Consider the following 54,924-nt stretch of genomic DNA (forward strand, 5'->3'; position numbering starts at 1 on the left):
GCGCATGCTCAGCCCAGCCGACCTGCCCAACGACATCGCCGCCTTGAAGGCGCTGCTGCTCGCCCAAGACGTTGTGGTGGAAGGGCTGCGTGAACAACTGCTGCGGTGCTGGCCGCCGGTTATGCACCAGCCATCGGCTTCATCCACACCGGTAAAGCACTGTCGTTCGTGTACGATATCGCCGACATCTACAAGTTCGATACCGTGGTGCCGATCGCCTTCGCGGTCGCGGCCAAGCCGGTCCCCAATGTCGAGCGCGAGGTGCGCATACGCTGCCGCGATGCGTTCCGCCAGTCCAGGCTTCTCGAACGCATCATTCCCGATATCGAAACTTTACTGGCCGAGGGCGGCATCACCCCGCCTGTCGCCCCCGCCGAATCAGTGGCGCCGGCCATTCCCAACCCAGAGAGTATCGGCGATGTTGGTCATCGTTCTTGAAAACGCCCCGCCTCGACTGCGCGGCCGGCTCGCCATCTGGCTGCTTGAAGTTCGCGCAGGCGTCTATGTCGGCAATTACTCCCGCCGTCTGCGCGAGCATATCTGGACGCAGGTAGAAGAGGGCATCGAAGACGGTAACGCCGTCATCGCCTGGCGTAGCAATACCAATGAGGCCGGTTTCGACTTTCTCACACTCGGCGAAAATCGGCGCATGCCAGTCGAAATGGATGGTATCAGACTGGTATCGTTCCTCCCCCTCCCCATTCCAGACGAGCAATAAACGCTTGTTCTTTTCTCCGTTCTTTAATAACTAAAAATAGTACGAAAAATCGGTGGAAAATGGAGGGGATGATTTTCCCTTATTTTTCAAAAGGTTATAATTGGTGTGTTCCCCGCGCTCGCGGGGATGAACCGGCTGGCAGCGGCGAGCCGACCCGCCGGCTGAAGTGTTCCCCGCGCTCGCGGGGATGAACCGCTGACTGTTGGTAAGCACCCTTCCGCGCCACCGTGTTCCCCGCGCTCGCGGGGATGAACCGCCAGGCGGACGCCGATTACCGTAGCGTGCGCAGTGTTCCCCGCGCTCGCGGGGATGAACCGGCCGACCAGGCAATCGTGAATCGCGTTTCCGGGTGTTCCCCGCGCTCGCGGGGATGAACCGGCCTTTCTAAACGTTGAGGTGTCCGCCGACGTGTGTTCCCCGCGCTCGCGGGGATGAACCGATAACCAACGGCAACGAACAGTATCAGGGGACGTGTTCCCCGCGCTCGCGGGGATGAACCGCTTCTGATAGGTTCATGGCTTCTAACCCTGATGTGTTCCCCGCGCTCGCGGGGATGAACCGTCCTCGGGCAGCGCATAGGTCTGCTCGGTGGCCGTGTTCCCCGCGCTCGCGGGGATGAACCGAAATGCTTGGCGGCCAGTTCTGCCGCGAACGAGTGTTCCCCGCGCTCGCGGGGATGAACCGAACCTGCAGGGCGGCTTTCACCTCAGTGCGCTGTGTTCCCCGCGCTCGCGGGGATGAACCGGTTGACCGCCTGCCAGGCAATCGCGTCCTGATGTGTTCTCCGCGCTCGCGGGGATGAACCGCCGCCGCGTTTCTGGCCGCCTGGCAGGTAGTCGTGTTCCCCGCGCTCGCGGGGATGAACCGGCCGAATGGCTGATCAACAACAGCCACCGCCTGTGTTCCCCGCGCTCGCGGGGATGAACCGGCGACGGACAACAGCGACAATTCCTTCGACTCGTGTTCCCCGCGCTCGCGGGGATGAACCGGGCAGATGACGTCTCAAATTGGCCTGTTTTCAGTGTTCCCCGCGCTCGCGGGGATGAACCGTCGGTCACGGCCTGGAAGAACGTCAAGCCGGAGTGTTCCCCGCGCTCGCGGGGATGAACCGCAGGCCAAGAAGGAAGAAGATAAACCGAAGAAGTGTTCCCCGCGCTCGCGGGGATAAACCGGGCATCCCTGCCGCAATAAATCCGTGGGCGATGTGTTCCCCGCGCTCGCGGGGATAAACCGCCCAGGCCGCGCTGGGTGTTCCTGCGCTCGCGGGGGTGAACCGATGTTCGAGCAATTCAAATCCTCACTCACGAGGTGTTCCCCGCGCTCGCGGGGATGAACTGCCGGCAGGCAACCGGAGGACTGCCAGGGCCCATTGCTCCCCACGCCCGCAGGGGTGCCCCGCGCACCGTCGAGCTACTGAGCAGCCACGGCGACGTGTTGCCTTCCCTCGCAAGGATAGCCCGGTCATATAGCTTTGCCACCGCCACGGGCTTGCATTGTATTCGGTGCAAATGCGGGGTTGTTGCCATCGCCGTTCTATTCGCTGTCGCGAAAATCGTGCGCACGGTGATGCGCCGCCCTCGTGCTGCACCCAGCTCGTCCAGCACCGGCGGATGGAGTGCTTCGTGGATGGTTCCGGGCAGGGTGTCGCCCACCCTGGGCGGTGGCTTTTACCGCCAGGAAGGATTCGAACAGGGCGCGCAGCGCCCATTCACTCCCCAACCCGCACCACCAGCTTCCCAAAATTCCGCCCCTCCAGCAGCCCCATAAAGGCCTGCGGCGCTGCATCGAGACCGTCGACGATGTCTTCGCGGTACCGTACTTTTCCGGCGGCGATCCATGAGGCCATCTCTTTGTAGAACGCCGGGCGCTGGGCGACGAATTCGCGCTGGATGAAGCCGCGAATGGTCAGGCTGCGGCTCAGCACTTCGCGCATGAAGCCGGGGAAACGGTCGGGGCCGGGGCGCGGTGCGACATCGTTGTATTGGGCGATCAGGCCGCATACGGGCACCCGCGCGAATTCGTTCAACAGGGGGAAGACGGCTTCCCAGACGTGGCCGCCGACGTTTTCGAAGTAGACATCGATCCCTTGCGGGCACGCGGCCTGGAGCTGGTCGGCGAAGTCCGGTGCGCGGTGGTCGACGACGGCGTCGAAGCCGAGTTCGTTGCGCAGGAAATCGCACTTGTCCTTGCCGCCCGCGATGCCGACTGCGCGCGCGCCCTTGATCCTGGCGATCTGGCCGACCGCCGACCCCACGGCGCCGCTGGCGGCAGCGACCACCACGGTTTCACCTTCTTTTGGCTGGCCGATCGTCAGCAGGCCGGCGTACGCGGTAAAACCTGGCATGCCGAGCACGCCGAGCGCCGTGCTGACGGGCGCGGCGGACGGATCGAGCTTGCGCAGCGTGGAGGCGTCGGCGATGGCATAGCTTTGCCAGCCGGAGTGGGACAGCACGATGTCGCCTTCGGCAAACGCGGGGTCGCGTGACGTGATGACGCGGCCGACAGTGCCGCCTTCCATCACGTCGCCAACTTCCAGCGGCGCGGCGTAGGATTTCGCGGCGCTCATGCGGCCGCGCATGTACGGGTCCAGCGACAGGTACAGGATTTTCAGCAGCACCTGGCCGTCGCCCGGCTCGGCCACTGGTACGGTCTCGAACTTGAAATTGTCAGGCGTCGGCTTGCCTTCGGGGCGGCTGGCCAGCAGGATGCGGCGGTTTTGTTGGTTCAAGGTAGGACCTTTCGATGGTGTAGATAGGAATGAAAAGCATCAGCCTTCTCGCTGAAGGGTACTTGACCTGTGGAGCGGAAATTTTAACGGTCCACACGATTTGGAGGCGCCCGGGACGATGACGATTCAAGCCGCTGTTGACCGTCTCATTTTCGTGGCGCGCCGGCGTTTCCGACGGTGGCGGCAAGGTAGTGGCAACGCTGGCGGCTTTCGCTACACCGCGCTGCGCGCAAAGTACCTGCGCTGGCGGCTGCGGAACCCGGTGCCGTAATACGCCTGCGCCCAGCTGCAGTCCTCATTGAGCGGGTTGCTGGCGAAGAAGGTGCCGTTTGCCAGCGCCGCGCGCACGGCGTCGCGGAAGGCGTAGTGCGTGTACGACCGCATGAATTCGCCGAGGTAGATGTCGGCCACTTCCTCGTCGCCGGCGATGACCAGCATGTTTTCGTCGTTCTGCTTGCTCGAGGCGAGGCTGAAGTTGGCCGAGCCGCTGATGACCAGCGGACGCTTGCCCAGCGGGTCGATCAGCATGAACTTGGTGTGGATGAATTGCACATGCTGCGCCATGGCGTTGCTGCGTTCCAGCAGAAACTGGTCGAGCGCGTTGGTGCGCAAATAGGCGCCCATCGCGACGCGGCCGCTCTCCGTGGCGCGGATTTCCTTGACGATGTGGCGGATCTTGTCCACCTGCTGCCTGTTGCCTTTCAGACCGTCCATCAGCACGTAGCGCATGCCACGGTGTTCGGGCGCGAGCGCCCGGCCCAGCTTGTCGTCGATGGAAAATGCCAGTGTCAGCAGCACCGCGTCGGCGCGCTGGATTTCGGCGATATAGCGGTCCAGCGCGTCGCGCTGCTGGCGCGGGCTGAACACGGGCGTGCAGCCGTCCGGCCACTGCGCCGGCAGCGGAAATGCGCTGGTGACCGCGGCGCGCAGCGCCACGCCGGACGGATCGGCAGCGAGCAGCGTCCAGTAGTCCAGAAATTGCTGCGCCACGTTGGCGTCCCACACTTCGTGGCCCGTGTTGAGCTGGCCGAAGAAGCCGTTGGGCGACCAGTTCAGCGAGCCGCCCCAGACGGCGCTGGGTGCGCCTTGCTGCGACAGCACGATGAACTTGTTGTGGGCGATGTAGCCGGGGTTTTTTTCACGCGCGATGCCGGCATCGGCCAGCTGCGCCAGGTCGAGTTCGCCGATATTGTCTTCGCGCGGAAACGCCGGATGGTGATCGTCGCCATTGCGCTTGGCGTCGTAGATGATGCGCACGGCAACGCCGCGTTCGCGTGCGGCGCGCAGGGCATCGAGCACCGGCGCATGGCGTGCCTCGTAGATGGCTGCATGCAGCGCATCGCCTGCTTGCGCGGTGGCGATAAACGCCAGCAGGGATTCGAACAGGCCGCGGCTCAGCCAGTCGAAGGCCTGGTTGTTGGGCACGTCTTCCGGCGCGCGGTTGGCGAAGCGCCTGGCGTACTCCTGGGCGGCAATCGCGCCGCGGTTGAAATGGATGGCGTGGCCGGACCGGGTGCGGGTGATCGTGCGCACCGGTATCTCCACTTCGGCCAGCACGTCGAGCATGGCGGGCGTGCCGCCGAGGGCGACGATGCGGTAGGTGTACTCGACGCCGGGGCGCACCGTGTAGTCGGCCCACTGGAAGGTTTGCAGCGGATGCTTGCGGGTGGACACGGCCGTACCCTTGTCGAGGCCGGGGTCGGTGCTGGCGTAGCGTTTTTGCGCGGTGAGCCAGTCGGCGCGGCCGGTGCCGTGGTCGGCGCGGTGGATGGCGTAGCCTTGCAGCTGGCCGGCGCGCGCTGCGGGCCAGTCGAAGCCGAAAAAGACCACGTGGCTGCCGGCAATCGCCTGCACGTGCAGGCCCCCATCGGTGCGTTGTGCGCGCATGGCTGTCTCCTGACCGATCAGAAGCAGTCAGCTTAGGCCTGCGCGGTGGAGCTGGCCTTGGGGTAGCGCACGCCAGCGGCGCGCGGGTCAAGGATGGGGCGGCAGGGGGGCGGCAGCAGGCACTTCGGTGGCCGGGTACAGCAGCGCTTCCTGCGACAGGTCCGGCTCGATCAGTTCGGGCGGCAAGTTCACCGGCTTATCATGCATGGGAATGGCGAACGGTTTCGGCGGCTGCAGCGGGCGCGGCGTGGCGACCGGTTTGGGCGCCGGTTCGCCGTCCAGCTCGAACGTGATCAGCGTATCGTCGGGCCATTTGTCGTCGCCGAGCGGGGCATTGAAGGTTGTCGGCTGGCCGCCCACCGGTATCGCCTGCTGGCGCGCACCTGCCGTGTAGGTGATGCGGTCGTAGGGCGCCGGCGCGTCGAACACCTTGTCCTTCTCGCACGGGCCTTTTTCAAACCAGCTCTTGGCGTCGAGCAGCAAACGCTCGCGCAACATGTCTTTTTTCAGGATCCGCACCTGGACTTCGCAGGCCAGCCGCAAGTCGCCCAGCCGCAGCACATTGGGTGGCAGGTCCGGCGTGCGCACGTAGGCGACCGGGTGCTCGTAGCGGCCGGCCGGAAAACGCCGGCTCATCACCACGTAGGCATTGTCGGCCTTGGCGCGGTCGTTGGGCGGCAGGACGAAGCTCAGGTCCGGGGCCAGCGGCAACGGTACCGACCAGCCCTTGACGGCGATGGCGGCGCTGGACACTTCGGGTACGCCGTCCTTGTCTTTCGGCGGCAACATGCCTTTGGGCATTTTGTAGCGCAGGGTGGCGCCCGGCGCCAGGCGCGGACTGCGGCGCTCGAACATGTCAACGCCCGCTTCCAGCGCCGTGTAGCTCCATGCCATCTGCACGGTGCCCGACTGTAAGGGGCCGACGATGGTGACCGTGTCACCGAGCGGAGACGGATGCTGGGCGTTGGCAAACTGATGGACCAGCAGCAGCGTGGCCAGGGTGAAAGTCGTAAAGTTACGCATGGCTGTCATCGAATTATGGCTGAACGGATTCAAGTCTGGGGTGCGCTGCAAACCATGGCTGCAGGCGGCTGATGGCTTCCACGATCTGCGCGGTGGAGACGGCAAAACTCATGCGGAAAAAATGGCGGCCGTCCACCGGGTCAAAGTCGACCCCGGGCGCAGTGGCAACGCCGGTATCGTTCAACAGGCGCTGGCAGAAATCCAGGCTGTCGTCGGTCAGGTGGGCGATGCTGGCATAGATATAGAAGGCGCCGTCGGGCGGAGCGATGGCGCGCAGGCCCAGGCCGGGCAGGGCCGCCAGCAGCAGGCGGCGGTTTTCCGCATACACGTGCAGGTGGTTATCGAGCTCGGCCAGGTCGTCGAAGGCGGCCAGCGCCGCGTGCTGGCTCAGCGACGGCGCGGTCAGGAACAGGTTGCCGCAATAGGCCTGGGCGCGGGCCACGTGGTCGTGCGGCACCAGCAGCCAGCCCAGGCGCCAGCCGGCCATGCTGAAATACTTGGAAAAACTGTTCACCACCAGCGCCTCGGGCGCATAGGCGAGGATGGTCTGCGCCGGCGCCACGTAGCTGAGGCCATGATAAATCTCGTCGGAAACGATGCGGATGCCGCGCACCCGGCACACTTCGGCAATCGCGGCCAGCTCCTCGGCAGCGATGATGGTGCCGGTCGGATTGGCCGGGCTGGCGATGATGACGGCATTGGGCGCCGGCTCAATGGCGGCCAGCGCGGCGGCGGTGAGCTGGTAGCGCACCTCGGGGCCGCAGGCAATTTCCACCGGCTCCAGGTGCAGGGCCTTGAGGGCATTCCTGTAAGCCACGTAGCCGGGCCGCGCCAGCGCCACCCGGTCGCCCGGCGATAATAGCGAACTCAAGGCCAGCACCAGCGCCGGCGACGCGCCGCAGGTGAGGATGAAGCGTTCATGGTCGATCGTCACACCGTAACGTTCCTGGTAGTGCCGCGCCAGCCGGTGCCTGAGCGGCGCGCTTTCCCAGTAGCCCATGGCATCGTCGTCGAGCACCGCGTGGGCGCGGGCCACGGCTGCCGGCGGTGCGCCGGTGGACGGCTGACCGAATTCCATGTGGATGATGGCGCGTCCCTGCGCCTTGAGGGCGTGGGCCAGGCGGCTGATGGCGAGGGCGTGAAACGGTTCGAGTTGGGCTTGCATCGTATTGCAGTTTACGTAACGGGTCGGCGATTTTCGTATTGTAAGCCCTGCGCGCGTTACCCGTCGGACGCTGCGGTGCTGGTCTGCCAGGACAGGGCCGTTACCAGCATTGCAAGGAATAAAACCCCATATAATGAGCGATATTGCAACGATACAAAGGGCCGAAGATGGGCACATGCTGGAACCCAGGCAGCAGCCGGGGCATACAGGGCGCCGGCAGCCGATGACGGTGCAAAACCATCGTGCGCCAGGCAGCCCCCTGCTGGCCGGACTGGCCTTGCTGGCCAGCCAGCTCTCGCTCAATGCCGGCGCGGCGGTGGCCAAGCAGCTGTTTCCGGCGGTCGGGGTCGAAGGCGTGACCGCTTACCGCATCGGTTTTGCGGCCGTGCTGATGATGGCGATCTTCCGCCCCTGGCGCACGCCGCTCACCTTGCCGCAGGCGGGCAGCGTGGCCCTGTACGGCAGCGTGATCGGCCTGATGAATCTGCTGATCTACCGTGCTTTCAGCCATATCCCGATGGGTATTGCCGTGGCGATCGAGGTCTGCGGTCCGCTGGCAGTGGCGGTGTGGTCGTCGCGCCGGCCGCGCGACCTGGTCGCGGTGGCGCTGGCGGTGTTGGGACTGTATTTTCTGTTGCCGCTGCCGGCGTCACACGGCCAGCTTGCGCGACTCGACCCGGTCGGCATCGCCTATGCAGCGGGCGCAGCGTGCTGCTGGGCCATCTACATCGTGATCGGCAAGCGGGTCTCCGTGATGCACGGCGGCCAGTCGGTAGCCTGGGGCATGACGGCCGGTGCGCTGTTCATCGTGCCGCTGGGCGTCTGGACTTCGGGACCGGTGCTGCTCACGCCCGCGTTCATGGCCGTGGGACTGGCCATCGCCGTCATGTCGAGCGCCTTGCCCTACACGCTGGAGATGTTGTCGATGCGCCGCCTGTCGTCGCGGACGTTCAGCATGTTCAGCAGCGCCACGCCTGCGCTCAGCGCGCTGGCCGGCATGCTGATGCTGGGCGAGCACCTGACGGCCAGCCAGTGGCTGGCCATCGCCAGCATGGTGGCGGCGTCAGCGCTGGCGACCTTGCGCTGACCTGCCAGGCCATGTGGATCGCGATAAAAATGCGCAAAGTTTAATCCGTATCAAACAGAATGCTTGACCAGACAGCTATGGTGAGCGCTTCGTTCGTCTTCCGGAGCCGCCACCATGCCCACCGTGTCCACTGCGTCTGCTGCCGACAGTACCCGCCGCCTGATTGCCGCCGTCAAAAAACTCGAGGAGTCGCTGCATACGTCGGGACTGCCGCGCTGGATGTCCCGCCTGCCGGTCTGGTGGCTGAGCTGGCATTACTGCCGCATGCTCGACCATAAAATCGCCCGCATGCGGCGTATCGCGCACAAGTTCGCTCTGTGGCTGCCGGTCATCCGGGCAGCCGACCAGGACCCGCGCGCCCGGCTCGAGTTCATCGACTGCGACCACAGCATGCAGGACGACATCGACGCCACCCGTCATACCATGTGGGAGTTACGGGCCTATTGCATCGACATCGCCACCATGTTCGAGCAGCTCGGCTACCGGTCGGCGCGCCTGCAGCGCCGCCAGCAGCTGTTCCTGTCCGTGATCGAACAGACCTGCATCCAGGCCGCCACCATGCAGGAAACGCTGGTCGCGCACGACGCCCGCGTGCTGGCATCGTTGCAGGAACGGGAGCAGCAGACCGGGCAGCAAGCCATGGTGCCGCCACCGGTTGTGCAGGGCGCTGTGCCTGCAGCCCAAGTCGGGTAACAGGCTTGCTGCATCGGCGGGCCGTATCGCGGCGCGAGCGCAAAATCGTCAGCCGCGCCAGAGCGAAATCGTCGGCGGGCACGCAGTTGCAGCTTCAGCGACACCCGCCACAGCTACGCCTCAACTGGCACCCTCGCAGCTGCAACTTGAGTGGCATCCTCGCAGCTGCAACTTGAGTGGCATCCTCGCAGCTGCAACTTGAGCGGCATTCCCGCAGCTGCGCCTTGAGCGGCATTCCCGCAACTGCGCCTTCAGCGGCACTCCCGAAGCTGCAACTTAAGCAGCCTTCCCGCAGCTGCAACTTGAGCAGCACCCCCGCAAATGCGCCTTGATCGGCATTCCCGCAGCTGCGCCTTCAGCGGCATTCCCGCAACTGCGCCTTCAGCGGCATTCCCGAAGCTGCAACTTAAGCAGCCTTCCCGCAGCTGCAACTTGAGCTGCACCCCGCAAATGCGCCTTGAGCGGCATTCCCGCAACTGCGCCTTCAGCGACACACCCGCAGCTGCGCCTTCAGCGGCACTCCGGCAGCTGCGCCTTCAGCGGCACTCCCGCCGACGGCACGCCCGGCCGGCGGCATTGCCGCCGCGGTTGTTTGCCTTGTCGGGGGCTGCCTGCTGCCGTTATGGCGTGACGACTATCAGAAACCTTCCAGCACGATCTTGCCCTTGGCGCGGTTGCTTTCGATCAGCGCGTGCGCGCGCTTGAGGTTGGCGGCGTTGATGGCGCCGTAGCGCTCGCCGAGCGTGGTCCTGATGACGCCGGCATCGACCAGTTGCGCCACGTCGTCGAGCAGCTGGTGCTGCTGGGCCATGTCGTCGGTTTCGAACATCGAGCGCGTAAACATGAATTCCCAGTGCAGCGACACGCTCTTGCGTTTCAGTACGCGCACGTCGATGGCGGAGGGATCGTCGATCAGCGCCACCTTGCCTTGCGGCGCCACCAGTTCGGCGATGGCCGGCCAGTGGTGGTCGGTCTGGTTCAGCGCCGCCACGTAGGTCACCGGCGGCAGACCGAGGCGCTTGATTTCTTCGTTCAGTGGCTTGCTGTGGTCGATCACGTGGTGGGCGCCCAGTTCCGTCACCCAGCGCGCGGTATCGTCGCGCGAGGCCGTGCCGATCACGGTCACGCCGGTGAGCTGGCGCGCCAGTTGCACCAGGATGGAACCGACGCCGCCCGCTGCGCCGATCACCAGCAGCGACTGGCCGGTGAGCGCCTTGTCGCGGCTCACCTGCAGGCGCTCGAACAGCAGTTCCCAGGCGGTGATGGCGGTCAGCGGCAGCGCCGCAGCCTCGGCAAAGTCCAGCGTGCGCGGCTTGTGGCCGACGATGCGCTCGTCCACCAGGTGCAGCGCGCTGTTGGTGCCGGGGCGGGTCAGGTCGCCGGCGTACCAGACTTCGTCGCCGGGCTTGAACAGGGTGACATCGGGGCCGACCGCCTGCACCACGCCTGCCGCATCCCAGCCGATGACCTTGGCCGCGCCGTCCGCAGGCGGCGCACTGGCCCGTATCTTGACGTCGACCGGGTTCACGGAGACGGCCTTGACCGCCACCAGCAGGTCGCGGCCCTGCGCTTGCGGTTCGGGCAGGTCGATATCGATCAGCGCCTGGTCGTCGTTGATGGGCAGGGACTGGCGGTAGGCAATGGCTTTCATGAAGTGCTCCTGGAGGTGGACTGATGACGGTATGATCATTTATTTGGACGGCGCGAAAAAGACGCGCTTGATTGAAACACTTTCAAAGGAACGAAGAAAGTGCTGCGACTCGATGATTTGATGGTGTTCGTCCGCACTGCCGAGCGTGGCAGCTTGTCGGCGGCTGCGCGCGAGCTCGAGGTGTCGCCAGCGCTGGCCAGTGCGGCCGTCAAGCGGCTCGAGGGTGAACTGGGCATCCGCCTGTTTGCCCGCACCACGCGCTCGCTGCGCCTGACCGACGAGGGGGAGCGCTACCTGCGGCATGCGCGCGATGCCTTGCGTGCGCTGCAGGATGGGCACGACGCGCTGGCCGAAGGCAAGGAAACCCTCGGTGGCGTGCTCAAGATTTCCATGCCGTCCGACCTCGGACGCAATCTGCTGGTCGGCTGGCTCGACCAGTTCCAGGCCCTGTATCCCAAGGTCAGTTACCAGCTCAGCGTGAGCGACCGGCTGTCGGACCTGTACCGCCAGCCGGTCGATATCGCGATCCGCTACGGACTGCAAGATGACTCGAGCCTGATCGCCTTGCCGCTGGCGCCCGACAACCGCCGCGTGCTGGTGGCCGCGCCCGATTACGTGCGGCGCCATGGTCCGCTGTCCGATGTGCGCGACTTGTCACGGCATAACTGCCTGCGCTTCATGCTTGACGATGTGATCCACGACCGCTGGACCTTCTATCCGGCAGCCAGGCACGAACCGCTGACGCTGCAGGTCAACGGCGACCGCAGCGCCGACGACGCCGACCTGGTGCGCCGCTGGGCGCTGGCCGGCGTGGGCGTGGCCTACAAGTCGCGGCTCGACGTGAGCGCCGACCTGCGTGCAGGCAGGCTGGTGACGCTGATGCCGGACCTGGCAGGCGAGCCGACGCCGCTGCACATGGTGTGCATGCACCGCTCGCAGGTCTCGGCGACGGTGCTGGCCTTGCGGGATTTTTTACGCGAGCAGTGCGGCAAGGCTTAGGGAACGATTAAGCTGCTGCGCACTGTACCGTGCCACGTGGAAAAAACGATAACATGGCAGCAGTCGAAGGCAGTGCAGTGGTGCTGACGATCATTGTTGAGGCCGCTGCTGTCAACGGCGTCGACAACCGGTGCTGGCAGTCAGAGCAGATGATCAGCGCTGACGAACGTTGTTGACTAGCTGTGCTGGCACATGGTGTGACAAACGATGCTGAAAGACGGTGTTAGCGTTCAATGCTAAAAATCAGCGCTGGCGTTGCGGCGCTTGACGGTGGGCCAGCTGCCAGATCCAGGTGAGGAGCGCCTGCGAGCTGGCGGCATCTGCCGGGCTATCGGGCGACTGGATCGGGCAGCCGGGACCGGCAACCGGGGGAATCACAGGGTAAGCACCTGGGTGTGCAGCCGGGTGCCTACCTGGGTAAGCGAGCGCAAAGGCCGTTGTGCACACCGCCATCTCAATGCGCTTTCGACATGATGAGCAGCCAGCGGCGGCACAGCAGAATTTCGAGGTGACCAGGCTGGACACCGGTATCGCATTCGATGACGGGATTGACGGCGTAAAAACGCTTGCGGAAGTCACGGCACACCAGCAATTCGCGCTTGCCCACGCGCACCATGAACGAGGTAGGCATGTATTCGAGACCGAAACGGGAGCTGAGGCTGCTGTTGATCATGACATTTCCTTTTAGGCGATGTGTTTAACGAGGAGTTCAGAATAGCATAACTACTGTATGCATACACAGGTACTGTGCAAATAAACAGTAAATTTGTTGTTTTGTGATTTATTAGCCAACTTCTATGGCAGGCCAACGGGAGGCGCCAAATTTTTAGCAAATTCTTACGTTTCATCGGCGCTAGGATGACGCCGGGCGGCCAGTTCGGCCTGCATTTGACCCTGGGCGTGCTGATCATGGTCATTTCGGTCTCGGTCTTCGGCCATCTCGCCGACGAGGTGACCGACCAGGACGCCATCACCGTGTTGGACTTGCAAATTGCCAATTGGTTCAATGCCAACCATGTCGAACCGTACACGAGCTGCATGCTGTTCATTTCCTTCGTGCACAAGGTGGGCGGCATGCTCGTGCTGGTGGCCGTCTTCGGCTACGTGCTGTGGCGGCGCGGCCAGCGTTACTGGCTGCTGGCGCTGGGTGTTACGGTGTTGCCGGGCATGATGCTCAACGTATTGCTCAAGCAGGTGTTCCAGCGCAGCCGGCCCTACTTCGACGAGCCGCTGGTTACGCTGACCACGTACAGTTTCCCCAGCGGCCATACGGCTGCCGCAACCTTGTTCTACGGGCTGCTGGCCTGTTACATCATGATCGCCTGCAAGGGCTGGAGTGTGCGCTTGGCAACAGCGCTGTGCTGCCTGCTGATGATATTCTTGGTCGCGTTCAGTCGCGTCTATCTTGGCGCGCATTACCTGAGCGACGTGCTGGCGGCCATGGCCAGCAGCGCGGCCTGGCTGGCGATCTGCATCACGGCCATCTCCACGCTGCGCCGCCGCCGCGAAGCACGTTCGCTCGCTGCCTGACCGGACTTTACAAGGAAGCGTGTGCTCAATTCGATTGTCGTCATCATCAACGCCAGCGCCGGCCTCGGTTATTGCGGCGACTGGTCCACCACCCTGGCCGAGACCTTCCGCCGCCACGGCGCCGAACCGGACATCCTGCTCGCCAGCAGCGGCGCGGAAATGATCGAGCGGGCGCGCCGCGCGGTGGCCGACAAGGCCACCGTGGTGGTAGCCGGTGGCGGCGATGGCACCATCAACTGCGTGGCCTCGCAGCTGGTGGGCAGCGACACCCACCTGGCAGTGCTGGCGCTGGGCACGCTCAACCACTTTGCCAAGGACCTCGGCATCCCGCTCGCCCTCGACCAGGCGGTTGCCAACGCGGTCACCGGCAAGCCGCTGCGGGTGGACGTGGGCGAAGTCAATGGCCGTATCTTCCTCAACAATTCCAGCCTCGGCATTTACCCGGACCTGGTCCGTGACCGCGAGCAGCAACAGAAAAAGTTCGGCCGCAGCAAGTGGCATGCATTCGGGCGCGCGCTGTTCGTGGTGCTGCGCCGCTTTCCGTTCATGCGCGTGCGGCTTACCGTCAACGGCCAGGAGCACCTGCGGCGCACGCCGTTCGTCTTCATCGGCAACAACGAATATCTGCAGGGGTTCACCATGGGGGCGCGCGAGCGGCTCGACAGCGGCAAGCTGGTGATGTACGTGGCGCAAAAGCCCACCCGGCTGGCGCTGCTGCGCTACGCCGTGCACGCGCTGTTCAACCGCCTGTCGGCAGCGCGCGACTTCGACGTGCTGACCGCCACCGAGCTCGACATCGACACCCGTCACCGCCACCTGCGCGTGGCCACCGACGGCGAGGTGACCGACATGAAGCCGCCGCTGCACTATCGCTCGCGCCCCGGCGCCTTGAGCGTGATCGCGCCCGGTCGCACCACATCCACGGGAAGCTAGCCATGCGTACCATCGTTCATGTATCCGACCTGCATTTCGGCCGCGTCGACCAGCAATTGCTCGAACCGTTGCGGGCGCTGGTGACGTCGCTCGCGCCCGATGTGCTGGTGGTGTCGGGCGACCTGACCCAGCGCGCCAAGACCGAGGAATTCATTGCCGCGCGCACCTACCTCGACACCTTGCCGGGGCCGCAGATCGTGGTGCCGGGCAATCACGACATCCCGCTCTACAATGTCGCCAGCCGCTTCCTGACGCCGCTGCGCAAGTATCTGCGCTACGTGACGCTGGACCTGACGCCCGAGTACGTCGATGACGAGATCGCGGTGCTCGGCATTAACACCGCGCGCTCGCTGACCATCAAGGATGGCCGCGTCAACCAGGAACAGATCGCGCTGCTGCGCCAGCGCATGGGCGCGGTGCCCAAGGATGTCACCCGCATCGTGGTCACCCACCACCCGTTCGACCTGCCGCAAAACTTCGACAAGGACGACCTGGTCGACCGCGCGCCGATGGCGATGCGGGCGTTCTCCGAGTGCGGCGTCGATCTGCTGCTGGCCGGCCATTTTCACGCCAGCAGCGCGGGTCTCAGCACCGACCGCTACAAGCTGCCCGGCTACGCGGCGCTGGTGGTGCAGGCGGGCACGGCGACCTCGACCCGCGGCCGCGGCGAGTCCAACTCGTTCAACGTGATCCGCGTGCACAGCGACAAAATCGAAGTGGTGCGCTACAGTTGGGTCGATGGCACGGCCACGTTCGAGCCGGCCCAGACCGAGATATTCGAGCGCATCGGCGACGCCTGGCATACCACGGCGGTCGCCTGATCCCGGGTCAGCAGGAGGCGGGCGTCAAGCGAGGGCAGCGCCATTGAGCCCCGGCGTGGCGGCAAACAGCGCAGCGATGAAAACGATGAACACGGTCGCGCTCCATGGCACCATTCTTTGGGTCGGGTACACGGCATTGAGCGGCGAAGGCGGGCGTGCATGGTCAGCCAGCACCGCGCGCAAGCGGCCGCTGTGCAACTGCTCGGCTACCATCCACGACGATAGGTAAGCAACGCCCACGTCTGCCAGCACGGCCCGCCTGGTCGAGCTGGTCCGCACGGGTCCGTCACAACAGCACGACTTCCTCGACCAGCTGGCGAGCATTATCCCGTCGCGCCGCGTGGGTGCGCCGGACGAGATCGCCGAAGCTGCCGTGCTGCTCGCCTCGGACGACGCCAGCTTTGTCAATAGCATCGAACTGTCTGTCGATGGCGGCCAGCGCCAGATCTGACCAGGCGTTGCCGCTACAGCCAGTAATTGGTCAGCTGCGCCGCCCATTCCTTCATGCGGTCCAGCCATGGCCGGTGGCGCCACTGGTCGAGCGTGATCTGTACCGAGTCGCGCAAGTCTTCCTGGAACGCCCGTTCCATCTCGTTACCGAAGGCGTCGCCGAGCACCACCACGTTCAGTTCGCTGTTGTGGAGGAAGCTGCGGGTGTCCATATTGGTCGAGCCGACGGTTGACCATTTGCCGTCGATCACCGCCGTCTTGGCGTGCAGCACGGCCAGCTTAAGCTGGTAGATCTTCACGCCCGAGGACAGCAGCTCGTCGTAAAAGCTGCGCCCCGCGTGGAACACCAGGCCGCTGTCGGATACGCCCGGCAGCACGATCTTCACATCGACGCCGCGTCTGGCGGCAGCCTTCAGTGCATCGACGGTCTGCTGGTCCGGCACGAAATAGGCCGACGTGATGTGGATGCTTTTCTTGGCTTCCTGCATCGCCAGGTTATAGGCCTTGAAAATCTCGAAGTGGCCGCCCGGGTCGCTGCCCAGCACCCGGATCACCTTATCGCCGGCAATATAGGGGGTGGGGAAAAAGTCGGCGTCGATCAGGTCGGCGCGGTCCTGCGCCGCCCACTGGCGCACGAACAGCCACTGGAACGCGTGCACGGCGGGGCCTTCGATCTTGATGTGGGTGTCGCGCCAGCCGACGTCGTCTTCGCCCTTGGACGCCTTGTTGCGCGACCGGAACAGCGAACTCTTGGAATAGGTGCCGCTGATATTGATGCCGCCCGTGAACGCAATGCGGCCATCGACGATCAGTACCTTGCGGTGGTCGCGGTTATTGATTTTCCAGCTGTCGCCCGACAGCTTGGCCGGATTGACCGGGTTAAATTCCAGCAGGCTGATGCCGGCGTCGCGCATGCGCTGGAAAAATTCCTTCGGCACACCGAGCGTGCCCACGCTGTCGTAGATGATGTTGACCGCCACGCCGGCCTTGCGCCGCGCGATCAGGGCATCGGCAAATTTCAGGCCCATGCCGTCCTGGTCGAAGATATAGGTTTCCAGGTTGATGCTGTTCTTGGCGCCTTCGATGGCCTTGAGCATTTCGCTCATGGTCTGCGGACCGTCGAACAGCAGCGTGGTCTTGTTGCCGGCAATCAGCGGCACGCCGGTGGCCGCTTCCTCGAGCGAGGCCTGCTGCTGCAGGTCGAGCGTGCTCTTCGCATAGCGCTTGGCCAGCAGCGCCCGGGTACGGTCGGCGCTCAGTTCGCCGTTTTTGCCGTGCACGGTGGGCGTGGCGCCGGCCGCCACCTTGGTGTCGAGCTGGCTCACATCGGGCAGCGATGCGCAGGCGCCCAGCAGTGCCCAGCACATCAGGCTGGCGGGTAGCCAGAGTCGCAAGCTCGTCGCTTTCATTTTGAGGTTTTCTCCAGTAACTGCGGTTCATCGTACGGTAAGGCGGGGGCTGCCCGGGCACCGATCAGGAAAGTCACCGGCCCCTGGAAAAAACGCTTGACCAGCGCCTTGCTCAGGCGCCAGCCGTGGGTAAAACGCACCTGGCGCGAGCGCAGCGCCACCCACAGCGCCAGCCCGAAACTGACCATCAGGTTGACGATGCCGATGCCGAGGAAACCGGCGATCGAGGTCACCACGAGTTGCCAACTGACATGGTAATCGAGTCCCACCATCGCTGTCGCGAAGTTGGCGGACGAGAACGTGACGTGGCGGATATCGAGCGGCAGACCCAGCAGAAACCCGAGCAGCGGCATCACGCCAAGCATGATGCCGAAGAAGAAGTTACCCATCAGGCCGCCCAGGTTGGTTTCCATGTAGACGCCGAAACGGCGCAGCCGCGCCGGGCCCAGCAGCCAGCGCAGGCTGCGCAACTGGGCGATCCGCTGGGCCCAGCGCGTGTACAGCGCCTTGTTGTCGTAGTAGCCCGAGATCAGGCCGGCCAGGAACAGGCAGACGCCAGCCACGGCCGCATACAGCAGGTTGGGGCCGTGAATCGGATCGATGTCGGCCAGCAGATGCATCGCCTTGCCCTGGCTCACCAGGTGGTGGCCGGTCAGGTACGGCCAGGCCATGGCGATCAGCCAGGCAGTCGGTATGGCGGTGGCCAGGTTGCCCAGCACTGCCATGATCTGGGTGCGCAAGACCTTGTTGCACAGTTCGGTCATGCTGTCGAGGTCGATATTCCGGCCATCCTTGCTCTGCAGCCCGGCCGCGATGCGCGACGCGGTCATCGCCGGCTGCTTGGTGGCTACCGTGAAGTGCAGCAGGTGGATGAAGACGAAGCCCAGCGAGTAGTTCATGCTGAACAGGAAGGTCTCCACCAGCGGCGCGGCGCGCAGGTAGGAAAACAGGATCTTGAACAGCGCCATGAAGCCGATGATCAGGCCGGCCCCGGCCGCCTGCAGGAACATGGCGAACAGCGCGGTGCGCGATTCGGCCACGTAGTGTTCGCCCGTGTGGCTGGCGTTTTCCGTGACGTTGCGCGCCAGCAGGTTGATGTTGTCGCGCAGCAGATCGCTGACCATGTACTTGTTGTTGTGGGCCGTGACCAGTTCCAGCGCCAGCGTGATGGCGGCCGCCTTGCGGTGGTCGGGCGCCACCTGCTGCACGACCTGGGTGTCGCCGGCTGCGGCCGTTGCCAGCCGTGCCGGGGCATCGGGCGCCAGGTCGTCGCTGGTATCGACCAGGTACAGCAGCTTGCGCAGGCGATTGATGCTCTGGGTGAGCGTCACCAGCAGGTAGGTGAGGGCGATGCTGGTGCCCTGGTTTAGCGCCTTCTTGCGGATCTTGACCACCACCGTTTCGCACTGGTCGAGCATCACCAGCAGGTGGCGCGCATCTTCCATCGCGACGTCGTCGCCGGCCAGCTTGCGCTTGTACGCGGCCAGGTAGGCATTGACCTCGATATTCTGTCCCGTGAACGGCGACTCGTAGGTTTCCATCTCGGTATGGAAATTGGTGAGCTTGGGTTCCAGACCGATCGCGCAGACGCGGTACGACAGCGTCTGGATCGCGTCCAGCAGGCCGGGCAGCATCAGGTTGGAGACCTGGCCCGGAGCGCTGCCGGCGCCGGTGTTGATGACCTCGATCAGGTCCAGCCAGTCGGCCGCCGGCACCGCGCTCATCCAGAGGTAATCGGTGCGCTTGTACAGCACCTGGTCGATGGCGTCGCTCAGGTATTCGTCGCCGAGCGCGGGCGGCAGGATGCGCGAGGCGATCCGGTGTTTGAGTTCGCTGAAAAACCCGTCGTTGGACAGCACGCCGATTTCGGTGTACAGGCTGGCGTGGCGGCGGGCGGCCAGCAGGTTGCGGGTGTAGCCGCGCAGCGCCATCGCGTGTGCGGGTTCGCCCTTGAGCAACTGGGTCAACGTGCGGACGTTCGATGTGGCGCGCGCCCCATCGGTGGGACGCCGGGGCCGCAGGGTGGCGAACAACTCGACCATGAGGCCGATATCGTTGCTGTTGGCGTCCAGGCGTTGCAGAATCTCGAGCATGCAGTGTGCGGCAGTGGCCGCGTTAAACGAAAAACGAAGTATACCTGCTCGGCCCGGGCCCGGTATGTTCGTTCTCGAACGCTAGTTTCCGGCCTTCAATTCGCCGCGTGGCGTCAGCACAACATGATTTTTTGCGCGGCCTGGCGCAGCTCGTGGCGGAAGTCCGGGTGGGCGATGGCAATCAGCGCCTCGGCGCGCTGGTGGGCGGTCTTGCCGCGCAGCTGGGCCACGCCGTATTCGGTGACCACGTAGTTGACGTCGTTCTTGCCGGTGGTAACGTGGGTGCCCGGCGTGAGCGTGGGGACGATGCGCGACACGGCGCCGTCCTTGGCGGTCGAGGGCAGCACGATGAAGGCCTTGCCGCCGCGCGAGCGGTTGGCCGCGCGCACGAAATCGACCTGGCCGCCGGTGCCGGAATAGGGCAGGTGGGCCAGGCTCTCGGACCCGCACTGGCCCAGCAGGTCGACCTGCAGGCTGGCGTTGATCGCCACCATGTTGGCGTTTTGCCCGGCCAGGTAAGGGTCGTTGGTGAAATCGACCGGGTGCATTTCCAGCATCGGATTGTCGTGCATGAAGTCGTACAGCCGGCGCGAGCCGAGCGCGAAGGTCGCCACCATCTTGCCGGGCATGAAAGTCTTGCGGCTGTTGTTGACCGCGCCGCACTCGACCAGCCTGAGGATGCCGTCGCCGATCATCTCGGTATGCACGCCCAGGTCTTTCTTGCTGGTGAGCTGCATCACCACCGCGTCCGGAATGCCGCCGTAGCCGATCTGCAGGGTGGAGCCGTCGTCGATCAGGTCGGCCACCAGCTTGCCGATCGCTTCCTGCACCGGGCCGATGGCGGGCAGGCCCACTTCGATCACCGGTTCCGCGCTTTCCACCAGCGCCGTGACCTGCGACAGGTGGACGATGCAGTTGCCGTGGGCGGTGGGCACGTTGGGATTGACCTCCAATATGATCGCGCGCGCCTTGCGCAGGGCGGCCATCGTGTAGTCGGCGCCGAGGCTCAACGCGAAGTTGCCGTATTCATCCATGGGCGAGGCCAGCGAGAACACCACGTCGGCCGGCACCAGGCTGCGTTCGATCAAACTGGGCAGCTCGGAAAAATAGGCGGGCACGAAATCGGCCCAGCCGGCTTGCCCCGCCGCGCGCGAGGCGCCGCCGAAGAACAGGGCCACGTGGCGCACGTGCTGCACGGTGTCGCAGTCGAAGTAGCCGTATTTGCGCATGGCCAGGATTTGCGCGACTTTGACGTCGCGAAAGCGCCTGCGCTGGTCCGACAGCGCGTGCAGCAGCGCCGGCGGCTCGCCGGCGCCGGTGGGCACGATGATGGTGTCGCCGTCGCGCAGGTAGTCCAGCGCCTGTTCAGGCGTACAACGTTTGCTGTCGTATTGCGCTTGCATGGCGGTGCCCTTTCGCAGGTAGAGTCCCACTATAAACCAACTGGCGGTCAAAGTGAGGGCCTGGGTGCGTGCCGGCTGAGGCCCGCTTAGGTTGTGATGCGCACAGAACGGCGCACCGCAGCGGCCTATCATGAGCTCATCTCACTTTTCATCGCTGATCATGAAACCGACCCTTACCCAACACTGCCTGACGCTGGCATTGCTGGCGCCCTGGACCGCAGCGGCGCAAACGCCGCCGGTCGAGGTGTATGGTCTGCTCGATGCCGGCGTGGTGGCCGACGGCGGTTGCCAGGGCGATTGCGCCCGCCCCCGCATCGACAGCGGTATCGCTTCCGGTTCGCGCCTCGGCATCCGTGGCCGCGAAGACCTGGGCCGCGGCACGTCGGCCGTCTACACGCTCGAAGCGGGCGTGAAAAACGACACCGGCACCAACGAGCATGACGGCAAGCTGTTCGGCCGCCAGGCTTTCGTGGGCATCGACGGGCCGCTGGGCGTGGTCACCATGGGCCGCCAGTACAACCTGGTGTACGAGACGCTGACCGACGTGGCCGATCCGTTCCACGGCGGCATGGCCGGCAATGCGGGCAACCTGGTTGGCTACACCACCAAGCGCTACGACAATTCCATCAAGTACAAGTCGCCGCGCAGCCGCAGCGGCTTCATCGGCTCGGTGATCTACAGCTTCGGCGAGTCGCAGTTCAGCAGCAAGGTCAACCGTGCTTACGGCGCCACCCTCGGTTACGCCAGCGGCCCGGTCAACATCAGCATCAGCCACCAGCGCAAGAACAATATGCTCGAGGCCAGCGGCACCACCCCGGCCGTGGACCAGTCGGCGCGCAACTCGCTGATCGCCGCCAATATCGATTTCGGCGGCGTGGTCGGTTATGCCGCCTACGGCCGCAGCCGGGGCGACGTCGGCAACCAGTGGGACATGTCCAATCCCTACGGGGCCATGGCGCAATCGCTGCCGACCGATCGCAGCCGCGATGCGCTGTTCGGCGTGTCGGTGCCGATGGGTGCGACCACTTTCCTGGCTTCGTACATCCACAAGGATGACCAGGGGCTGGCCAACCGCGACGCCGACCAGCTGGCCGTGGGCGCCAGCTACGCCATGTCCCGCCGCACCGATGTGTATGCGGCGCTGGCCAAGATCCGCAACCGCAACGGCGCCGGCTATGGCGTCGGCGACGCCACCAACCGCGGCCGGGGCGACCACGCGATCAACGTCGGCCTGCGTCACTCGTTCTAGGGCTTGGCCGGGCAACTGGCGGCGATCCAGCGCCCGGTCGAGTTGACCTTGACGTCCTGCCGGCTGCCGGTAGCGGTAGTCGTCACGTCCATCACCATCTTGTAATGCTGGTCGTCCACGAAGGTCACCTGTCCGCGCCCGCTCGACGCCGGCTCCTTGCAGGTAAACGTCACGTCCAGGCCGCCGGAAACCGGCGTGCTGGTGGACGTGCACTGGCCTTTCTGGTTCAACGGTAATTCCTTTCTGGCGGCCATCTCGGGTGTCACGCAGGCGCGCACGGCGATGGCGCCATCGCTGCCCACGGTGGGCGACGACACCCCGTTCTTGGCCAGGAATGCATCCATCTGCGCCTTCTGCGCCGGGGGCAGGTTGCCCAGCTGCTGCATGGCCATGTCCAGGGCGGCGCTGGTCTGGATATCGGCGGTGGACACCTTGCTGCTGGTTTCCCACAGGCCAGGCTTGACGGTTTGCGCCTGCGCCAGCGCGCCGAGCAGCAGGGCGGGAAAAGTCAGCGTAACGGTAAGAGCACGACGTTTCATGGTGTTCCTTTCAGAGCAAATGGAAAAACGGCGCACCACCGCGAGGGTGGGGCGCCGCTTCTTGTCAACGACTTCGGTTGTTGCGTACTAGACGCCGCGACCGCTGATCAGGCGCAGCAGAACCATGATGATGGCAACGACCAGCAGCACGTGGATGAAGCCGCCGATGGTGTACGAAGTGACCAGGCCCAGCAGCCACAGGATAAGCAGAATTACAGCGATGGTATAGAGCATGTTTCTCTCCTTGGTTATGTTGTGACGTCCGCAGTGGGCATCGAAGCGATGTCGAACTGTTCGTTCGTATCTTGGAATCTATTATCTTTATAACCATCCAATTCTTCTGTACGCTGTCCCACGTAAATAGGACACTGCTAACTTAACTCAACATTAAGGGGGCGCCCGACGGTCTTTCGATGCCCCCTCAGGTGGCCGTCTTTCACATTAATTCGCCGCCCGCAGCTTACCGTTAATTACCTTGACCTGGTCGCCCTCGCGCCACGACGGCTGCGAGCCGAAGTTGAACGTGCGGCGGGTGCCATTGTCCATGCCTACCGTGACCTGCCACGAGTGCGTGGTATTCATGTGGCCTTCGATCTGGTTGCCGGCCACTGCACCGCCGACTGCGCCGGCCACGGTGGCCAGTTGCCGGCCGTGACCGCCACCGACCTGGTGCCCCAGAATGCCACCGAGAATGGCGCCGCCGGCCGCGCCGACGCCGCTGCCTTGCGGACGGTGTTCGATCGAGCGCACCGACGTCACCACGCCGCAACTGGTGCAGACGGCCGGGGCTGCCGCTTGCGGCTGTACGCGTTCGCTGTCGCGTGGTGCCAGGCTGTTCGCGGCCAGCGGCACCGGCGCCGGCTGGGCAGCCAGCTGCTGGCTGCCGGGCTGCGGTTCGCCAGGCGCCGGCTGGCCGGCCACCGGCGCCAGGTTGGCATTGGCTTCCGACTTCGGCAGCCAGCCCATCAGGGCTGCCGTGCCGACACCGCAGAACAGGATCACGGCCACGGCGGCAATCAGCAGCATCGGATGCAGGGTGGACTTGGCGGATGGGGTAGGGGTGTTCATGATGTTTCCTCGTGCAGTACTTTTTCTGAAAATTTTTTTTAAGGTGTGACTTTTTTGTGACTTTTAGTCGCCGTTATTGCAGTTCATTTGCGACTATGTGCAGCACCGCACATTGTCGCGCTGGGCCGGCTTTGATTCCGTGCGTCAGCGTACATACGTTCCAAATCATTGCCGTTACGCTAAGTCCATGCATACCTATCACCCCCACCTTGCCGACGACGACAGGAGCCCATCGCGCGCGCTGGCAAATCGTTTACTGTCGAATTTGCCTGAAGAAGAGCAGGGCCAGCTGGCCCGCATCGGCGAAGTCGTCCGCGTGGAAGTGGGCGAGGTGCTTCATGAGCCGGGCCAGGCCGTGCGACATGTGTACTTCCCGATCGACTGCCTGCTGTCGCTGCTGGCCGTGGCCGAGGGACGTATGACGCTCGAGGTCGGCTCAGTCGGCCGCGAGGGCATGATCGGCGCCCCGGTGGTGCTCGGTCACGAACTGGCGCAGGTGCGGGCCGTGGTGCAGCGGGCAGGACGTGCCGTGCGCATGGACGCGAGCGAATTCCGCCAGGTGTATGCGCGCATGGAACCGCTGCAGCGTCTGCTGCACCGCTACACCGACACGCTGCTGGCGCAAGCGATACAGATCGCCGTGTGCAGCCGTTTCCACGTGCTCGAGGCGCGGCTGGCGCGCTCGCTGCTGATCACCCGCGATCGGCTGCAGTCCGACAAATTCCACCTGACCCACGAATTCCTGGCCCACGCGCTCGGCGTGCGCCGGGTCGGCGTCACCAAGGCAGCCAGCGCACTGCAGCAGCAAAAGCTGATCACCTACAGCCGCGGCAATATCGAGATCCTCGATGCAGCAGGACTGGAAGCGGTCTCGTGCCGTTGCTACGAGCTGGTCAAGGACGAGGGCGTGATCGGCATGTCGCACGTCTTCGAATAATTCCGCGCTGTCCAGTGCCCGTTGCTGGCCTGTCGGGTCCCACTCTGCGGCCATGCGGCCACTAAAAATCCGCCATCCCGCTGGGCAGGCATGGCGGACGATGCATGGCGATGCGCAGGTCAGCGGCTAGGTTTTTGCACCTGGTTGCCGATCACGCCGCCGACCGCTGCGCCGCCAACCGTGCCCACGGCGCTGCCGCCGGTCAGTACCGAGCCGGCCACTGCGCCGACGCCAGCGCCCACGGCAGTGTTACGGTCCTGGTTGGACATGCCGGCGCAAGCCGTCAGGCTCAGGGTGGCGACCACTACTGCTGCTGCCGACGCTGCACGTTTCATCGTATTCATTTTCTTCTCCTCAGTTGGCTGATCAAGGCGCAGGCTCATCCGCGCCGATGGTTCAAGAGTACTGCTTGTTGCACACCGCGACCGTTAGCCAGCGCACCTTGAAACACCTTGTTACCCTTGTTACCCATCGTGCTGATCGCGCTCGGCGCGGCCTAGTGTGCCGGGCCATGGGACAGCAGCGCCGCGCAGTTGGCCGTCCGCGACGGCCGGGGGCTGACCAGCGGCGCCAGGGCGGTCACCGGCGCCACCAGCGCCAGCGCTGCCGCGCCGCCGGCGCGCAGCGCCATGCTGCCCTTGTCGACGCTGATGTCGGTGTTCTTGAACGTGCCGCGCACATAGATGGGCGAACGCAGCGACAGGATGCGCATGCTCTTGGCGTCCGGTTTCAGGGTGAAGTCGAGTTGTTCGTTGGCCAGGTTGACCGTGCCGTTGGCATCGATGACGGCGTCGGCCGTGTCCACCACGAACCGGCGCGACCGCATCAGGCCGTCGCGCACGCCGAAGTCGGCCACCAGGCAGTTGAGCCGGACCTGCTCGTCGCCGAACAGGCGCGTGAGCGCCACGCTGCCGAGGTTCAAGCCCATTTCCTCGAGCAGCAGCTTGCTCACGCTGCCGCCGCGCACCGCGCCCTTGACGTTGCCATTGGACGAGCCGAGCAGGTCGGCCACGGAATTGCCGCGGGCAGTCAGCGCGACCTCGGCGTTGACCTCGCCCACGGTGGCGCGCATGCCGTCGATATCGGTAAACAGCTGCTTGAGCTGCAACCGGCGCAGGTCGGCCTTGAGCTGGGCGCGGATCGCGTGCGGATCGGTCCTGCCGCTGCCATCGAGCACGATGTCGGAAACAAAACTGCCGCCGGCGATGTCGAACTTGAGCGGATTGAGCGAGAGCACGCCATCCTTCATGTGCACCAGCGTCTCGACCTGTTGCACCGGCAGGCCCCGGCCGCGCGTGATGCGCTGCGCGGTCAGCCTGACATCGGCGTCGAGCGCGGTCCAGCGGTCCTTGCGGAACGCTTCCACCGGCAGCACCTTGTTGCGCGGCTGGACCGTCTCGACGCCGCGCGCCGCGCGGCTGGCATTCGAGTCGGCCCCCACCAGCGGTCCCAGGTCGTCGAACTGCAGCAGTGTCGAACTGACCGTGCCGGTCAGCAGCGGACGCGGCGCCGCGGAGCGGTAGTCGAGCTTGCCGGCGATGTCGCTGCTGCCCACGCGGCCGGTAAAGTCGCGGTAAATCCAGTGGCTGCCGGCGCGGTCGATGGCGCCCAGCAGCCGGCCCCCGGTGGCGAACGGCGGTGTTTCCGGCAGCAGCACGCCGGTGATGCCGTACAGGCGCGCCATGCTGGGCCCGGACATCTCGAGTTTCAGGTCGAGCGCGGTGAGGGCGGACGGACGGGTGAGCGTGCCTTCGGCGGCGATGCGCGTGCCGCCGACATCGACGCTGGCGGCCAGTGGAAACGGCGCCGCGTGTTCCTGCAGGCCCAGCACGGCGCCCGACTTGCCGCTGCCGGCGATGGCCTGTTCGTTCCATTTGCCTTGCAGCGTCCATGCCACGCCGTAGGTCTGGTCGTTGGCGATGCTCTCGACCGTGGCGACGGCATCGACATGGGTGGCCGCGTCGCGGTAGTGGACCACGCCGCGCGCCAGCACCACGCGCTGCACCGCCAGCTGCCAGCCCGGTTGGCGGTCGTCGCGGTGGAAGGTCCAGTTGTTGCGGCCTGCCGCATCGCGCAGCAGCCACAGTTGCGGCTGCTCGAAGCGCAGTACCGGCACCACGATGCGCTGCTGCAGCAGCGGCAGCAATTCCACCGCGAACGCGAACTGGCCCACGTTGGCAAACTCGCCGCCGCCCGGCATGGCGGCCGGCTGGCCGATGTGCACATCGCGCGCCACCAGCTGCGGCATCGGCAGCCGGTCGCGCCATGACGACGCTGGCCCTGCAGCGGGCTGGCGCCAGGCCAGCGTCAGCGGGCCGCGGATCGAAAACGGCCGGTCGATCGCCGCACCGATGCGCGCGCTGATCCACGGCCGTGCGCGGTTCCAGTCGTAGCAAGCCAGCACGGCTGCCAGCACCAGCGCCAGTGCGGCCGCGGTGGCCAGGCCGGCGCCGGTCGCCAGCAGGGCGATACGGGTGTAGCGGCGGCGGCGGGCGTGAGGCATGGCGGTGTCCGGGGCGGGAAGGTGGTCGCATTCTACACAGGACGTCCAGCGCCGGCCGCCCGGGTGCGCCAGCGCACTTACCGCGTGCAGGCAGGGCAGGGCATCGACCCTATGTGCGGCACCGAACTGAGCGTGCCGGGGCATGCGCCTATAACGTTATTTGTCAGTTCAATATTCTCGAGGAGAACAATAAATGAACCAGGTTCAGCAAAAATTCAAAGTGATGTGCGGCGCGCTGGCGCTGCTCTGTCTGGCCGCTTGCGCCAGCGAGAAGACCCCGGCCACCGCAGACGTCGCCGTTTCGCGCGCCGCCGTGGCCAACGCCACCTCGGCCGGTGCTGCCGACCTGGCGCCCGAAGAAATGAAATCGGCCCGCGACAAGATGATGCGCGCCAACCAGGCGCTGGCCGCCAAGGATTACAAGCTGGCGCAAGACCTGGCAGCGCAGGCCCAGGCCGACGCCCAGCTGGCCCAGAGCAAGGCCAATTCTGCCAAGGCCACTGCTGCCGCCGACGAGCTGCAGCAAAGCATCCGCATGCTGCGCGACGAAGTCAATCGCAGCAACCAGCAACAATAAAAATACCTCGGAGCCCGATATGAAATTGATGACCAAACTGCGCACCCTGCCTGCCGCCGTGGCCGTGGCAATCGTCCTGTCCGCCTGCAGCAGCGCCCCGATCACCACCAGCGAACTCGACGGCGCCCGCAGCGACTTCGTCGCTGCCCAGAGCAACCCTGCCGTTGCCGCCAGCGCGCCGGTCGAATTCAAGGCCGCTGCCGATGCGCTGGACCGCGCCAACGCTGCTGCCGCCCAGCGCGAAAGCCTGGCAGACATCGACAAGCTGGCGTATATCGCCAAGCAAAAGATTGCCGTGGCCCAGGAAGTGACCAAGCAGAAGCAGGCGGAAGCCAATGTGGCGCAAGCGAGCCGCCAGCGCGATGAGGTGCGCCTCGAAGCGCGCACCGCCGAAGCGGACAAGGCGCGCATGGCGGCCGACCGCGCCAAGGCCGAGGCGGACGCTGCCCGTCAGCAGGCCGATGCCGCTGCCGCCTCCGCGCGCGACGAGCAGGCCAAGGCTGCAGCACTGCAGCAGCAGCTCAACGACCTGCAGGCCAAGCAGACCGACCGCGGCCTGGTGATTACCCTGAACGACGTGCTGTTCAACGTCGACAAGGCCGAACTGAGCGCCGAAGGCATGCGCACCGCGCAAAAAGTGGCCGACGTGCTGGCGCAGGAACCGAAAAGCGTGGTGCTGATCGAAGGCTTCACCGACTCGACCGGCAGCTCGGCGCACAACCTCGACCTGTCGCAGCGCCGCGCCGACGCCGTGCGCCAGGCCCTGACCGGCATGGGCATACCGAGCAGCAAAATCTCTACCAAGGGCTATGGCGCTGCCTACCCTGTGGCCGGCAATAACGACGCCGCCGGCCGTCAACTGAATCGCCGCGTGGAAATCGTGCTGTCGCAAAACGGCGCACGGATCACTAATCGTCGTTAATCCCATCACTCTCAAAGGACTTATATCATGGCTGAATCCAATCCCACCCATCCGGCAGGCATCGATCGTGACGCCATTCGTGCAGCAGCGCGCAACCTCGAAGACGGCCCGGTCACCGAAGGCTACAAGGGCGACCGCGAAGCCGTGGTCAAGATGCTCAACGACGCGCTGGCTACCGAGCTGGTTTGCGTGATGCGCTACAAGCGCCACTACTACACGGTCAGCGGCCTGCAGAACGGTCCGATCAAGGCCGAATTCCTCGAGCACGCCAACCAGGAGCAGGAGCACGCCGACTCGCTGGCCGAACGCATCGTTCAGCTCAACGGTCAGCCCGACTTCAATCCTGCCACGCTGCTGGCGCGCAGCCACGCCGAATACGATGCGTCGGAAGACGTGCAGGCGATGATCCGCGCCAACCTGATCGCCGAACGCGTGGCGATCGAGTCGTACCGCCAGATGATCGAACAGATCGGCGATACCGACCCGACCACGCGCCATCTTTTGATCAGCATCATGGCCGTGGAAGAAGAACACGCAGACGATATGCGCGATCTGCTTGAATAAGAGAATAGGCCAGTTGGTGAAATTGTTGTACAGTTTTCACTTCTCACAACCATAACAGGAGCATCATTATGTTGGAACAAAATATCAGCACCGTGAATAACGACGTGAAAACTCTGGTCAAGGACGCCCAAGCACTGTTCACCGCCGCCACTGCACTGACCGGCGAAAAGGCCGACGAGCTGCGCGGCCGCGGCATGCGCGCGCTGGATTCGGCGCTGGCCAAAGCCCACGAAGCGCAGGTGAGCGCGGTGGCGGCCAGCAAGGAAGCCGCCAAGCAGGCCGATGCCTATGTCAAGGAAAACCCATGGCGTTCGATCGCCGGTGCAGCAGCCATCGGCCTGCTGGTGGGCGTGATCATCGGCCGTAAATAACCGATGGCGCAAGCTGACGAAGTGAACCGTCCGCCCGGCCTGATCGCGTCGCTGGGCAACATCGCCCGCAACAGCATGGGCCTGCTGCTGACGCGGCTGGAACTCGCCGCCCTCGAGCTGTCGCAGGTGCGTAACCACCTGCTGCAACTGGTGGTGGCGTTTGCGGTCGCCCTGGTGGCCGGCTGTTTTGCGTTGGCGTGCTTTACAGTCATGGTGGGTTACCTGGCGTGGAGCGCGCTGGGCTGGCTCATCCTGCCTATCCTGGCCGGCGTTTTCCTGCTGCTGGCGATAGGCTTGATCCTGTATGCGCGTGGCCTGATCAGTGCCGGCAAGCTGTCGATGCCGGCTACCATGGCCGAGCTCAAATCCGACCGCGATATGTTGTTGTAAGGAGAGCAGATGAGCAAACAGGCACATGATCCGGCTTCGGCCGACATCGAACGATTGATCCGCGAAGGCGAGCTGTATCGCATCAAGGTGGTCCACGCCAAGGCGCTGGTGGCGCAAGCTATTCGTCCCGACGCGCTCATGCATGGCGCACTGGACCATGTGGCGAGCCTGGCCCAGGCGCGCCTCGGCGGCCTGATGCCGCCGGGCGGCTTGAGCAACTTTAACTACAAGGCGCTGATGCCTTACGCCCTCACGGTCGGCTCGTTCCTGGCGCGCAAGCGTCTGATCAAGCCGGTACTGGGCGTGGCGGCGCTGGCAGGCGTCGGGGTGGCATGGCTGCTCAAGCGCAAGCGTTCCGCGTCCTGACCGGTACGGACACTTCAGCGGTCAACGAGATTCGGGCCCGTCAGCGCTAACGCTGACGGGCCCGAATGCTTTGATGATCGTGTTGTGGTGCAGTGCCCGGTGTTCAGCGATTGTTCAGCGGTTGTTTAGCGGTTGTCGGCGACGATGGCGCTCACCTGGGCCATGTCGTGGCGGTAGGTTTCCTGCGCCTGCTTCAGGCACGCGTCGCGCTCGGCAGCGGGGCCCTTGGCGCAAGCCTGCTTGGCCTCGGCCAGCGCAGCGCCAATTTCCTTGCGCAGCGTGCGTTCCTTCTGTGCGGGCGTGACATCTTCGCGCTGCCAGCGGGCCGGATCGCCGCGGGCGATCTCCTGTTTCTGCAACTGGACGTTCTGCGGCGGGGTATTGTCTGGTGCCTGGGCTTGTGCCTGCGCGGCAAACGCCGCGCAGGACAGAACCAGCACGGCGCCGCATTGCAGGGTGCGGAATGGCGTCATGGCGGCTCCTCCGGATCAGATGCGGCCGGTCAGCAGCATGATCAGCAGGATCACGACCAGCAGGCCGGTGATGCCGCTCGGTGCATAGCCCCAGTTGCGGCTGTGCGGCCAGGTAGGCAGAGCGCCCACCAGTAACAGAACCAGAACGATCAGTATGATGGTGCCCATGGTGTTCTCCTCGAGGTCATTGGATGTGGGGGATGGCGCCGGCGGACCGGCCCGGATTAATAGCGGTAGAGGCGGCCGTCGATCAGGCGCACGCGGTTGCCCACGCGCAGGTCATACACGCTGTCTTGGTTCACCATGCGGTAGTCGCCGTTGTCCATGCGCACGCTGATCTGGTACTCGTCGCGCGGTGCGTTGCGGTTGTTTTCGACATTGTTGCCGACCAGGCCGCCAGCGACAGCGCCTGCTACGGTGGCAGCTGCGCGGCCGTTACCGGAACCGACCTGGTTGCCCAGCAATGCGCCGACCACGCCGCCGGCAACGGCGCCGGCGCCGCTGCTCTGGCCCTGTACCGTGCGTACCTGGATCGATTCGATGGTGCCATAGCTGGCCGCCTCGTTCTGGTAGCCGGTTTGCTGACCGTAGCCAGGCGCCTGGCGGTAGCCGCCGTTTTGGTTGCCGGTCGCGCAGCCGGTCAGGGCGGCGGTGGCGGCCAGTACGAGTACGGCGAGGGTGCGGTTCGAATTCATGTTGTCCTCCTGAAAGTAATAAGTCCAGAATAGACATAAGGCGTCCAGCGGTCTGTGCGCTTCCGCACCATGGAATTCCCCGAAATAAATGTGGCGATTTTGCCAAATGTGGAAGTGTGTACGATACCGAACAGAGGGGCCCGGGCGATGCGCGTAAAACGTCTCCATCGGCAGCAGCGGCCTGCATCGCCCCAGGCATGCACCGCTCGGCTGACAAACTGATTCGATCAAAACACCAAGGAGAACCACCATGAAAATCGCCCACAAAATCGCTACCGCACTGTTCACCGTCTCGCTGCTGGCTACTGCAGGCTGCGCTTCCACGCCAACCAAGGAAGGTACGGGCGAATTCGTTGACGACAGCGTTGTGACCACCAAGGTTAAAGCTGCGATCTTCAACGAGCCTACCCTGAAAACCACCGAAATCAACGTGGAAACCTTCAAGGGCACCGTGCAGCTGAGCGGCTTCGTGTCGCAGCCTGCCGACGTCGCCAAGGCTGGCGAAGTGGCGCGCAGCGTCAAAGGCGTCATGTCGGTCAAGAACGATATCCGCGTGAAGTAATTCGGCGGTTTCGCAGACCCGTCCGTGCGCCGCGCGCATGGATGGACGCGGTCGGCGCGGCATGCTTCGGTGTGTCGCGCCGTAATTTTATTGTGAGTCATCATGAGCCAGCAGCCTGCAGACCTTCCACCTGCCTCCCTCACACCCAGCCCGGCCACTGCCACCGAGGCCGAGCCCGGTGTGCTCCAGCGCTTTCCCATCCATGTCAACGCGCGCGGCGTCGCGCTCGGCATCATCGCCACCGTGGCCTTCGTGTGGGCCTTGCAATGGTCGCGCAATTTCCTGGTGCCGCTGCTGCTCGGCATCCTGATCAGCTATACGCTGAGCCCGCTGATGGGCTGGATGACGCGGCGCCGGGTGCCGCGCGCGATTGCGGCCACCCTGATCACGGCAGTCATCGTGGGCAGCGCCGCCGTGGTGGTGGACAAGCTGCACGGCGAGTTCGAGGCCATCGTCGACGAGCTGCCCAACACCGGCCACAAGCTGTCGAAAATGGTCAGCGAACGGCTGCATGGCAGTTCCAGCGCCTTGCAGCGGATCCAGGCCGTGGCCACCGAGCTGCAGCAGGCCACCGCCGGCGCCCAGGAGCGCCGCGCCGCGCGCAAGGCGGTCCCGGCCACGTCCCCCGAATTTCCGCTGATGAACTGGGTATGGGCCGGCTCCATGGGCCTGATGGGCTTTCTGAGCCAGGCCACCATGGTGATCTTCCTGGTGTTCTTCCTGCTCCTGTCCGGCGACACCTTCAAGCGCAAGCTGGTCAAGCTCACCGGGCCGTCGCTGACCAAGAAAAAGATCACGGTCCACATCCTGGAAGACATCAATACCTCGATCCAGAAGTACATGCTGATGCTGCTGGTGACCAACGGCATGCTGGCAGTGCTGATGTGGGTGGCATTGCGCTGGATCGGCCTGGAAAATGCCGGGGCCTGGGCCATCGTGGCCGGCCTGCTGCACCTGATGCCGTATTTCGGCCCGCTGCTGATCATGCTGGCCACCGGCCTGGTCGCGCTGCTGCAATTCGAATCGATCCAGATGAGCGTGCTGGTAATGGGCACCTCGCTGGCGATCGCGACCCTGGTCGGCACCATCATCACCACCTGGATGACGGGCCGCTTCGCTCGCATGAATGCGGCTGCCGTGTTCGTCAGCCTGCTGTTCTGGGGCTGGCTGTGGGGCGTGTGGGGCTTGCTGCTGGGCGTGCCGGTGATCGTGATCGTGAAGGTGGTGGCCGAGCGCGTCGAGGGAATGGAAGTGGTGGCCGAACTGCTGGGCGAGTAGGCGAGGGCGGCCAGTGTGAAAACGGGGTGCTGCGCAGGCGGCACCCCGTTTTTTTTATTGCGTTGCTGACGGCGCCGGCGTAGGCGCCTTGTTGCTCAGGCTGCCCAGCTGCAGCGCGTACTGCCGGGCGAATTCGGCGCCGAGGAAGAAGATCTGCGCCGAGTAATACACCCACAGCAGCAGCGCGATCACCGAGCCGGCCGCGCCATAGCTGCTGGCCACGCCGCTGTTGCCGATGTAGGCGCCGATGGCAAATTTCCCCAGCGTGAACAGGGCAGCCGTGCCGAGCGCGCCGATGCAGACGTCCTGCCACGACAGCTTTACCCGCGGCAGCATCTTGAAGATCACGCCGAACAGTGCAGCGATGACCAGGAAGCTGATGGCGTAGTTGATGCCGGTCAGCGCCTCGCCGGCATCGATCCAGATCCGCCCCCAGTACTTCTGCACGATGGTCAGGATCGCGCTGATCACCAGCGACACCATCAGCAGGAAGGCCAGCACCAGCACCATGCCGAACGACAGCAGGCGGGTGCGCAGCACGTCCCAGGCGGTGTTGGTGGTGACCGGCGGCACCTGCCAGATCACGTCCAGGCTGGACTTGAGTTCGGCAAACACCGTAGTGGCGCCGAAGATCAGCAGCAGGAAGGCGATCAGGGTCGCCAGCTGGCCTTCCTCCTTGTTGCGGGCGCCGGCCAGCACCAGCTGGATCGCTTCCGCGCCCTGGCGCCCGACCAGGGCGTTAAGCTGGGCAAACAGCTCGCCCTGCGCCGCCTGCGGCCCGTAGAACCAGCCGGCAATGGCCAGCACCAGCACGATGATCGGCGCCATCGAAAACAGGGTGTAGAACGCCAGCGCCGCGCCCATGCTGCCGGCGCGGTGCGAAAACCATTCGGAGACGGTGCATTTCAGCACCGAAAAAATATCTCTTTTTCTCATTGGTAAAAAAAAAGCCCCGCAACCGAAGTTGCGGGGCTCTTCCTGAAGAATTACTGCACGCGGCGTTCGATGGTGATCTGTTCCACCTCGACGCGACGGTTAGGTTCCAGGCACTTGATCAGGTCAGCCTTTTTCTTGTTGTCGCAGTTGACAACAGGATTGGACTTGCCACGGCCTTCGGCGGTCAGGCGGTTGGCGGCAACGCCTTTACCGACCAGGTATTCCTTGACCGACACGGCGCGGCGCTCGGACAGTTTCTGGTTGTACTGGTCCGAACCCAGGCGGTCGGTGTAGCCGGCGATGGTCACATCGCTGATGCCAGGGTTGTTGTTCAGCAGGGTTGCGATCTCGTCCAGCTTAGGCTGGTTCGGTTTCAGCTTGGCGCTGTCGAAGCCGAACATCTCGGTAGCCGACATCGTCACTTTTTCCATGCGCACCGGTGGTGGTGGCGGTGGTGGCATTGGTGCTGGTGGCGGTGGTGGTGGTTCAGCCACGACCGGTGCTGGTGGTGGCGGCGGCGCTGGGCGTGGTGGCGGCGCGAAGGCGAAGTTCACGCCAACGGTCAGGTACACGTTGTTGCTCTTGTCGCTAGGGAAAGCGTCGTCACGCAGGAAGCCGTGCACGTTGCGGATGTCGGCCTGGAACGTGGTGCGGTCGTTCAGGTCGGCCTGGAAGCCCAGACCGGCGCTCAGGTAAGGCGAGTTCTTGGTGACCTGGTTCTGACCGACCAGCGCCTGCTTGTCGCGCTGCATACCGGCGCCGACCAGGATAAATGGACGGAAGGTTTTACGGGAGAACATGTACAGGCCGTCCACGCCCAGGGTCTGCTGCTGGTAACGGTCGCCGTTCTGCTTCGAACGGGCGTAGGTGCCGCCCATTTGCACGTCCCAGGCTTCGTTGACAGCCTTACCGAATTTCAGGCCTGCGCCAGGACCGCGACGGTCCACGCCGAAGTCGTCGTCCGGCTTGAAGCCGCTGACGCTGGGCTGGACATACCACGAAGGGTTGATGACCGGCTCTTGTGCCAAGGCCGAGAACGACGCGCACAGCATGGCTGCAGCGAGGGCGATTTTCTTGGTGTTATTCAAAGTAAGCTCCCGATTAATGAGGATGTTTCGTTATCAGCAGTGCTCTATTCACCGCTGCTGGTGTCAAACTTTAGGCAAAATAGTCACTTCGTTCAGTTCGCTACCGCACAAAAGATTGTGCTGTATCAAATTCGACACAAATTACGGATTTGCTGTCGCCGGCCATGCAACTTACCGAAATACCGGGTGTCCTATCTTCATTATCCGGGTTTCGTCGCTAATGTTCGTTGCCGCACAGACTGATCTGCGTCAAAACGGCATGCTGGCGTCAGATGCAGAGACTGTAGCAACCGGCCCTGCCAGGGTCCTCAACCTGACAGTCGCTGCGGCCACCATTCCCGGCACCCCCATCTCGGTAAATGTTATTAAGGAGTGTACATATGCACGCACAACCCCAAACCCTGGTCCAGAACGAAATGAAAGCGTCGCTCGACATGCAATCGACCACCAGCAAGCTGTTGGAGCGTCCCGTGCCACTGGACCGCAAACCGGCCCTGTCCATGGCCTCGATCGAGCGCGTGCGTTCCACCTCCGCCACCCTGCGCCGTATCGAAAACATGCAGAAGCTCATCGCCGAGCTGTCCATGCACGAGATGCTGGCCGACGAAATCGCCTGGTTCCTGAAATTCTCGCCATCGGGGGCCCGTAAATACATCCGCGACCTGCGCGAAGCCGGCGTGATCGAACTGGCCCGCTATGTCGAAGGCACCGCTACCTACCTGGGCAAGGCAGTCTACCAGCTCACGCCCGATCCGGAGCGCGTCGCTGCCTTCCTGGCCGCCATCGTCCAGCCAAAGCGCGAAGGCGCGCCACCGCGCAAGGAACGTCCAGGCCTGCGCGAGCAAGCGATGGCCGGCAGCGGTCGTCACTTCCACATCCTGGCAGACGACACCCACTACGCAATCCGCGTCAACCGTGGTCCGGTGATGCGCGATCCGCTGGTTGCCGCCCTGTTCGGCTCGGCCCCATCGCAGCAAAAAGCAGCCGAGTAATCGGTCTGCTGTCCAGCGAAGACATCGAAAAGCCGGGTGCATCCCGGCTTTTTGCCTTTTCGGACCATCGTTTCCAGCGTGCCCGTATTGAAAGAGCGGCAAGTGTCCTCACTTGAGCAGCACTGAACCCTTATGGATGTGCTGTACATGGAAGCCCTGATCTGGATCGTCCTCACGCTGCTGGCCATTGCGCTTCCTCTTGCTTACCCGCGCTGGCGACTGCGTCGCGTGCTGGCGCGGCCGCTGCCGGCCGCGGCGCAGGCTATCCTGCAGCGAAACATCCCCGTCTACCGGCGCATGGCGCCCGCGCTGCAGCAGCAGTTGCAGCAGCTGGTCGTGCAATTTCTGCATCAAAAGAAATTTGTCGGCTGCGAGGGGCTGGAGATGACCGACGAGATTGCTGTCACGATTGCCGGCCAGGCTTGCATGTTGCTGCTGAACCGCCCGACCAAGGTCTATCCGGCCCTGCATACGGTGCTCGTGTACCCGTCCGAATTCGTCGCCCAGCGCGCCGAGATCGGTCCCGGCGGCGTGGTGACGCCGGGCCGCCAGAGCATGCTGGGCGAATCGTGGGACGATGGCCGCGTGGTGCTGTCCTGGGATGACGTCCAGCGCGGCGCCGGCAACTGGACCGACGGCCACAACGTGGTGCTGCACGAGTTTGCCCACCAGCTCGACAGCGAATCGGGCCGCGCCAACGGCGCCCCCTACCTGGGCAACCCGGCCAGCTACCGCGACTGGTCCGATGTCTTGCAGCGCAACTACGACAGCCTGCGCATGCGCGCCATGTACCGCCAGGAGACGGTGATGGACCCGTACGGCGCCACCAACCCGGCCGAATTCTTTGCCGTCGCCACCGAAACGTTCTACGAAAAGCCGTACCAGATGGCCGAGCACCACGGCGAGCTGTTTGCCGAGTTTCTCAAGTATTACCGGGTCGATCCGCGTGCCTGGCAGTCGCCGCCTCCGCCACCGCCGCCGGTTCAACCTGAGCCTGGCGAGATCCACTACAGCTGGAACCCGCACTAGCATCCGAAGTGCGCCTGCGCACCGACTGCGCCAATGGCGCGGCGCATAGTGCGGCCATCGCCGCTTGCGGCCCGACCACCCGGAGGACAGCATGAGCCACATCATCGCAGGGCAGTTCCAGATCCAGGACGAGATTGCCGCAGCCCGCGCGGCGTTGCAGCGCGCCGGCTTTGCCGACGAAGACATCAGCGCCTTTTACGTCAACCCGCAGGGCCAGCACGATGTCCACGAGCTCGGCGGCGACCACGACAAGTCGCCGGGCGCGAAAGAAAGCGACGAGGGCGTGGTGCAGGGGGGCGGCGCCGGCGCGGTGGCCGGCGCGGTGGCGGGCAGCGCAGCGATTCCGGTGGCCGGTCCGCTGGGGCCGGTGGTGGGGGCGCTGGTGGGCGCCCATGTCGGTTCGCTGTTCAGCTTGTCCAAGATGAAGGATGCGGGCGAGCCGGAGGAGGGACGCGACGGTCACGAAAACATGCTTGCGCCGCGCAAGTCCGGCATGATGATCGCGGTGGCAGTGGCCGACGAGGGTGCGGCGCAGCGGGCGCTCGACGTCTTGCGTTCGCTGGGCGCGACCAATCTCGAGCAGGCCGAAGGCACGATCGCGGCCGGCGACTGGCGCGATTTCGATCCGACCTCGCGCCCGGTGCCGGTCTGAGCCGATTCCGCCCCGGATTCGGCAGCCGGGCCGGCGACCAATGACCAATGACCAATGACCAATGAGCAATGACCAATGACCAATGACCAATGACCAATGACCAATGGCCGGTGACCGGCCTCCGGCTTCCGGCTTCCGCCGACCAGTTGGCGCTTACCAGTTGCCGCTTACCTACAGCGATTCCACCCGCTGCTTGAGTTTTTCGTACGGCGCCACCAGCTTGTCCGGCGCCCCCGTCGCCACCGCCGCCGCCAGCGACAGCAGTTCGCCGGTCAATGCGATCACATCCTTGATGCGGTCGATGCGGGCGATTTTCTGTTGCGCCTGCGTGGTAATTTCCTGCAACTGGCGCTGCACGCCGGCCAGGCCGCCTGCGGCCAGGGTTGCGGCCTGCAGGTACAGGCCCATCGCCTGCTGGCGCAATTTCACTTCGTCGTCGAACAGCGCTTGCGCGGCAGCCTGGCTGATGGCCGGCCCGGCGCCGTCGGGGGCGTGCTGGCCGATGGCCCGCATCAGGCGGGCGTGGATGGTGTCGGCGCTGGCGGACAGGCTGTCTGCCAGCGCTTCGATGTCGCGCTGCGTTTGCGGTGCTGGCATGCTCATGGCGGTGCTCCAGTTAAGGTTGTGGCAGGCTATCGATCAGGGCGCGGTGGCGCTCTGCGATCAGGTCCAGGTGCTGGCGCGCCAGCGTGTGGCGCAGGCCGATCAGCCGGTATTCGGCTTTCTTTTCCTGCAGGTGCGACCGGGCCAGCGCCAGCAGCAGGCGGTCGCGGTCGGCGTTAAGGTAGGGCATTTCCGTCTCCAGCATGCCCAGCACGATGCGCTGCTCGTTGTCGTTGGCGCGGTCGTACAGGCGCAGCAGCGTGCGCATGGCGTCAAGCAGCTGCTGTACCGGCTCGTCGGCGTCGCGCAGCAGCTGGTTGACCGCGCGCTCCTGCATCGGCGCCGTCACCGCGCGTGCGATCAGCCGGGTCAGCGCGGTGTAGGCGTTGACATGGCGGTCTTGCAAGCCGGTGTCGGGCCAGGCCTTGATGCCGGTGCCCACCACCTTGATCGGCTCGCGCAAGTCGTACTGGCGGTCGCCGGCCAGCGCGCCGAGCACTTGCAGATACGCTTGCACCACGTCGTCGATGCGGCGGAAATCGTCGCTGGCAGCCTTGCGGTCGGTGTCGAGCAGGCGTTCGCGGGCCTCGGCGGCCGGCGCCAGATACGGCTGCTGGCGCTCGTAGGCGCTACGGTAACGTTCGGTCAGCTCGTGGTAGGCGTTGAGCTTGGGGGCGTCGGCGGCAACGCTGCGCACCTCGGCCATGCGCGGCGTGCTGCTGGCGCAGCCGCCCAGCAGCGAAAAGAACAAGGACAGCAGCAGCGCGCAGGCGATCGACAGCGCCTGGCGGGGCAGATAGCGCGTAGTCATGGGCACTCCTCAAGGAAAAGAGGATCATTGTTGCGCTGCGCTTGACGCCAGGTGTTGCGACTGCGCAGGCCGCGCGGTGCGCTGCTCAGTTTGCCGACGTGAGTGCGGCGATCCAGCCGAGGCCGGCAACGGTGCCGCCGGCCGGATGGTATTCGCAGCCGATCCAGCCGTCGTAACCGAGCTGGTCCAGCAGGGCGAACAGGTGACGGTAATTGATTTCGCCGCTGCCCGGTTCGTGGCGGCCCGGCGTATCGGCAATCTGCAGGTGGCCGATGCGGGCCAGGTTGGCGCGGATGGTGTTGCTCAATTCGCCTTCCATGCGCTGCATGTGGTAGACGTCGTACTGGAGGAACAGGTTGGGACTATCTGCTTCGGCAATGATGGCCAGCGCTTCGGCGCTGCGCGCCAGCAGGTAGCCGGGCATGTCGAAGTGGTTGATCGGCTCGATCAGCAGCCGGATGCCGTGCGGCGCCAGCACGGCGGCCGCATGGCGCAGGTTGCGGAGGTAGGTGGCGCGTGCCAGGGCGGGCGTGACACCGGGCGGTAGGTTGCCGGCCATGCAGTGGAGCTGGCGCACGCCCAGCGCCAGCGCATAGTCGCGCGCGGTGGTCACGCTGGCGCGAAAGGCGTCGCTGCGATCGGGATCACACGCCATGCCGCGCTCGCCAGCCTCCCAGTCGCCCGGCGGCAGGTTGAACAACACCAGCTGCAAATCATGCTGGCGCAGCTGCGCGGCGATCTGTTCTGCTGGCCAGGCGTAGGGGAACAGACATTCGACCGCCGTGAAGCCGGCCGCGCGGGCGGCGCCGAAGCGCTCGAGGAACGGCAGCTCGGCAAACAGCATCGACAGGTTGGCGGCGAATTTGGGCATCGGCACATTATAAGACAATAAAAAAACCGCCCGAAGGCGGTTCTGCTGTTGGCCAACCCGGTTGTCAGTGCCGCGCAGGCATGGCTGCTCGTGCCTCATGCGGTGCGGACAGCATTGGATCCCCGCCTGCGCGGGGATGACGGGGCAACGCGGAGGGTATGCAGGCGACGTGGCGAAGATTAACGCCCGCGGCCGCCCGAACGGTGCTGCGACGGGTTGGCACCATTGCGTGGGGCATTGCCACCGCCGCCGCCGCCGCTGCGGGCTGGGCCACCAGCGCCGCCGGAACGGCCGCCGTTACCGCCATTACCGCCGCCGCTGCGACCACCGCCGTTCCCGGCCGAGGCGCTGGCGCCAGGGGCGCGTGGCTTGCTGCCGCCATTGCCGCCACCGTTACCGCCGGCGCCGGCCGGCTTGCCGCGGCCCCCGCCGTTGCCGCCGCGTCCACCGCCATTGCGATGGCCGGGGCCGCCGCTGCGCAGCTGGATCGGTTGCGGACGGGCGGTCGGGTCCGGTTCGAAACCGGGGATCACTTCACGCGGCAGCGTTTGCTTGATCAGCTTTTCGATATCCTTGAGCATATCGTGCTCGTCGACGCAGACCAGCGACACCGCTTCGCCGGTGGCGCCGGCGCGGCCGGTGCGGCCGATGCGGTGCACATAGTCTTCCGGCACGTTCGGCAGGTCGTAATTGACCACGTGCGGCAGCTGGTCGATGTCGATACCGCGCGCGGCGATGTCGGTGGCGACCAGCACCTGCAGCGTGCCGTCCTTGAATTCGCTCAGCGCGCGGGTGCGGGCCGACTGGCTCTTGTTGCCGTGGATGGCCATGGCCTTGATGCCGTTGCCTTCCAGCTTATCCACCAGGTTGTTGGCGCCGTGCTTGGTACGGGTAAATACCAGCACCTGGGTCCAGTTGTGGGTCTTGATCAGGTGGGCCAGCATCGGGTGTTTCTTGTCGCGGTCCACCGGGTGGATTTTCTGCGCGATCACTTCCACCGTCGAATTGCGCCGCGCCACTTCGATGGTGGCCGGGTTGTTCAGCAGGCCATCGGCCAGGGCCTTGATCTCGTCCGAGAAGGTGGCCGAGAACAGCAGGTTCTGGCGCTTGGGCGGCAGGGCGGCCAGCACCTTGCGGATGTCGCGGATGAAGCCCATGTCGAGCATGCGATCGGCTTCGTCGAGGATCAGGATTTCGACCTTGCTCAGGTCCACCGTGCCTTGTTGCATGTGGTCGAGCAGGCGGCCCGGGGTGGCGACCAGGATGTCGACGCCGTGCTTGAGCTGCTTGATCTGCGGATTGATGCCGACGCCGCCGAAGATCACGGCCGAGTTCAGCTTGGTGTACTTGCCGTAGATGCGCACGCTTTCCTCGACCTGGGCCGCCAGTTCGCGGGTCGGGGTCAGGATCAGGGCGCGGATCGCGCGCGGCGAGGTGGTGCTGGTCAGCGCCTTGCCGACCGGGCTCGAAGACAGCAGTTGCAGCAGCGGCAGCGTGAAGCCGGCAGTCTTGCCGGTGCCGGTCTGGGCGCCTGCCAGCAGGTCGCCACCGTTCAGGACGGCAGGAATGGCCTGGGTCTGGATCGGCGTCGGGGTGGTATAGCCGGTGTCGGCGACAGCGCGGACGATGGCATCGGACAAACCGAGTGAGGAAAATGGCATGGGTAGCTTTGTATGAGATCGGCCTGAAGCCCTCGTGGGGCGCCAGTCGCAGGCAATCGGGATTATCTGGTGGCGGTGCAAGACTGGATGGCGTACCGCAACCAGCACTATACCAGCTAAGCTGGCGAATAATTTCAATAGGGAAATAAAAAAGGGGCGGTTTGCCCCTTTTTTTGTAACAAACCTTACGCCAATGAAACCAGCGCAAGGCTTTTGTTGTTCTTAGATAAACGGCGTCAGCAGGCCGACCATCTGGCCGAAGATTTTCGGGCTGGCGGCAATGATGTCACCCTTGTACAGGTAGTCCGACTCGCCCGAGAATTCGCCGACGATGCCGCCTGCCTCGGTCACCATCAGGGCGCCGGCAGCGATATCCCATGGCTTCAGGCCTTTTTCGTAGAAGCCGTCGAGGCGGCCCGAGGCCACGTAGGCCAGGTCCAGCGCGGCGCTGCCCGGGCGGCGCACGCCGTGGCAGCGTTCGGCCATGATGCCGTACATTTTCAGGTATTCGTCGAGGGCCTTGCCGTTGCCGGCCTGGTAGCCGGTGGACAGCAGGGCATTGGCCAGGCGGTCGAGCTTGGTCACGCGGATGCGTTTTTCGTTCAGGTAGGCGCCGGCGCCCTTGGTGGCGGTAAACAGGTCGTTGCGGATCGGGTCGTAGATCACGGCCTGGGTGATCACGCCGCGCTGGGCCAGCGCGATCGAGATGCAGTATTGCGGGAAGCCGTGCATGAAGTTGGTGGTGCCATCGAGCGGGTCGATGATCCAGCAGTATTCAGCCTCGTCGTGGTTGTTCTTGGACGCACCCGATTCTTCGGCCAGGAACGCGTGGTCGGGATAAGCCTTGGACAGCACCTCGATGATTGCCTGCTCGGCCGCCTGGTCGACGTCGGTGACGAAATCCTTGTGGTTTTTCTCGGACGGTGGCGGCGCGGCGAGCTGCCTTGATCGCCGTGTTGAGCATTGGGTGCATGGTGACTTTTCCGTTAAAAGAACGCTAACGCCCACCGGGGCGATGCCGCCGGTGACGCGCTAGAGGACAAGAGTGAATTAAAGAGCGGGGCGGCGGCAACGCGGTAAAATCCGGGGCAGAACTCCCTGCGGAACAACCGTATCGACACTGCGCAATAGCGACATTTTAAATGAACCTGCCTCAAACCCCTACTAACTTTTTTCAGCAACTACGTGTGATCCTGGTCGAAACCAGCCGGGCAGGCAATATCGGGGCGGTGGCGCGGGCCATGAAAACCATGGGCTACAGCGACCTGGTGCTGGTCAATCCGCGCTGTGCCGATGCGTTGCAGGACGCCGAAGCGGTGGCGTTTGCCAGCGGCGCGCAGGACATCCTGGCCGGCGCCACCGTGGTCGGCAGCATGGCCGAGGCGCTCGAGCGCATCAACTTCGCTGCGGCCGTCAGCGCGCGGCTGCGCGAATATTCGCCGCCGGTCCAGACGCCGCGCCAGTTTGCCACGCAACTGGTGGCCCAGCCGGCGCTGCACGCCGCCGTCATCTTCGGTAACGAGCGCTTCGGCCTGCCCAACGAGGTGGTCGAGCAGTGCAATGCGCTGATCAATATCCCGGCCAATCCCGCGTATTCGTCGCTCAACCTGTCGCAGGCGGCCCAGGTGGTCACTTACGAGTGCCGGATGGCCGTGCTGGACCGGGCGCCCGGCGCGGCGGCGGCCAGCGTGCGCCAGCCCGGTGGCGACGCCAGCGACATCGGCTTCCAGGGCGAAGCGGCCAGCCTGGCGCAGATCGAAGGCATGTACCGGCACCTGGAGACGGCACTGATCGAGATCGGGTTTCTCGATGCGTCCAACCCGCGCAAGCTGATGCCGCGCTTGAAGCGCCTGTTCGCCCGGGCACAGCTGGAGAAGGAAGAGGTCAACATCTTGCGCGGCATTGCCCGCCAGATGACCGCGGGCCGCAAGTGATGCCGGCGCGGCGCCGTGGTGGTGCGCTGCACCGGGCACCGTGGGCGGCTGGCGGCCGGTGCAGCGGGCGGTGGCCCGCATGATCAGGCGGCTGCTGATCGCGCTGCTGGTCGTCGAGCTGCTCGGCGTGCTGGCCGTCGCAGCTGGCCTGCGCAGCCTGGTGCCGCCAGCCTGGCCGGCGCCGCTCGCGGCAGCGGCGGCCCTGGCCGGCGGCGTGCTGGTATTGCTGCTGGTGCGCATGCTGATTGCGGCCAATAATTTCAGGATCAGCTGGCGCGCGCGCAGTGTTCCCGCGCCGCAGTTCACGCTCGATGTCAAGCAGGCAGCGCGGCTGTTCCTGCACGAGTTCGCTTCGACCATGGTGACCTCGTCCTGGTCGATGTTGCGCCCGCTCGGGCTGCAGCTGCAGGTCCGCGCGCGCGGCGTGCCGGTGCTGCTGATCCACGGCTACGCATGCAACAGCGGCTACTGGCGGCCGCTGAGCGCACGGCTGCAGGCGGCCGGCATCAGCCATGACGGCATCGACCTCGAGCCGCCCGGCGCCGATATCGACGCGTATGCGCCGCAGGTCCAGGCGGCGGTCGAGCGCTTGTGCGCCGTCACCGGCAGCAAACGGGTGATCATCGTCGCCCACAGCATGGGCGGCCTGGTGGCGCGTGCGTGGCTGCGCCGGTACGGGGCGCAAGCCGTGGCCCGCGTGGCGCGCGTGATCACGCTCGGCACGCCGCACCACGGCACCGTGCTGGCCGACTTAGGGCCAGGCCGCAACGCGGGACAAATGCGGTGCAGCAGCGCCTGGCTGGCTGCGCTCAATGCCTTCGAAATAAGGAGTGACGTGAAATTGCAACGCGACCTGTTCTGCTCGATTTATTCTGTCCATGACAACATTGTTGCGCCCCAAAACTCGAGTGTCCTGCCCGGCGCCCGCAACCTGGCGTTCGGCGCCATAGGGCACGTGGCGCTCGGCCGCCATCCTGCCATCGCAGGCTGCGTGCTGGCACAGATCGCTGCCGTCGAGCACAGTGAGATTTTGTGACTTTATGTCGCGAATACTTGCTGTATGGTTACTGCATCATTTGCCAGGCCCAGCAAAACGGCACGCACGATACTGCGTGACTGGCAGGTTTACAGGTACTATGCTGTTGAAGTTGCCTGAAAGATTGTGGTCCACCCGGTGAAGGGAAGCGGCGCCGCAGGCGCGCACGCGCTGGCGCGACGGGCATGGCCGCCGGCGACCGAACTAAGGAGTCTTTGTGTCTGCACGAATACTGATCATCGAAGACAACGCCACCAATATGGAATTGATGGTGTACCTGTTGCGCGCCTTCGGTTACACGCCGCTGTCGGCCGCCGACGGCGAGGCGGGCGTGGCGGCGGCCCGGCGCGAACGGCCCGACCTGATCATCTGCGATGTGCACCTGCCCAAGCTCGACGGCTATGGTGTGGTGGCGGCGCTCAAGGCCGACCCGGCCACGCGCGAGATTCCGGCGCTGGCCGTGACGGCGCTGGCCATGGTGGGCGACCGCGAGCGGCTGCTCGACGCCGGCTTCGACAACTACATCGGCAAGCCGATCGAACCGGACAATTTCATCGAACAGATCGCGTCTTTTTTGCCCGGGGAGATGTCGCCCCGCCCTGACGACGACATCGCCACGATCCTGATCGTGGACGATCACGTGCTCAACCGTGAGTTCCTGATGACGCTGCTCGGTTACGGCGGCTACCGGCTGATGGAAGCCGCCAACGGCGCCGAAGGACTGAAAATGGCGCTGGCCGAGCGTCCCGACCTGGTCATCTCCGACATCCTGATGCCGAACATGGACGGCTACGAGTTCGTCACGCGCATGCACGAACATCCGGACACGGCCGGCGTGCCGGTGATTTTCTATACGGCCACCTACCGCGAGCGCGAGGCGCTGGCCGTGGCGCAGTCGTGCGGCGTGCGCTGGGTGCTGCCCAAGCCGTCCGATCCCGACGTGATCCTGCGCACGGTGCAGGAGGCGCTGGGCCACGAACCGACGCCGATACCGTCGCCGGTCGAGGCGGACGTGCCGGCGCTGGTGCCCGGGCACACGCACGAAAAGCGCCTGCTCGAGATCGACCACCAGGTGGCCGAGTACCTCGACGAGCTCGAATCGAGCAGCCAGCTGATCTCGCGCCTGGCATCCGGTCCGGCGGCAGCCGATGCCGCCGCCGAAGACCTGGCGCGCATGACGCAGCGCCTGTCCAATTCGCTGGCCAGCCTGCAGGCGGTGAGCTTGCGCCTGACGGCGCTGATCGAGCTGGGCATCGAACTGGGCGCCGAACGCGATCCGCGCGCGCTGCTGGAAATGGGCTGCCGCGTGGCGCAAAACATCTGCGTGTCGAAGTACGCCTGCATTGGCGTGCTCGACGAGGAGGGCGTGGCGCTCGCGCATTCCGCCAGTTGCGGCGCCGGCGTGCCGGTCCACGAAATCGCCCGGCACCCGCGCGCGGGCGTGCTGGGCGGCCTGCTCGAGCAGCGCCTGCCATGCCGCCTCAACGGACTCGACGGCGCACCGCGCGCGGTCGGCCTGCCCGTCAGTCACCCGCCCGTGCACAGCTTCCTGGGCGTGCCGATCGCCTCGCGCGAGCGCATCCACGGCTGGCTATACCTGGCCGACAAACTGGGCGCCGACGGCTTTTCCGAAGTCGATGAACGGGTTGCCGTGACCGTGGCAGCCCAGCTGGCGGGCGCCTACGAAAACCTGCAGCTGTACGACGAGATCAAGCGCAACCACGCCCAGCTCACGCTCGACATGAACGCGCGCATCCGCCTCGACGAAGACTTGCGCCGCTTCCGCCTGGCGATGGACGCCACCGCCGACGCCATCTTCCTGGTCGACCGGGCCGGCAAGCGCTTTGTCGATGTCAACGCCACCGCCTGCCGCATGCTCGGATTCGAGCGCGACGAGTTTTTGCGGGTGGGGCTCGACCAGTCGCCGGACCTGGCGCTGGAGGCCGACCTGGTCCGGCTGGAAGAACTGTACGAAAAGCTGCTGTCGGGCGACCAGAGCGGCGCCATGACCGAGTTGCTGCTGCAATGCCGCGACGGCACGCCGCTGGCGGTGGAAGTGCAGTGCCGCACGCTGCGCTCGGGCGAGAGCTGGATCCTGGTGGCGGTGGCGCGCGACATCACCGAGCGCAAGGAAGCCGAGCAGCGCCTGCTCAAGCTGGCCCACTTCGATACACTGACCGGTCTGCCCAACCGCAGCCAGTTCTACGATTCGCTGACCCAGTCGATGCGCCAGGCCGCCCAGCACAACTGGTCGCTGGCGGTGCTGTTCCTCGATGTCGACCGCTTCAAGAATGTCAACGACACGCTGGGCCACACCATCGGCGACGAACTGCTGCGCCAGTTCTCGAGCCGGCTGGTCGATTGCCTGCGCGTGCGCGACACCATCGGCCGCTTCGGCGGCGACGAGTTCGCCGCCATTCTGATGTTGCCCGAGGGGGTGCAGAACGCCGTGGTGGTGGTCGACAAGATCCGCGACGTGCTGCGCCGGCCGTTCGAGCTCAAGGGCCACGAGGTGACCGTCACCGCCAGCATCGGCATCTCGGTCTTCCCCGACGACGGCGCCGATCCCGACCTGTTGATCCAGTACGCCGACACCGCCATGTACCGCGCCAAGGAAGCGGGGCGCGACGCCTTCCGCTTCTTTACCGCCGAGATGAACGCGCAGTCGATGGCGCGCCTGGAGCTCGAGAATGCGCTGCGGCGCGCCATCGAGAACGACGAATTCGTGCTGCATTTCCAGCCCAAGGTGAATATCGCCAGCGGCCGCATCAGCGGCGCCGAAGTGCTGCTCCGTTGGCAGCGTCCCGGCCACGGCGTGGTGTCGCCGGCGCTGTTCATCCCGATCCTGGAGGAGACGGGCCTGATCGTGCGCGTGGGCAGCTGGGTGATCAACGAGGCCTGCCGCAAGATCGCCCACTGGCGCCGCACCAATGCCGGCGCGGTGCACCTGTCGGTCAACGTGTCGGGCATCCAGTTCTTTGTCGGCGGCCTGGAAGAAGAGGTGCTGCGGGCGATCCGGGAGCACGATATTTCGCCCGAGCTGCTGGAGCTGGAGCTGACCGAAAGTTCGCTGATGTCGAACGCCGAAGAAACCATCACCGTGCTGCAGAACCTGAAAGCGCTGGGGATCAAGATTTCGATCGACGATTTCGGCACCGGGTATTCGTCGCTGGCCTACCTGAAGCGCTTCCCGATCGACAAGCTGAAGATCGACATCGCCTTCGTGCGCGAAGTGACCAGCAATCCCGACGACGCTGCCATCGTGCTGGCCATCATCAACATGGCGCACAGCCTCAAGCTCGACGTGATCGCCGAGGGCGTGGAAAAAGATGCCCAGCTGGCCTACCTGCGGCGCCACGGCTGCGACGAGATGCAGGGGTATTATTTCAGCCGGCCGTTGCCGGAGAAAGAGTTCGAAGCCATGTTACGTGACGGCCGTACCTTGCAGGCGCCTGCTGACGAGCAGGCGACCGAGCAACCCACCTTGCTGATCGTCGACGACGACGCCTTCATGCTCGATGTGCTGACCGACTTCCTGTCGCAGGACGGTTACCGCATCCTGACCGCGCAGACGGCCGCCGAAGGCTTCGACATCCTGGCCCGGCACCGCGTGCAGGTGATCCTGTGCGACCAGTGCATGCCGCTGATGAGCGGCACCGAGTTCATGGAGCGGGTCAAGAACCTGTGCCCCGATACCTTCCGCATCATGCTGTCGGCCTACGCCGACCTGACGCCGATCATGGCAGCCATCAACCACGGCGCCATCGACCGCTTCTACACCAAGCCGTGGAAGGGCGCGGCGCTGCGCGAGAACATCCGCGAGGGCTTCCGCCTGCACGCCCAGGCCCACGGCAAGCTGCCGTTTGTCGCTACCCAGCAGGCCTAGGCACGGCGATGCCGGAGCGCGGCGGGTGGATATCGGTGGTATGCTTGCAACAGATTTCACCGAGACCACCCCGCCATGCAACAAAAAGCACCCCGCCGAACCCGCGAGCGCATCCTGGAGCTCTCGCTGCGCCTGTTTAACGAGTTCGGCGAACCGAATATCACCACCACCGTGATCGCGGAAGAGATGAATATCTCTCCGGGCAACCTGTACTACCACTTCCGCAACAAGGACGACATCGTCAATTCGATCTTCGTGCAGTTCGAGGCCGAGATCGAGCGCATCCTCACCGTGCCCAACGGCCGCCGCTCGAACATCGACGACGTCTGGATGTATCTGCACCTGATGTTCGAACTGATCTGGCGCTACCGCTTTTTCTACCGCGACCTCAACGACCTGCTGTCGCGCAACCGCAAGCTCGAGCTGCACTTCAAGCAGATCCTCGACCACAAGATCAAGGTGGCCAAGCAGCTGTGCGAAGACCTGCGCAGCGAAGGCTCGCTCGAAGCGTCGGACGTCGCCATCGAGGCCATGGCCACCAACATGGTGGTGGTGGCCACGTACTGGCTGTCGTACGAATACGTGCGCAATCCGCGCAAGTACAGCGAGCAGCAATCGATGGCCGACGCCCTGGCGCGCGGCTGCTACCAGGTACTGTCGCAAATCGGGCCTTACCTGCGCAACGACACCAGCCTGCTGTTCCAGAAGCTGTCAGAGGACTACCTGAAAAAGCTGAAATAAGCGACGGAGACCGCATGGCCTGGACCGCCTTCCCGTATCCCGATCCCCGCTACCGCCACACGCCGGCAAGCCTGCAGCAGGACTGGCCGGCGCTGCACCGCGGCGATGGCGAACCGTTTCCGGTTCAGCCGGCGCTGGTGCAGGCGTGGATCGCATTGCACGCCGGCGAGTTCGAACGCGCTGCGCGGCTGGGGCTGGACGTGGGCGTGAACGGTTACGCGGTCGCCCACCAGGCCATCTGCCTGTACAACCAGCACCTGGAAACCAGTGCGCGCAAGCGGCTTGCCGCGTTCGAATGCGTGGCCGAGCGCTGCGAGCGCCAGCAGCGCGAGCAGCCCGACAACCCGGCCGGCTGGTACTGGCATGGCTATGCGCTCGGTTATTATTCCAGCGACATCTCGCTGCTCAAGGCGCTGGCCCAGGGGCTGGGCGCCCGGGTGCGCCACAGCCTGGAGACCGCGTTGCGTCTGGCGCCGCAGCGCGCCGATGTCCACGTCGCGCTGGGCGCGTACCACACCGAGATCGTGGACAAGGCCGGCGCCGTGATCGCCGGCCTGACCCACGGCGCCCGCAAGGAAGCAGGCTACGGCCACTTCGACACCGCCCTGCGCCTCGATCCGCAATCGACGACGGCCAGGGTCGGCTATGCCCGCGCCTTGCGCATGCTCGACGGCAAGCGCAAACTGGCGCAGGCGCGCACCCTGCTCGAGCCGGCGGCAGCGGTGCAGGCGCACGACGCCGTGCAGCGGCTCCAGATCGACGCCGCGCGGCGCGAGCTGGCCAACTTACCGAACGAGGATTAATGCAGTGACCAAGACCCTATGTGTGTATTGCGGCGCCAACGCCGGCATCAGCGAAAACTATGCGGCAGCGGCGCGCGCGCTGGGCGCGGCCATGGTGGAACAGAACCTGGCGCTGGTGTACGGCGGTGGCAAGGTGGGCCTGATGGGCGTGATCGCAGACGAAGTGCTGCGCCTGGGCGGCGAGGTGACGGGCGTGATTCCGACCGCGCTGGTCGAACGCGAAGTCGGCCATGCGGGCCTGACGCGCCAGTTCATCGTCAAGGACATGCACGAACGCAAAGCCATGATGGCCAGCCTGTCGGACGGCTTTATTGCCATGCCCGGCGGCATGGGCACGCTCGAGGAATTGTTCGAGATGCTGACCTGGTCGCAACTGGGCATCCATGCCAAGCCGATCGGCCTGCTCAACGTCGACGGCTTCTACGATGGCCTGATCGACTTCATCGGCCATGCGCGCGAGCAGGGCTTCATCCGGCCGCAGCACGCGGCGCTGATGCAGTCGGCCAGCGATCCGGCAGCGCTGCTCGCGCTGCTGAAGCAGTAACCGGCGCACTGCATGCAGCCCCCGCTGGCGCCATCTCCTGGTCTTGCATCGACGGCTGCGCCAGGCCCGTCCGCCACCGGGCTGCGGATCCTGATCCTGGCCGTGGGCAGCGCCGGCGACGTGTACCCGTTCATCGTCATCGGCCAGGCCCTGCGCGCACGCGGTTTCGACGTGACCCTGATGGCGACGGCCAATTTCGCGCAGCGCGTCGAGCGCGCCGGTTTGCAGTTCGTCTCGGGCCTGAGCCAGGAAGAGCTGGAAGCCGGCATCCGCGATCCCGACCTGTGGCATCCGGTCAGGGGCTTTGCCACGATCTGGAAATACATGGCGCGCCACCTGGGCGCCGCCTACCAGCAGCAGCTGGCGCTGGTGCGCGAGACACCGACGCTGATCGTCGCCAGCACGCTGGGCCTGACCGGCCGGCTGCTGCAGGAAACCCATGGTGTGCCGCTGGTGACCGTGCACCTGGCGCCGTCGTGCCTGTTCTCCGCCGACGATCCGGCCGTGCGGCGCGGCCTGCACTGGCCGCGCGGCTGGCCGGGGTGGGCCGTGCGCGGCGCGCTGGCCCTGGTGGACCGGCTGATGGTCGATCCCGTCGTGCGGCCGGCGCTGAACGGCTTGCGCGCCCGGCTCGGCCTGGCGCCGGTGCGGCGCGTGATGAGCCGCTGGATCCATTCGCCGCAGCAGGTGGTCTGCGCCTGGCCCGCCTGGTTCGCCGCGCCGCAGGCCGACTGGCCGCCGCATGCCGTATGCGCCGGCTTTCCGCGCATGCCGGCGTCCACCGGCGAGCTCGATCCGGCCTTGCTGCGCTTCCTCGATGCGGGCGAGGCGCCGGTCGTCATCACGCCCGGTTCGGCGATGGCCCATGGCGGCGACTTCATTGCCCGCGCGCTCGCAGCCGCCGCTGCGCTGGCGGTGAGGGCGGTGGTGGTGACGCCGTACCGCGAGCAGCTGGCGCCGGATTTGCCGGCGTCCGTGCATTATGCCGCCTATGCGCCGTTCGATGTGCTGAGCCGTCGTGCGGCTGCTTTCGTTCACCATGGCGGCATCGGCACCAGCGCCACCGTGCTGGCGGCCGGCAAGCCGCAGCTGGTCGTGCCGTTTGCGTTCGACCAGCCCGACAACGCGGCACGCCTGACACGGCTGGGCGTGGCCGCCACCGTGCTGCCCGATGCGGCGCCTGCGGTGTGGCGGCAGCAGCTGGCCCGGGTGCTCGACGATCCGGCCATCGCCAAGGCCTGCGCCACGTTTGCCACGGTGATGGCGGCCGATCGTCCGGCGGCGGACCGGATCGCCGAGCTGATCGAACAGGTCGGCAGGACACGTTGACCATCGACGCGGTGCTGCGGGGGAGGCCGCCGGGGCGGGCGGGGCATGCTTCTTGGTGGGGGTTACAACCTCGCTGCCGCGACCGCGCATCGGCAGTGTTGCGTGCCAGGCCGGCGTGTGCGCATGGACAGCATCCGCTGGCGCATTAGCTCCACAGCTTGCCGGCGCCGGTATCGAGATGGGTCAGGTACAGCCGCAAGTCGAACTCGTACTGGTGGTAGTGCGGTTCCATGTAGGTGCACAGCTTGTAGAACGCCTTGTCGTGCTGCTTTTCCTTCACGTGCGCCAGCTCGTGCACGGCGATCATCTTCAAAAACTCCAGCGGCACTTCCTTGAACATGGTGGCCACGCGGATCTCGTGCTTGGCCTTGAGCTTGCCGCCCTGGACGCGCGAGATCGACGTATGCAGGCCCAGCGCGTGGTTGATCACGTGGATCTTGCTGTCGTACCCGACCTTGCTGATCGGCTCGGCGTTGCGCAGGTGTTCTTCGCGCAGCGCCTGCACGTACTGGTACAGCGCCTTGTCGGTGCGCAGTTCGTGGGCCTTGCCATAGCGCTTCTGCAGCACCTCGCCCAGCCGGTTCTGGGCCAGCAGCTGCGACACTTGTTGTTGCGTTTGTTCGGAATACGCGCTCAGGTACTTCAGGGCGGACATGATGGGACGGTCTGAAAAGGAATCGAGGCCGCAATGTACCACACGGTTCCGTTGCCGGTCGGCAGCGCGTGGCGCTATATATTCAGGTATATTACGGTTTTCATCATACGCGGCACGGCTTGCGCGGCCCGCGGTCGGGTGGCCAGGCGAACAAGTGCAGTCATACGAGGAGCGTTCATGCAGGGAGCGGTCATGCAGGGAGCGGTCATGCAAGCAGCAGGTCAGTGGGACAGCGTCATCGCGGCAGCGGCAAACCGTGCGGCCACCACGCGTAGCAGGCCGATCGCGCGGGTTCTGGCGCGGGCAGCGGTCGTCTGCCTGATGTCGGGCGCGGTGGGCACAATGGCTGCAGCAGCGGCGGCAGAAATCACGGTATCCGCTGCCGCCAGCCTGACCAACGCCTTCAAGGACATCGGTGCCGCCTACGAACGGGACCATCCGGGCGACAAGGTGCTGTTCAATTTTGCCGCGTCCGACCCGCTGGTGCAGCAGATTGCCAAGGGCGCGCCTGTCGATGTGTTCGCGTCTGCCGACCAGGATGCCATGAACAAGGCCGAAAGTCTCGCGCTGCTGGCACCCGGCACGCGCCAGAATTTCGTCGCCAACACCCTGGTCCTGATCGCGCCCGCTCACGGCAGCCAGGCGATCCGGACGCTGGCCGACCTGCAACTGCCGGCCGTGACCCGTGTCACGCTCGGCAATCCCGCCAGCGTGCCGGTGGGCCGCTATGCGCGCAGCGCGCTCGAGCAGGCCAGACTGTGGCCGGCGCTGGCAGCGAAAGCCATCTATGGCACCTCGGTGCGCCAGAGCCTGGACTACGTGGCGCGCGGCGAGGTCGATGCCGGATTCGTGTACGCCACCGATGCCGCCATGCAAAAGGAGAAGGTGGTAGTCGTGGCCACCATCCCCACCGCCACGCCGGTCACGTATCCGATCGCGCTGATCGACAAGGGGCCGCAGCGCGAAGCAGGGCGCCGCTTCATCGCTTACGTGATGGCGCCTGCAGCGCAGGCGGTGCTGGCCAGGTACGGCTTCAGCCGGCCATAAGCCCGGTGGACGGTTTGGTCGACCAGCCCGCCTGGATCGCGCTGCAGCTGTCGCTCAAGGTGGCGTGCTGGGCGACCGTGCTGGCGCTGCTGGCCGGCACCGGCTGCGGCTACCTGCTGGCGCGCCGGCGCTTCGTCGGCCGCGAGCTGCTCGACGCCCTCCTGACCCTGCCGATGGTAATGCCGCCCACGGTGCTCGGTTACTACCTGCTGGTGGTGATCGGCCGCGAAGGCGTGATCGGCGCCTGGTTGCAGCACCGGTTCGGCATCAACCTGATTTTTACGTGGCAGGCGGCAGTGATCGCAGCGGCGGTGGTGGCGTTTCCGCTGGTGCTCAAGGGCGCCCGCGCCGCGTTCGAGACGGTCGATACGCAGCTCGAGCAGGCGGCCATGGTGCTCGGTGTGTCGCCGTTCGGGGTGTTCCTGCGTGTCACCCTGCCGCTGGCCTGGCGCGGCGTGCTGGGCGGCACGCTGCTGGCGTTCGCGCGGTCGATGGGCGAATTCGGCGCCACGCTGATGGTGGCCGGCAGCATTCCGGGCAAGACGCAAACCCTGTCGATCGCCGTGTACGAAGCGGTGCAGGCGGGCCAGGATGATGTGGCCAACCTGCTGGTGCTGATCACCTCGGTGGTCTGCGTGACGGTGCTGGTGGCCGCCAACAAGCTCACGCCTAACCGCAACCCGCAGCGATGACCATGCAGATCGATATCGATATCCGCAAGACACTGCGCTCGGGCGATCGCGTGTTCGAACTCGACGCCCGCTTCCAGTCGGACAGCACGCGGGTGGTGATCTATGGTCCCTCCGGCGCCGGCAAGAGCCAGTTGCTCAAAGCGGTAGCCGGCCTGATGACGCCGGACCGGGGCCGCATCGCCCTGGCCGGGCGCTGCCTGTTCGACTCGGCTGCCCGCGTGGACGTCGGTCCGCAGCAGCGCCGCGTGGGCTACCTGTTCCAGGATTACGCGCTGTTCCCGCATCTGAACGTGCGGCAGAATGTCGCCTTCGGCCTGCAGCGCGGCTGGCGCAATCCGCTGGCCCGGGCGGATGCGGAGGCGGTGCGCTACTGGTTGGCGGCGTTTGAACTGGACGCCGTGGCGCAGCAGCTGCCGCACCAGCTGTCGGGCGGCCAGCGCCAGCGCGTGGCCTTGGCGCGGGCGCTGGCGCCGCAACCGGGCGCGCTGCTGCTCGACGAACCGTTTGCCGCGCTCGATCCCGGCCTGCGC

58 protein-coding genes, 1 pseudogene and 1 CRISPR repeat array (1 of these 60 only partly in view) are annotated in these 54,924 nt (G+C 65.2%); of the genes and pseudogenes, 33 read left to right on the forward strand and 26 right to left on the reverse strand.

Features of this window, described 5'->3' with window-relative positions; genetic code table 11:
• Positions 1-105: 105 nt before the first annotated feature.
• Entirely contained in the window at positions 106-438 is a 333-nt protein-coding gene (locus ASF61_RS04260; protein ID WP_200919798.1) for a hypothetical protein, read from the forward strand.
• On the forward strand, positions 419-718 hold the full coding sequence (gene cas2e, locus ASF61_RS04265) for a type I-E CRISPR-associated endoribonuclease Cas2e (protein WP_056151549.1): 300 nt from the start codon (positions 419-421) through the stop codon (positions 716-718). Before ASF61_RS04260 ends, cas2e begins: the two co-directional genes overlap by 20 nt.
• A gap of 105 nt (positions 719-823) precedes the next feature.
• Positions 824-1,951: direct repeats of the CRISPR family, unit length 29 nt; unit sequence GTGTTCCCCGCGCTCGCGGGGATGAACCG.
• 475 nt (positions 1,952-2,426) lie between these two features.
• On the opposite strand, the gene ASF61_RS04270 is transcribed toward cas2e, so the two are convergent.
• The 4 genes from ASF61_RS04270 to ASF61_RS04285 form a co-directional block, all read right to left on the reverse strand.
• A complete protein-coding gene (locus ASF61_RS04270; RefSeq protein ID WP_056151551.1) occupies positions 2,427-3,446 on the reverse strand; it encodes an NADP-dependent oxidoreductase in 1,020 nt (339 codons plus the stop codon).
• A gap of 213 nt (positions 3,447-3,659) precedes the next feature.
• Positions 3,660-5,333: a phospholipase D-like domain-containing protein gene (locus ASF61_RS04275; RefSeq protein WP_056151554.1), complete on the reverse strand. Its 1,674-nt coding sequence runs from the start codon at positions 5,331-5,333 to the stop codon at positions 3,660-3,662.
• 87 nt (positions 5,334-5,420) lie between these two features.
• Positions 5,421-6,356 carry a hypothetical protein gene (locus ASF61_RS04280; protein WP_056151556.1) on the reverse strand — a complete coding sequence of 312 codons (936 nt, stop codon included), beginning with the start codon at positions 6,354-6,356 and terminating at the stop codon, positions 5,421-5,423.
• A gap of 13 nt (positions 6,357-6,369) precedes the next feature.
• A complete protein-coding gene (locus ASF61_RS04285) occupies positions 6,370-7,521 on the reverse strand; it encodes an aminotransferase class I/II-fold pyridoxal phosphate-dependent enzyme (RefSeq protein WP_056151560.1) in 1,152 nt (383 codons plus the stop codon).
• Positions 7,522-7,744: 223 nt separating this feature from the next.
• On the opposite strand from ASF61_RS04285, the gene ASF61_RS04290 reads away from it, so the two are divergent.
• Together ASF61_RS04290 and ASF61_RS04295 are read left to right on the forward strand one after the other, a co-directional pair.
• The gene (locus tag ASF61_RS04290; protein ID WP_056151562.1) at positions 7,745-8,608 is read left to right on the forward strand and encodes a DMT family transporter; all 864 of its coding nucleotides are present in this window, start codon (positions 7,745-7,747) and stop codon (positions 8,606-8,608) included.
• 114 nt (positions 8,609-8,722) lie between these two features.
• Positions 8,723-9,301, forward strand: a complete 579-nt coding sequence (locus tag ASF61_RS04295; RefSeq protein ID WP_082491201.1) for a hypothetical protein — start codon at positions 8,723-8,725, stop codon at positions 9,299-9,301.
• Positions 9,302-9,938: 637 nt separating this feature from the next.
• Here the strand turns inward: ASF61_RS04295 and ASF61_RS04300 are convergent.
• Positions 9,939-10,952 carry a zinc-binding alcohol dehydrogenase family protein gene (locus ASF61_RS04300; RefSeq protein ID WP_056151564.1) on the reverse strand — a complete coding sequence of 338 codons (1,014 nt, stop codon included), beginning with the start codon at positions 10,950-10,952 and terminating at the stop codon, positions 9,939-9,941.
• Positions 10,953-11,051: 99 nt separating this feature from the next.
• On the opposite strand from ASF61_RS04300, the gene ASF61_RS04305 reads away from it, so the two are divergent.
• Positions 11,052-11,951: a LysR family transcriptional regulator gene (locus ASF61_RS04305; RefSeq protein WP_056151566.1), complete on the forward strand. Its 900-nt coding sequence runs from the start codon at positions 11,052-11,054 to the stop codon at positions 11,949-11,951.
• A gap of 53 nt (positions 11,952-12,004) precedes the next feature.
• Positions 12,005-12,127: a hypothetical protein gene (locus ASF61_RS24310; protein WP_255354542.1), complete on the forward strand. Its 123-nt coding sequence runs from the start codon at positions 12,005-12,007 to the stop codon at positions 12,125-12,127.
• A 278-nt stretch (positions 12,128-12,405) separates the two neighbouring features.
• Here ASF61_RS24310 and ASF61_RS04310 read toward each other — a convergent pair whose 3' ends face one another.
• Positions 12,406-12,624 carry a hypothetical protein gene (locus ASF61_RS04310; RefSeq protein WP_056151569.1) on the reverse strand — a complete coding sequence of 73 codons (219 nt, stop codon included), beginning with the start codon at positions 12,622-12,624 and terminating at the stop codon, positions 12,406-12,408.
• A 185-nt stretch (positions 12,625-12,809) separates the two neighbouring features.
• Here ASF61_RS04310 and ASF61_RS04315 point away from each other — a divergent pair, with 185 nt between their 5' ends.
• From ASF61_RS04315 to ASF61_RS04325, 3 genes are read left to right on the forward strand one after another with little or no spacing between them, the layout of a single operon-like run.
• Positions 12,810-13,481 (forward strand): phosphatase PAP2 family protein, encoded by a 672-nt coding sequence (locus ASF61_RS04315; protein WP_056151572.1) that lies wholly within the window; start codon positions 12,810-12,812, stop codon positions 13,479-13,481.
• A gap of 21 nt (positions 13,482-13,502) precedes the next feature.
• Complete coding sequence (locus ASF61_RS04320) at positions 13,503-14,414, forward strand: diacylglycerol kinase family protein (RefSeq protein WP_056151574.1); 912 nt, start codon at positions 13,503-13,505, stop codon at positions 14,412-14,414.
• 2 nt (positions 14,415-14,416) lie between these two features.
• The gene (locus tag ASF61_RS04325) at positions 14,417-15,235 is read left to right on the forward strand and encodes a metallophosphoesterase (protein WP_056151577.1); all 819 of its coding nucleotides are present in this window, start codon (positions 14,417-14,419) and stop codon (positions 15,233-15,235) included.
• Between the two features lie 24 nt (positions 15,236-15,259).
• Here ASF61_RS04325 and ASF61_RS23130 read toward each other — a convergent pair whose 3' ends face one another.
• Entirely contained in the window at positions 15,260-15,487 is a 228-nt protein-coding gene (locus ASF61_RS23130) for a LysR substrate-binding domain-containing protein (RefSeq protein WP_229205706.1), read from the reverse strand.
• A 16-nt stretch (positions 15,488-15,503) separates the two neighbouring features.
• Here ASF61_RS23130 and ASF61_RS23135 point away from each other — a divergent pair, with 16 nt between their 5' ends.
• Entirely contained in the window at positions 15,504-15,686 is a 183-nt protein-coding gene (locus tag ASF61_RS23135) for an SDR family oxidoreductase (RefSeq protein WP_373994532.1), read from the forward strand.
• A gap of 13 nt (positions 15,687-15,699) precedes the next feature.
• On the opposite strand, the gene cls is transcribed toward ASF61_RS23135, so the two are convergent.
• The 3 genes from cls to ASF61_RS04345 form a co-directional block, all read right to left on the reverse strand.
• On the reverse strand, positions 15,700-17,094 hold the full coding sequence (cls, locus tag ASF61_RS04335; protein WP_056151581.1) for a cardiolipin synthase: 1,395 nt from the start codon (positions 17,092-17,094) through the stop codon (positions 15,700-15,702).
• Entirely contained in the window at positions 17,091-19,187 is a 2,097-nt protein-coding gene (locus ASF61_RS04340; RefSeq protein WP_056151584.1) for a site-specific recombinase, read from the reverse strand. The genes cls and ASF61_RS04340 overlap by 4 nt, the downstream gene beginning before the upstream one ends.
• A 113-nt stretch (positions 19,188-19,300) precedes the next feature.
• On the reverse strand, positions 19,301-20,590 hold the full coding sequence (locus tag ASF61_RS04345) for an acetyl-CoA hydrolase/transferase family protein (protein WP_056151588.1): 1,290 nt from the start codon (positions 20,588-20,590) through the stop codon (positions 19,301-19,303).
• A 160-nt stretch (positions 20,591-20,750) separates the two neighbouring features.
• On the opposite strand from ASF61_RS04345, the gene ASF61_RS04350 reads away from it, so the two are divergent.
• Positions 20,751-21,839, forward strand: a complete 1,089-nt coding sequence (locus tag ASF61_RS04350; protein WP_056151591.1) for a porin — start codon at positions 20,751-20,753, stop codon at positions 21,837-21,839.
• On the opposite strand, the gene ASF61_RS04355 is transcribed toward ASF61_RS04350, so the two are convergent.
• The 3 genes from ASF61_RS04355 to ASF61_RS04360 form a co-directional block, all read right to left on the reverse strand.
• Entirely contained in the window at positions 21,836-22,378 is a 543-nt protein-coding gene (locus ASF61_RS04355; protein ID WP_056151593.1) for a DUF3617 domain-containing protein, read from the reverse strand. The two genes, ASF61_RS04350 and ASF61_RS04355, sit on opposite strands and share 4 nt — an antisense overlap.
• A gap of 87 nt (positions 22,379-22,465) precedes the next feature.
• Positions 22,466-22,612 carry a lmo0937 family membrane protein gene (locus tag ASF61_RS23140; RefSeq protein WP_156369451.1) on the reverse strand — a complete coding sequence of 49 codons (147 nt, stop codon included), beginning with the start codon at positions 22,610-22,612 and terminating at the stop codon, positions 22,466-22,468.
• A 207-nt stretch (positions 22,613-22,819) separates the two neighbouring features.
• Positions 22,820-23,446: a glycine zipper 2TM domain-containing protein gene (locus ASF61_RS04360; protein ID WP_056151596.1), complete on the reverse strand. Its 627-nt coding sequence runs from the start codon at positions 23,444-23,446 to the stop codon at positions 22,820-22,822.
• Positions 23,447-23,633: 187 nt separating this feature from the next.
• Between ASF61_RS04360 and ASF61_RS04365 the strand changes: the two genes are divergently transcribed.
• Positions 23,634-24,383: a Crp/Fnr family transcriptional regulator gene (locus ASF61_RS04365; RefSeq protein ID WP_056151599.1), complete on the forward strand. Its 750-nt coding sequence runs from the start codon at positions 23,634-23,636 to the stop codon at positions 24,381-24,383.
• Between the two features lie 119 nt (positions 24,384-24,502).
• Here ASF61_RS04365 and ASF61_RS04370 read toward each other — a convergent pair whose 3' ends face one another.
• Complete coding sequence (locus ASF61_RS04370) at positions 24,503-24,727, reverse strand: glycine zipper 2TM domain-containing protein (protein ID WP_056151602.1); 225 nt, start codon at positions 24,725-24,727, stop codon at positions 24,503-24,505.
• A 152-nt stretch (positions 24,728-24,879) separates the two neighbouring features.
• Positions 24,880-26,886, reverse strand: coding sequence for an AsmA family protein (locus ASF61_RS04375; protein ID WP_056151605.1), 2,007 nt, complete (start codon positions 26,884-26,886; stop codon positions 24,880-24,882).
• 193 nt (positions 26,887-27,079) lie between these two features.
• Here ASF61_RS04375 and ASF61_RS04380 point away from each other — a divergent pair, with 193 nt between their 5' ends.
• The 6 genes from ASF61_RS04380 (at position 27,080) to ASF61_RS04405 (ending at position 30,076) form a co-directional block, all read left to right on the forward strand.
• Entirely contained in the window at positions 27,080-27,463 is a 384-nt protein-coding gene (locus ASF61_RS04380; RefSeq protein ID WP_056151608.1) for a DUF4398 domain-containing protein, read from the forward strand.
• Positions 27,464-27,482: 19 nt separating this feature from the next.
• Complete coding sequence (locus ASF61_RS04385; RefSeq protein ID WP_056151611.1) at positions 27,483-28,385, forward strand: OmpA family protein; 903 nt, start codon at positions 27,483-27,485, stop codon at positions 28,383-28,385.
• A gap of 27 nt (positions 28,386-28,412) precedes the next feature.
• Complete coding sequence (locus tag ASF61_RS04390; RefSeq protein WP_056151614.1) at positions 28,413-28,949, forward strand: bacterioferritin; 537 nt, start codon at positions 28,413-28,415, stop codon at positions 28,947-28,949.
• Between the two features lie 68 nt (positions 28,950-29,017).
• Positions 29,018-29,320: a YqjD family protein gene (locus tag ASF61_RS04395; protein ID WP_056151617.1), complete on the forward strand. Its 303-nt coding sequence runs from the start codon at positions 29,018-29,020 to the stop codon at positions 29,318-29,320.
• A 3-nt stretch (positions 29,321-29,323) separates the two neighbouring features.
• Entirely contained in the window at positions 29,324-29,710 is a 387-nt protein-coding gene (locus ASF61_RS04400; protein WP_200919799.1) for a phage holin family protein, read from the forward strand.
• A gap of 9 nt (positions 29,711-29,719) precedes the next feature.
• Positions 29,720-30,076, forward strand: coding sequence for a hypothetical protein (locus ASF61_RS04405; protein ID WP_056151619.1), 357 nt, complete (start codon positions 29,720-29,722; stop codon positions 30,074-30,076).
• Positions 30,077-30,201: 125 nt separating this feature from the next.
• On the opposite strand, the gene ASF61_RS04410 is transcribed toward ASF61_RS04405, so the two are convergent.
• The 3 genes from ASF61_RS04410 to ASF61_RS04415 are packed head-to-tail and all read right to left on the reverse strand — an operon-like array spanning position 30,202 to position 31,244.
• Positions 30,202-30,549 (reverse strand): hypothetical protein, encoded by a 348-nt coding sequence (locus tag ASF61_RS04410; RefSeq protein WP_056151621.1) that lies wholly within the window; start codon positions 30,547-30,549, stop codon positions 30,202-30,204.
• 15 nt (positions 30,550-30,564) lie between these two features.
• A complete protein-coding gene (locus ASF61_RS22570; protein ID WP_082491203.1) occupies positions 30,565-30,717 on the reverse strand; it encodes a DUF3309 family protein in 153 nt (50 codons plus the stop codon).
• Between the two features lie 56 nt (positions 30,718-30,773).
• Complete coding sequence (locus ASF61_RS04415) at positions 30,774-31,244, reverse strand: glycine zipper 2TM domain-containing protein (RefSeq protein ID WP_056151624.1); 471 nt, start codon at positions 31,242-31,244, stop codon at positions 30,774-30,776.
• A 250-nt stretch (positions 31,245-31,494) separates the two neighbouring features.
• On the opposite strand from ASF61_RS04415, the gene ASF61_RS04420 reads away from it, so the two are divergent.
• Both ASF61_RS04420 and ASF61_RS04425 read left to right on the forward strand, forming a co-directional pair.
• On the forward strand, positions 31,495-31,806 hold the full coding sequence (locus ASF61_RS04420; RefSeq protein ID WP_056151627.1) for a BON domain-containing protein: 312 nt from the start codon (positions 31,495-31,497) through the stop codon (positions 31,804-31,806).
• 102 nt (positions 31,807-31,908) lie between these two features.
• Positions 31,909-33,084, forward strand: coding sequence for an AI-2E family transporter (locus ASF61_RS04425; protein WP_373994525.1), 1,176 nt, complete (start codon positions 31,909-31,911; stop codon positions 33,082-33,084).
• Between the two features lie 54 nt (positions 33,085-33,138).
• On the opposite strand, the gene ASF61_RS04430 is transcribed toward ASF61_RS04425, so the two are convergent.
• Positions 33,139-34,020: a YihY/virulence factor BrkB family protein gene (locus ASF61_RS04430; protein WP_056151631.1), complete on the reverse strand. Its 882-nt coding sequence runs from the start codon at positions 34,018-34,020 to the stop codon at positions 33,139-33,141.
• Between the two features lie 50 nt (positions 34,021-34,070).
• Entirely contained in the window at positions 34,071-35,108 is a 1,038-nt protein-coding gene (locus tag ASF61_RS04435) for an OmpA family protein (protein WP_056151633.1), read from the reverse strand.
• Between the two features lie 380 nt (positions 35,109-35,488).
• Between ASF61_RS04435 and ASF61_RS04440 the strand changes: the two genes are divergently transcribed.
• The 3 genes from ASF61_RS04440 (at position 35,489) to ASF61_RS04450 (ending at position 37,781) form a co-directional block, all read left to right on the forward strand.
• Complete coding sequence (locus tag ASF61_RS04440) at positions 35,489-36,100, forward strand: winged helix-turn-helix domain-containing protein (protein WP_056151636.1); 612 nt, start codon at positions 35,489-35,491, stop codon at positions 36,098-36,100.
• A 147-nt stretch (positions 36,101-36,247) separates the two neighbouring features.
• Complete coding sequence (locus tag ASF61_RS04445) at positions 36,248-37,129, forward strand: zinc-dependent peptidase (protein WP_056152173.1); 882 nt, start codon at positions 36,248-36,250, stop codon at positions 37,127-37,129.
• A gap of 91 nt (positions 37,130-37,220) precedes the next feature.
• Positions 37,221-37,781 carry a hypothetical protein gene (locus ASF61_RS04450; protein ID WP_056151638.1) on the forward strand — a complete coding sequence of 187 codons (561 nt, stop codon included), beginning with the start codon at positions 37,221-37,223 and terminating at the stop codon, positions 37,779-37,781.
• A gap of 171 nt (positions 37,782-37,952) precedes the next feature.
• On the opposite strand, the gene ASF61_RS04455 is transcribed toward ASF61_RS04450, so the two are convergent.
• The 5 genes and pseudogenes from ASF61_RS04455 to ASF61_RS04475 form a co-directional block, all read right to left on the reverse strand.
• The gene (locus ASF61_RS04455; protein ID WP_056151641.1) at positions 37,953-38,384 is read right to left on the reverse strand and encodes a hypothetical protein; all 432 of its coding nucleotides are present in this window, start codon (positions 38,382-38,384) and stop codon (positions 37,953-37,955) included.
• A gap of 13 nt (positions 38,385-38,397) precedes the next feature.
• Positions 38,398-39,195: a hypothetical protein gene (locus tag ASF61_RS04460; protein WP_056151644.1), complete on the reverse strand. Its 798-nt coding sequence runs from the start codon at positions 39,193-39,195 to the stop codon at positions 38,398-38,400.
• An 85-nt stretch (positions 39,196-39,280) separates the two neighbouring features.
• Positions 39,281-40,066, reverse strand: a complete 786-nt coding sequence (otnI, locus tag ASF61_RS04465) for a 2-oxo-tetronate isomerase (protein WP_056151646.1) — start codon at positions 40,064-40,066, stop codon at positions 39,281-39,283.
• A gap of 179 nt (positions 40,067-40,245) precedes the next feature.
• On the reverse strand, positions 40,246-41,727 hold the full coding sequence (locus ASF61_RS04470) for a DEAD/DEAH box helicase (protein WP_056151649.1): 1,482 nt from the start codon (positions 41,725-41,727) through the stop codon (positions 40,246-40,248).
• A 222-nt stretch (positions 41,728-41,949) separates the two neighbouring features.
• A pseudogene (locus ASF61_RS04475) lies at positions 41,950-42,691 on the reverse strand (inositol monophosphatase family protein).
• A gap of 178 nt (positions 42,692-42,869) precedes the next feature.
• Here ASF61_RS04475 and ASF61_RS04480 point away from each other — a divergent pair.
• From ASF61_RS04480 to ASF61_RS04510, 7 genes are all read left to right on the forward strand, one after another.
• Positions 42,870-43,661, forward strand: a complete 792-nt coding sequence (locus ASF61_RS04480) for an RNA methyltransferase (RefSeq protein ID WP_056151652.1) — start codon at positions 42,870-42,872, stop codon at positions 43,659-43,661.
• A 79-nt stretch (positions 43,662-43,740) separates the two neighbouring features.
• On the forward strand, positions 43,741-44,697 hold the full coding sequence (locus ASF61_RS04485) for a triacylglycerol lipase (RefSeq protein WP_056152176.1): 957 nt from the start codon (positions 43,741-43,743) through the stop codon (positions 44,695-44,697).
• Positions 44,698-44,914: 217 nt separating this feature from the next.
• Positions 44,915-48,583, forward strand: coding sequence for an EAL domain-containing protein (locus ASF61_RS04490; RefSeq protein WP_056151655.1), 3,669 nt, complete (start codon positions 44,915-44,917; stop codon positions 48,581-48,583).
• Between the two features lie 75 nt (positions 48,584-48,658).
• A complete protein-coding gene (locus tag ASF61_RS04495; RefSeq protein ID WP_056151656.1) occupies positions 48,659-49,324 on the forward strand; it encodes a TetR/AcrR family transcriptional regulator in 666 nt (221 codons plus the stop codon).
• Between the two features lie 14 nt (positions 49,325-49,338).
• The gene (locus ASF61_RS04500) at positions 49,339-50,127 is read left to right on the forward strand and encodes a hypothetical protein (protein WP_056151660.1); all 789 of its coding nucleotides are present in this window, start codon (positions 49,339-49,341) and stop codon (positions 50,125-50,127) included.
• Between the two features lie 4 nt (positions 50,128-50,131).
• The gene (locus ASF61_RS04505; protein ID WP_056151663.1) at positions 50,132-50,671 is read left to right on the forward strand and encodes a TIGR00730 family Rossman fold protein; all 540 of its coding nucleotides are present in this window, start codon (positions 50,132-50,134) and stop codon (positions 50,669-50,671) included.
• 12 nt (positions 50,672-50,683) lie between these two features.
• Entirely contained in the window at positions 50,684-52,000 is a 1,317-nt protein-coding gene (locus ASF61_RS04510) for a glycosyltransferase (protein WP_082491204.1), read from the forward strand.
• Between the two features lie 145 nt (positions 52,001-52,145).
• Here the strand turns inward: ASF61_RS04510 and ASF61_RS04515 are convergent, their stop codons facing one another.
• Positions 52,146-52,655, reverse strand: coding sequence for a YgjP-like metallopeptidase domain-containing protein (locus ASF61_RS04515; protein ID WP_056151666.1), 510 nt, complete (start codon positions 52,653-52,655; stop codon positions 52,146-52,148).
• Between the two features lie 321 nt (positions 52,656-52,976).
• On the opposite strand from ASF61_RS04515, the gene modA reads away from it, so the two are divergent.
• The 3 genes in view from modA to ASF61_RS04530 are tightly spaced (at most 14 nt apart) and all read left to right on the forward strand, a layout consistent with a single transcriptional unit that may run on beyond the window.
• Positions 52,977-53,702 (forward strand): molybdate ABC transporter substrate-binding protein, encoded by a 726-nt coding sequence (gene modA, locus ASF61_RS04520; RefSeq protein WP_056152182.1) that lies wholly within the window; start codon positions 52,977-52,979, stop codon positions 53,700-53,702.
• Positions 53,703-53,716: 14 nt separating this feature from the next.
• Positions 53,717-54,394 carry a molybdate ABC transporter permease subunit gene (modB, locus tag ASF61_RS04525; protein WP_373994526.1) on the forward strand — a complete coding sequence of 226 codons (678 nt, stop codon included), beginning with the start codon at positions 53,717-53,719 and terminating at the stop codon, positions 54,392-54,394.
• A 2-nt stretch (positions 54,395-54,396) separates the two neighbouring features.
• A protein-coding gene (locus tag ASF61_RS04530) for an ABC transporter ATP-binding protein (protein ID WP_056152185.1) crosses the window boundary here: on the forward strand, positions 54,397-54,924 show its 5' portion. Its footprint extends 150 nt past the window's final position; 528 of the gene's 678 nt are visible here — the first part of the coding sequence; the start codon lies at positions 54,397-54,399; its stop codon lies beyond the right edge, outside the window.

Source organism: Duganella sp. Leaf126 (genome assembly GCF_001423125.1).
Taxonomy (GTDB): domain Bacteria; phylum Pseudomonadota; class Gammaproteobacteria; order Burkholderiales; family Burkholderiaceae_D; genus Rugamonas.

Excerpts from the sequence above, each read along its gene's own strand:
- ASF61_RS04480 (WP_056151652.1), top strand. The coding sequence starts at position 42,870 with ATGAACCTGCCTCAAACCCCTACTAACTTTTTTCAGCAACTACGTGTG.
- ASF61_RS04410 (WP_056151621.1), bottom strand. The coding sequence starts at position 30,549 with ATGACGCCATTCCGCACCCTGCAATGCGGCGCCGTGCTGGTTCTGTCC.
- ASF61_RS04460 (WP_056151644.1), bottom strand. The coding sequence starts at position 39,195 with ATGACTACGCGCTATCTGCCCCGCCAGGCGCTGTCGATCGCCTGCGCG.
- ASF61_RS24310 (WP_255354542.1), top strand. The coding sequence starts at position 12,005 with ATGGCAGCAGTCGAAGGCAGTGCAGTGGTGCTGACGATCATTGTTGAG.
- ASF61_RS04290 (WP_056151562.1), top strand. The coding sequence starts at position 7,745 with ATGACGGTGCAAAACCATCGTGCGCCAGGCAGCCCCCTGCTGGCCGGA.
- ASF61_RS04345 (WP_056151588.1), bottom strand. The coding sequence starts at position 20,590 with ATGCAAGCGCAATACGACAGCAAACGTTGTACGCCTGAACAGGCGCTG.
- ASF61_RS04400 (WP_200919799.1), top strand. The coding sequence starts at position 29,324 with ATGGCGCAAGCTGACGAAGTGAACCGTCCGCCCGGCCTGATCGCGTCG.
- ASF61_RS04395 (WP_056151617.1), top strand. The coding sequence starts at position 29,018 with ATGTTGGAACAAAATATCAGCACCGTGAATAACGACGTGAAAACTCTG.
- otnI (WP_056151646.1), bottom strand. The coding sequence starts at position 40,066 with ATGCCCAAATTCGCCGCCAACCTGTCGATGCTGTTTGCCGAGCTGCCG.
- ASF61_RS04280 (WP_056151556.1), bottom strand. The coding sequence starts at position 6,356 with ATGCGTAACTTTACGACTTTCACCCTGGCCACGCTGCTGCTGGTCCAT.
- ASF61_RS04315 (WP_056151572.1), top strand. The coding sequence starts at position 12,810 with ATGACGCCGGGCGGCCAGTTCGGCCTGCATTTGACCCTGGGCGTGCTG.
- ASF61_RS04340 (WP_056151584.1), bottom strand. The coding sequence starts at position 19,187 with ATGCTCGAGATTCTGCAACGCCTGGACGCCAACAGCAACGATATCGGC.
- ASF61_RS04485 (WP_056152176.1), top strand. The coding sequence starts at position 43,741 with ATGATCAGGCGGCTGCTGATCGCGCTGCTGGTCGTCGAGCTGCTCGGC.
- ASF61_RS04325 (WP_056151577.1), top strand. The coding sequence starts at position 14,417 with ATGCGTACCATCGTTCATGTATCCGACCTGCATTTCGGCCGCGTCGAC.
- ASF61_RS04510 (WP_082491204.1), top strand. The coding sequence starts at position 50,684 with ATGCAGCCCCCGCTGGCGCCATCTCCTGGTCTTGCATCGACGGCTGCG.
- ASF61_RS04455 (WP_056151641.1), bottom strand. The coding sequence starts at position 38,384 with ATGAGCATGCCAGCACCGCAAACGCAGCGCGACATCGAAGCGCTGGCA.
- ASF61_RS04515 (WP_056151666.1), bottom strand. The coding sequence starts at position 52,655 with ATGTCCGCCCTGAAGTACCTGAGCGCGTATTCCGAACAAACGCAACAA.
- ASF61_RS04440 (WP_056151636.1), top strand. The coding sequence starts at position 35,489 with ATGCACGCACAACCCCAAACCCTGGTCCAGAACGAAATGAAAGCGTCG.
- ASF61_RS04470 (WP_056151649.1), bottom strand. The coding sequence starts at position 41,727 with ATGCCATTTTCCTCACTCGGTTTGTCCGATGCCATCGTCCGCGCTGTC.
- ASF61_RS04385 (WP_056151611.1), top strand. The coding sequence starts at position 27,483 with ATGAAATTGATGACCAAACTGCGCACCCTGCCTGCCGCCGTGGCCGTG.
- ASF61_RS04365 (WP_056151599.1), top strand. The coding sequence starts at position 23,634 with ATGCATACCTATCACCCCCACCTTGCCGACGACGACAGGAGCCCATCG.
- ASF61_RS04355 (WP_056151593.1), bottom strand. The coding sequence starts at position 22,378 with ATGAAACGTCGTGCTCTTACCGTTACGCTGACTTTTCCCGCCCTGCTG.
- ASF61_RS04425 (WP_373994525.1), top strand. The coding sequence starts at position 31,909 with ATGAGCCAGCAGCCTGCAGACCTTCCACCTGCCTCCCTCACACCCAGC.
- ASF61_RS04430 (WP_056151631.1), bottom strand. The coding sequence starts at position 34,020 with ATGAGAAAAAGAGATATTTTTTCGGTGCTGAAATGCACCGTCTCCGAA.
- ASF61_RS04445 (WP_056152173.1), top strand. The coding sequence starts at position 36,248 with ATGGAAGCCCTGATCTGGATCGTCCTCACGCTGCTGGCCATTGCGCTT.
- ASF61_RS04350 (WP_056151591.1), top strand. The coding sequence starts at position 20,751 with ATGAAACCGACCCTTACCCAACACTGCCTGACGCTGGCATTGCTGGCG.
- ASF61_RS04370 (WP_056151602.1), bottom strand. The coding sequence starts at position 24,727 with ATGAATACGATGAAACGTGCAGCGTCGGCAGCAGCAGTAGTGGTCGCC.
- ASF61_RS04360 (WP_056151596.1), bottom strand. The coding sequence starts at position 23,446 with ATGAACACCCCTACCCCATCCGCCAAGTCCACCCTGCATCCGATGCTG.
- ASF61_RS22570 (WP_082491203.1), bottom strand. The coding sequence starts at position 30,717 with ATGGGCACCATCATACTGATCGTTCTGGTTCTGTTACTGGTGGGCGCT.
- ASF61_RS04420 (WP_056151627.1), top strand. The coding sequence starts at position 31,495 with ATGAAAATCGCCCACAAAATCGCTACCGCACTGTTCACCGTCTCGCTG.
- ASF61_RS04405 (WP_056151619.1), top strand. The coding sequence starts at position 29,720 with ATGAGCAAACAGGCACATGATCCGGCTTCGGCCGACATCGAACGATTG.
- ASF61_RS04390 (WP_056151614.1), top strand. The coding sequence starts at position 28,413 with ATGGCTGAATCCAATCCCACCCATCCGGCAGGCATCGATCGTGACGCC.
- ASF61_RS04310 (WP_056151569.1), bottom strand. The coding sequence starts at position 12,624 with ATGATCAACAGCAGCCTCAGCTCCCGTTTCGGTCTCGAATACATGCCT.
- ASF61_RS04380 (WP_056151608.1), top strand. The coding sequence starts at position 27,080 with ATGAACCAGGTTCAGCAAAAATTCAAAGTGATGTGCGGCGCGCTGGCG.
- ASF61_RS04300 (WP_056151564.1), bottom strand. The coding sequence starts at position 10,952 with ATGAAAGCCATTGCCTACCGCCAGTCCCTGCCCATCAACGACGACCAG.
- ASF61_RS04415 (WP_056151624.1), bottom strand. The coding sequence starts at position 31,244 with ATGAATTCGAACCGCACCCTCGCCGTACTCGTACTGGCCGCCACCGCC.
- ASF61_RS04285 (WP_056151560.1), bottom strand. The coding sequence starts at position 7,521 with ATGCAAGCCCAACTCGAACCGTTTCACGCCCTCGCCATCAGCCGCCTG.
- modA (WP_056152182.1), top strand. The coding sequence starts at position 52,977 with ATGTCGGGCGCGGTGGGCACAATGGCTGCAGCAGCGGCGGCAGAAATC.
- ASF61_RS04275 (WP_056151554.1), bottom strand. The coding sequence starts at position 5,333 with ATGCGCGCACAACGCACCGATGGGGGCCTGCACGTGCAGGCGATTGCC.
- ASF61_RS04450 (WP_056151638.1), top strand. The coding sequence starts at position 37,221 with ATGAGCCACATCATCGCAGGGCAGTTCCAGATCCAGGACGAGATTGCC.
- cas2e (WP_056151549.1), top strand. The coding sequence starts at position 419 with ATGTTGGTCATCGTTCTTGAAAACGCCCCGCCTCGACTGCGCGGCCGG.
- ASF61_RS23140 (WP_156369451.1), bottom strand. The coding sequence starts at position 22,612 with ATGCTCTATACCATCGCTGTAATTCTGCTTATCCTGTGGCTGCTGGGC.
- ASF61_RS04500 (WP_056151660.1), top strand. The coding sequence starts at position 49,339 with ATGGCCTGGACCGCCTTCCCGTATCCCGATCCCCGCTACCGCCACACG.
- cls (WP_056151581.1), bottom strand. The coding sequence starts at position 17,094 with ATGAAAGCGACGAGCTTGCGACTCTGGCTACCCGCCAGCCTGATGTGC.
- ASF61_RS04495 (WP_056151656.1), top strand. The coding sequence starts at position 48,659 with ATGCAACAAAAAGCACCCCGCCGAACCCGCGAGCGCATCCTGGAGCTC.
- ASF61_RS04375 (WP_056151605.1), bottom strand. The coding sequence starts at position 26,886 with ATGCCTCACGCCCGCCGCCGCCGCTACACCCGTATCGCCCTGCTGGCG.
- ASF61_RS04295 (WP_082491201.1), top strand. The coding sequence starts at position 8,723 with ATGCCCACCGTGTCCACTGCGTCTGCTGCCGACAGTACCCGCCGCCTG.